The organism is Acidimicrobiales bacterium, assembly GCA_035531755.1.
GTDB lineage: Bacteria > Actinomycetota > Acidimicrobiia > Acidimicrobiales > UBA8190 > DATKSK01.
In genome coordinates this window covers 57,672-115,342 of the sequence record DATKSK010000003.1, presented here as the reverse complement: position 1 = coordinate 115,342, position 57,671 = coordinate 57,672, and the positions used below count along the sequence as shown (strand labels likewise).

The 57,671-nt window shown below is 74.0% G+C and carries 51 protein-coding genes (2 of these 51 cut by a window edge); 9 read left to right on the top strand and 42 right to left on the bottom strand.

The features are described 5' to 3' along the window. The 4 genes in view from dinB to VMV22_00925 are tightly spaced (at most 33 nt apart) and all read right to left on the bottom strand, a layout consistent with a single transcriptional unit that may run on beyond the window. Positions 1 to 901 carry the 5' portion of a DNA polymerase IV gene (gene dinB, locus VMV22_00940; GenBank protein HUY20883.1) on the bottom strand. It extends 458 nt beyond the left edge of the window, so the window shows 901 of its 1,359 coding nt (coding positions 1–901); its start codon is at positions 899 to 901; its stop codon lies beyond the left edge, outside the window. Continuing rightward, complete coding sequence (locus tag VMV22_00935) at positions 894 to 1,604, bottom strand: PIG-L deacetylase family protein (protein ID HUY20882.1); 711 nt, start codon at positions 1,602 to 1,604, stop codon at positions 894 to 896. The genes dinB and VMV22_00935 overlap by 8 nt, the downstream gene beginning before the upstream one ends. Before the next feature lie 4 nt (positions 1,605 to 1,608). Then, positions 1,609 to 2,079, bottom strand: coding sequence for a transcriptional regulator NrdR (nrdR, locus tag VMV22_00930; protein ID HUY20881.1), 471 nt, complete (start codon positions 2,077 to 2,079; stop codon positions 1,609 to 1,611). Between the two features lie 33 nt (positions 2,080 to 2,112). Further along, complete coding sequence (locus tag VMV22_00925; protein ID HUY20880.1) at positions 2,113 to 2,421, bottom strand: LysM peptidoglycan-binding domain-containing protein; 309 nt, start codon at positions 2,419 to 2,421, stop codon at positions 2,113 to 2,115. A 534-nt stretch (positions 2,422 to 2,955) separates the two neighbouring features. On the opposite strand from VMV22_00925, the gene lexA reads away from it, so the two are divergent. Further along, the gene (lexA, locus tag VMV22_00920; GenBank protein ID HUY20879.1) at positions 2,956 to 3,585 is read left to right on the top strand and encodes a transcriptional repressor LexA; all 630 of its coding nucleotides are present in this window, start codon (positions 2,956 to 2,958) and stop codon (positions 3,583 to 3,585) included. A 37-nt stretch (positions 3,586 to 3,622) separates the two neighbouring features. Here lexA and dapE read toward each other — a convergent pair whose 3' ends face one another. The 25 genes from dapE to rimP form a co-directional block, all read right to left on the bottom strand. Beyond that, complete coding sequence (dapE, locus tag VMV22_00915; protein ID HUY20878.1) at positions 3,623 to 4,735, bottom strand: succinyl-diaminopimelate desuccinylase; 1,113 nt, start codon at positions 4,733 to 4,735, stop codon at positions 3,623 to 3,625. 22 nt (positions 4,736 to 4,757) lie between these two features. Beyond that, complete coding sequence (locus VMV22_00910) at positions 4,758 to 5,582, bottom strand: 2,3,4,5-tetrahydropyridine-2,6-dicarboxylate N-succinyltransferase (GenBank protein HUY20877.1); 825 nt, start codon at positions 5,580 to 5,582, stop codon at positions 4,758 to 4,760. A 9-nt stretch (positions 5,583 to 5,591) separates the two neighbouring features. Further along, on the bottom strand, positions 5,592 to 6,842 hold the full coding sequence (locus VMV22_00905; protein ID HUY20876.1) for an aminotransferase class I/II-fold pyridoxal phosphate-dependent enzyme: 1,251 nt from the start codon (positions 6,840 to 6,842) through the stop codon (positions 5,592 to 5,594). Then, positions 6,839 to 8,101, bottom strand: a complete 1,263-nt coding sequence (hflX, locus tag VMV22_00900) for a GTPase HflX (GenBank protein HUY20875.1) — start codon at positions 8,099 to 8,101, stop codon at positions 6,839 to 6,841. The genes VMV22_00905 and hflX overlap by 4 nt, the downstream gene beginning before the upstream one ends. Beyond that, positions 8,098 to 9,060, bottom strand: a complete 963-nt coding sequence (gene dapF / locus VMV22_00895) for a diaminopimelate epimerase (GenBank protein ID HUY20874.1) — start codon at positions 9,058 to 9,060, stop codon at positions 8,098 to 8,100. The genes hflX and dapF overlap by 4 nt, the downstream gene beginning before the upstream one ends. Further along, complete coding sequence (gene miaA, locus VMV22_00890) at positions 9,057 to 10,004, bottom strand: tRNA (adenosine(37)-N6)-dimethylallyltransferase MiaA (GenBank protein HUY20873.1); 948 nt, start codon at positions 10,002 to 10,004, stop codon at positions 9,057 to 9,059. The genes dapF and miaA overlap by 4 nt, the downstream gene beginning before the upstream one ends. A 6-nt stretch (positions 10,005 to 10,010) precedes the next feature. Beyond that, entirely contained in the window at positions 10,011 to 11,399 is a 1,389-nt protein-coding gene (gene miaB / locus VMV22_00885) for a tRNA (N6-isopentenyl adenosine(37)-C2)-methylthiotransferase MiaB (protein ID HUY20872.1), read from the bottom strand. A gap of 9 nt (positions 11,400 to 11,408) precedes the next feature. Next, positions 11,409 to 12,266, bottom strand: coding sequence for a homoserine kinase (gene thrB / locus VMV22_00880; protein HUY20871.1), 858 nt, complete (start codon positions 12,264 to 12,266; stop codon positions 11,409 to 11,411). 108 nt (positions 12,267 to 12,374) lie between these two features. Further along, the gene (locus VMV22_00875; GenBank protein HUY20870.1) at positions 12,375 to 13,952 is read right to left on the bottom strand and encodes a hypothetical protein; all 1,578 of its coding nucleotides are present in this window, start codon (positions 13,950 to 13,952) and stop codon (positions 12,375 to 12,377) included. A 4-nt stretch (positions 13,953 to 13,956) separates the two neighbouring features. Further along, the gene (locus VMV22_00870) at positions 13,957 to 16,572 is read right to left on the bottom strand and encodes a DNA translocase FtsK (GenBank protein ID HUY20869.1); all 2,616 of its coding nucleotides are present in this window, start codon (positions 16,570 to 16,572) and stop codon (positions 13,957 to 13,959) included. A gap of 153 nt (positions 16,573 to 16,725) precedes the next feature. Next, positions 16,726 to 18,387, bottom strand: coding sequence for a ribonuclease J (locus tag VMV22_00865; protein HUY20868.1), 1,662 nt, complete (start codon positions 18,385 to 18,387; stop codon positions 16,726 to 16,728). Then, positions 18,380 to 19,324 carry a 4-hydroxy-tetrahydrodipicolinate synthase gene (dapA, locus tag VMV22_00860; GenBank protein HUY20867.1) on the bottom strand — a complete coding sequence of 315 codons (945 nt, stop codon included), beginning with the start codon at positions 19,322 to 19,324 and terminating at the stop codon, positions 18,380 to 18,382. Before dapA ends, VMV22_00865 begins: the two co-directional genes overlap by 8 nt. A 51-nt stretch (positions 19,325 to 19,375) precedes the next feature. Next, positions 19,376 to 20,509: a ferritin-like domain-containing protein gene (locus VMV22_00855; protein HUY20866.1), complete on the bottom strand. Its 1,134-nt coding sequence runs from the start codon at positions 20,507 to 20,509 to the stop codon at positions 19,376 to 19,378. Then, complete coding sequence (locus tag VMV22_00850) at positions 20,506 to 21,234, bottom strand: helix-turn-helix domain-containing protein (protein ID HUY20865.1); 729 nt, start codon at positions 21,232 to 21,234, stop codon at positions 20,506 to 20,508. The genes VMV22_00855 and VMV22_00850 overlap by 4 nt, the downstream gene beginning before the upstream one ends. 73 nt (positions 21,235 to 21,307) lie before the next feature. Beyond that, complete coding sequence (locus VMV22_00845; GenBank protein HUY20864.1) at positions 21,308 to 21,889, bottom strand: TetR/AcrR family transcriptional regulator; 582 nt, start codon at positions 21,887 to 21,889, stop codon at positions 21,308 to 21,310. A gap of 23 nt (positions 21,890 to 21,912) precedes the next feature. Beyond that, on the bottom strand, positions 21,913 to 22,722 hold the full coding sequence (dapB, locus tag VMV22_00840) for a 4-hydroxy-tetrahydrodipicolinate reductase (GenBank protein HUY20863.1): 810 nt from the start codon (positions 22,720 to 22,722) through the stop codon (positions 21,913 to 21,915). Positions 22,723 to 22,871: 149 nt separating this feature from the next. Beyond that, the gene (locus VMV22_00835) at positions 22,872 to 24,104 is read right to left on the bottom strand and encodes a pitrilysin family protein (protein ID HUY20862.1); all 1,233 of its coding nucleotides are present in this window, start codon (positions 24,102 to 24,104) and stop codon (positions 22,872 to 22,874) included. 99 nt (positions 24,105 to 24,203) lie between these two features. Next, positions 24,204 to 26,690 carry a polyribonucleotide nucleotidyltransferase gene (locus VMV22_00830; GenBank protein HUY20861.1) on the bottom strand — a complete coding sequence of 829 codons (2,487 nt, stop codon included), beginning with the start codon at positions 26,688 to 26,690 and terminating at the stop codon, positions 24,204 to 24,206. A 265-nt stretch (positions 26,691 to 26,955) separates the two neighbouring features. Beyond that, entirely contained in the window at positions 26,956 to 27,213 is a 258-nt protein-coding gene (gene rpsO / locus VMV22_00825) for a 30S ribosomal protein S15 (protein ID HUY20860.1), read from the bottom strand. A 181-nt stretch (positions 27,214 to 27,394) separates the two neighbouring features. Continuing rightward, positions 27,395 to 28,342: a bifunctional riboflavin kinase/FAD synthetase gene (locus tag VMV22_00820; GenBank protein HUY20859.1), complete on the bottom strand. Its 948-nt coding sequence runs from the start codon at positions 28,340 to 28,342 to the stop codon at positions 27,395 to 27,397. Positions 28,343 to 28,462: 120 nt separating this feature from the next. Further along, positions 28,463 to 29,371 carry a tRNA pseudouridine(55) synthase TruB gene (gene truB, locus VMV22_00815; GenBank protein HUY20858.1) on the bottom strand — a complete coding sequence of 303 codons (909 nt, stop codon included), beginning with the start codon at positions 29,369 to 29,371 and terminating at the stop codon, positions 28,463 to 28,465. Then, positions 29,358 to 29,813, bottom strand: coding sequence for a 30S ribosome-binding factor RbfA (rbfA, locus tag VMV22_00810; GenBank protein HUY20857.1), 456 nt, complete (start codon positions 29,811 to 29,813; stop codon positions 29,358 to 29,360). Before rbfA ends, truB begins: the two co-directional genes overlap by 14 nt. A gap of 113 nt (positions 29,814 to 29,926) precedes the next feature. Then, positions 29,927 to 32,683 (bottom strand): translation initiation factor IF-2, encoded by a 2,757-nt coding sequence (infB, locus tag VMV22_00805; GenBank protein HUY20856.1) that lies wholly within the window; start codon positions 32,681 to 32,683, stop codon positions 29,927 to 29,929. A gap of 341 nt (positions 32,684 to 33,024) precedes the next feature. After that, positions 33,025 to 34,323, bottom strand: a complete 1,299-nt coding sequence (nusA, locus tag VMV22_00800) for a transcription termination factor NusA (GenBank protein HUY20855.1) — start codon at positions 34,321 to 34,323, stop codon at positions 33,025 to 33,027. Then, complete coding sequence (gene rimP, locus VMV22_00795; protein ID HUY20854.1) at positions 34,320 to 34,871, bottom strand: ribosome maturation factor RimP; 552 nt, start codon at positions 34,869 to 34,871, stop codon at positions 34,320 to 34,322. The genes nusA and rimP overlap by 4 nt, the downstream gene beginning before the upstream one ends. A 416-nt stretch (positions 34,872 to 35,287) precedes the next feature. Between rimP and VMV22_00790 the strand changes: the two genes are divergently transcribed. Together VMV22_00790 and proS are read left to right on the top strand one after the other, a co-directional pair. After that, on the top strand, positions 35,288 to 35,740 hold the full coding sequence (locus tag VMV22_00790; GenBank protein ID HUY20853.1) for a pyridoxamine 5'-phosphate oxidase family protein: 453 nt from the start codon (positions 35,288 to 35,290) through the stop codon (positions 35,738 to 35,740). 48 nt (positions 35,741 to 35,788) lie between these two features. After that, on the top strand, positions 35,789 to 37,210 hold the full coding sequence (gene proS, locus VMV22_00785) for a proline--tRNA ligase (GenBank protein ID HUY20852.1): 1,422 nt from the start codon (positions 35,789 to 35,791) through the stop codon (positions 37,208 to 37,210). Here the strand turns inward: proS and ispG are convergent. From ispG to VMV22_00735, 10 genes are all read right to left on the bottom strand, one after another. Continuing rightward, on the bottom strand, positions 37,204 to 38,448 hold the full coding sequence (gene ispG, locus VMV22_00780; protein ID HUY20851.1) for a flavodoxin-dependent (E)-4-hydroxy-3-methylbut-2-enyl-diphosphate synthase: 1,245 nt from the start codon (positions 38,446 to 38,448) through the stop codon (positions 37,204 to 37,206). The genes proS and ispG overlap by 7 nt on opposite strands. Positions 38,449 to 38,508: 60 nt before the next feature. After that, positions 38,509 to 39,816: an RIP metalloprotease gene (locus VMV22_00775; protein HUY20850.1), complete on the bottom strand. Its 1,308-nt coding sequence runs from the start codon at positions 39,814 to 39,816 to the stop codon at positions 38,509 to 38,511. Next, positions 39,813 to 40,970 (bottom strand): 1-deoxy-D-xylulose-5-phosphate reductoisomerase, encoded by a 1,158-nt coding sequence (dxr, locus tag VMV22_00770; protein ID HUY20849.1) that lies wholly within the window; start codon positions 40,968 to 40,970, stop codon positions 39,813 to 39,815. Before dxr ends, VMV22_00775 begins: the two co-directional genes overlap by 4 nt. Before the next feature lie 55 nt (positions 40,971 to 41,025). Continuing rightward, complete coding sequence (locus VMV22_00765) at positions 41,026 to 42,855, bottom strand: phosphatidate cytidylyltransferase (GenBank protein ID HUY20848.1); 1,830 nt, start codon at positions 42,853 to 42,855, stop codon at positions 41,026 to 41,028. A gap of 39 nt (positions 42,856 to 42,894) precedes the next feature. Then, positions 42,895 to 43,467: a ribosome recycling factor gene (frr, locus tag VMV22_00760; GenBank protein ID HUY20847.1), complete on the bottom strand. Its 573-nt coding sequence runs from the start codon at positions 43,465 to 43,467 to the stop codon at positions 42,895 to 42,897. Then, complete coding sequence (gene pyrH, locus VMV22_00755) at positions 43,464 to 44,213, bottom strand: UMP kinase (protein HUY20846.1); 750 nt, start codon at positions 44,211 to 44,213, stop codon at positions 43,464 to 43,466. Before pyrH ends, frr begins: the two co-directional genes overlap by 4 nt. A 28-nt stretch (positions 44,214 to 44,241) precedes the next feature. Beyond that, positions 44,242 to 45,036, bottom strand: coding sequence for a translation elongation factor Ts (gene tsf, locus VMV22_00750; GenBank protein HUY20845.1), 795 nt, complete (start codon positions 45,034 to 45,036; stop codon positions 44,242 to 44,244). Between the two features lie 2 nt (positions 45,037 to 45,038). Continuing rightward, complete coding sequence (gene rpsB, locus VMV22_00745) at positions 45,039 to 46,022, bottom strand: 30S ribosomal protein S2 (protein HUY20844.1); 984 nt, start codon at positions 46,020 to 46,022, stop codon at positions 45,039 to 45,041. A gap of 213 nt (positions 46,023 to 46,235) precedes the next feature. Further along, positions 46,236 to 47,093 carry an RNA polymerase sigma factor WhiG gene (whiG, locus tag VMV22_00740; GenBank protein ID HUY20843.1) on the bottom strand — a complete coding sequence of 286 codons (858 nt, stop codon included), beginning with the start codon at positions 47,091 to 47,093 and terminating at the stop codon, positions 46,236 to 46,238. An 8-nt stretch (positions 47,094 to 47,101) separates the two neighbouring features. Continuing rightward, positions 47,102 to 48,022, bottom strand: coding sequence for a tyrosine recombinase XerC (locus VMV22_00735; protein HUY20842.1), 921 nt, complete (start codon positions 48,020 to 48,022; stop codon positions 47,102 to 47,104). Between the two features lie 106 nt (positions 48,023 to 48,128). On the opposite strand from VMV22_00735, the gene VMV22_00730 reads away from it, so the two are divergent. From VMV22_00730 to VMV22_00715, 4 genes are all read left to right on the top strand, one after another. Further along, positions 48,129 to 49,814, top strand: coding sequence for an ABC transporter substrate-binding protein (locus VMV22_00730; protein ID HUY20841.1), 1,686 nt, complete (start codon positions 48,129 to 48,131; stop codon positions 49,812 to 49,814). Between the two features lie 81 nt (positions 49,815 to 49,895). Then, positions 49,896 to 50,573 (top strand): response regulator transcription factor, encoded by a 678-nt coding sequence (locus tag VMV22_00725; GenBank protein HUY20840.1) that lies wholly within the window; start codon positions 49,896 to 49,898, stop codon positions 50,571 to 50,573. Positions 50,574 to 50,698: 125 nt separating this feature from the next. Further along, the gene (locus tag VMV22_00720; protein HUY20839.1) at positions 50,699 to 52,237 is read left to right on the top strand and encodes a HAMP domain-containing sensor histidine kinase; all 1,539 of its coding nucleotides are present in this window, start codon (positions 50,699 to 50,701) and stop codon (positions 52,235 to 52,237) included. A gap of 20 nt (positions 52,238 to 52,257) precedes the next feature. After that, on the top strand, positions 52,258 to 52,872 hold the full coding sequence (locus tag VMV22_00715) for a GerMN domain-containing protein (protein ID HUY20838.1): 615 nt from the start codon (positions 52,258 to 52,260) through the stop codon (positions 52,870 to 52,872). Positions 52,873 to 52,909: 37 nt separating this feature from the next. On the opposite strand, the gene rsfS is transcribed toward VMV22_00715, so the two are convergent. After that, positions 52,910 to 53,326: a ribosome silencing factor gene (gene rsfS, locus VMV22_00710; GenBank protein ID HUY20837.1), complete on the bottom strand. Its 417-nt coding sequence runs from the start codon at positions 53,324 to 53,326 to the stop codon at positions 52,910 to 52,912. 81 nt (positions 53,327 to 53,407) lie between these two features. Further along, positions 53,408 to 54,040, bottom strand: a complete 633-nt coding sequence (gene nadD, locus VMV22_00705; GenBank protein HUY20836.1) for a nicotinate-nucleotide adenylyltransferase — start codon at positions 54,038 to 54,040, stop codon at positions 53,408 to 53,410. Between the two features lie 39 nt (positions 54,041 to 54,079). Here nadD and VMV22_00700 point away from each other — a divergent pair, with 39 nt between their 5' ends. Further along, on the top strand, positions 54,080 to 55,426 hold the full coding sequence (locus VMV22_00700; GenBank protein ID HUY20835.1) for a 3-deoxy-7-phosphoheptulonate synthase class II: 1,347 nt from the start codon (positions 54,080 to 54,082) through the stop codon (positions 55,424 to 55,426). A gap of 196 nt (positions 55,427 to 55,622) precedes the next feature. Beyond that, positions 55,623 to 57,209 carry a hypothetical protein gene (locus tag VMV22_00695; protein HUY20834.1) on the top strand — a complete coding sequence of 529 codons (1,587 nt, stop codon included), beginning with the start codon at positions 55,623 to 55,625 and terminating at the stop codon, positions 57,207 to 57,209. Positions 57,210 to 57,249: 40 nt separating this feature from the next. Here VMV22_00695 and VMV22_00690 read toward each other — a convergent pair whose 3' ends face one another. Further along, positions 57,250 to 57,671: the 3' portion of a histidine phosphatase family protein gene (locus VMV22_00690; GenBank protein ID HUY20833.1), read on the bottom strand. It continues 286 nt past the right edge of the window; only the last 422 of its 708 coding nucleotides appear in the window; the start codon falls outside the window, past its right edge — the gene reads right to left on this strand; the stop codon is at positions 57,250 to 57,252.

The following is a 57,671-nucleotide window of genomic DNA, read 5'->3' as shown; positions in this document are numbered from 1 at the left end:
TGCCGACGGCGTCGGCCATGCGCACCACATGGCGGTGCAGGTCCGCGTGGCTGTGGAGGTCGACCGCGAAGGTCTCCTCGTGACCGACCGACTTGACGGCGCGGCTCGGCACCACCGGTCGGTGGTCGTCGCCGCGGGCGAGGGCGGCCAGGAGCCGTCCGTTGGCCTCGCCCACCGACCGGCACAGTGAATCGGCGGGGAGGCGGGCGAGGTCGCCGACGGTGACGACCCCGAGCCCCTCGAGGCGGCGGGCGGTGGCGGGCCCCACGCCCCACAGGGCACGCACGGGCAGGGGATGGAGGAACGCCAGCTCGTCGGCGGGCAGCACCGTGACGACGCCCGGGCCGGGCCGGGGCCCGGACGGGGACGGCACCGGCTTGGCGGCGCGCGACGCCAGCTTGGCCAGCACCTTGGTGCGGGCCACGCCCACCGCACAGTCCATGTGCAGGTCGTTGCGCACGTCCCGGCGAATGGCGTGGGCGATGTCGCAGGGCTCCCCGAGGAGCCGGCGCGCCCCGGCCACGTCCAGGAACGCCTCGTCGAGGGCGATGCCCTCCACCACCGGCGAGAAGCGGCGGAGCACGGCGTGCAACTGCTCGCTCACCTCTGTGTACCGCCCGAAGCGGCCCGACAGGAACACCGCGTCCGGGCATCGCCGCCTGGCCTCCACCGAGGGCATGGCGGAATGGATCCCGTAGGCGCGCGCCTCGTAGGTGCACGACGCCACCACCCCGCGAGCGCCGGCGCCGCCGACGATCACCGGCCGCCCCGCGAGCAACGGGTCGTCGAGGACCTCCACGGACGCGAAGAAGGAGTCCATGTCCACGTGCAGGACGGTGCACGCCCTGGCGTCGGGCACGTCCTGCCCGCCGAGGGGTTCGGGGCCGGGGCGCTCAGCCACCGAGCCGCAAGCGACGGAAGCCCTCGGCGTAGGCGACACCGGCGCGGCGCCCGTCCTCCACGGCGCGCTCGCGCACGGCGCGACGCGCCCACTCACCACTTTCGGCGAACTGGCTGCGGTGACACGAGACGGCGGCCGCCTTGTCGTCGATGGTGGCGGTCACGTCCACCCACACCGTGGGCTCGAGGGTTCCCGACAGCAGGGCCGTCTCCACCTGGTGGGCGGGTCCGGCCTCCGGGAAGTAGTGCGGCAGCGCCGCCGCCGGCGACAGGGCGTCGAGGAGCGCGAACCCCGTCGTGCGGTGGTCGCGGTGGTTGAAATAGTCCTCCCCGAAGAACACCGCGGTGGGGTCCGGTCCGAGCACGGTCAGCGGTCGGAGCCGGCGCACCCAGGCCACCAGGGCGCCCCGGAAGGGCGCGTCGTCCACCAACTCGCCGTCGGGGTACCCGAGAAAGTGCTGACCGGCGAGGCCCAGCACGGCGGCCGCCTCCGCCGCCTCACCGGTGCGCCGGACGGCCAGCGCTCCAGGGTCCTCGGCGGGGTCCGCGCTCCCCTTGTCCCCGTTGGTGCAGATGAGGACGTGCACCTCGGCACCCGCCCTCGCCCAGCGGGCCAGCGTCCCCCCGCACGACACGTCGGGGTCGTCGGGATGCGCGTAGACGGCGAGCACCATCCCCGGCACCGCGTCGAGCAGCTCCGCCACGCAGTCAGGTCCGGCGCTTGGGCTCGGTGGTCTTGGTCAGCAGGCCCACCTCGCGCTGGAAGTCCCCCAGGTCCTCGAATCCCTTGTAGACGGACGCGAACCGCAGGTAGGCCACGTCGTCCACGTCGCGCAGGCGCTCCAGGACGGCCAGACCGATCTGCTGGCTGGTCACCTCGGCCCCGGCACCCCGCAGCGACTCCTCGACTTGCTGGGCGATCTCCTCGAGCTTCTCTTCGCTGACCGGACGGTTCTTGGTGGCGGCGCGCACGCCCGCCACGACCTTGGCGCGATCGAAGGGCTCCCGCAGCCCGCTGCGCTTGACCACCCACAACGGCGACTCTTCGAGGCGTTCGTAGGTGGTGAACCTCCGGTTGCACGACAGGCACTCACGGCGGCGACGGATGGCGACGCCGTCCTCGGCGAGGCGCGAGTCGACGACCTTGTCCTCGAGACTCTGACACCACGGACACCGCACCGGTCCCACCGTAGTGCCGCTCTCTCCGAGCGGTCAGGGAAGGACGACGTGCTCCCCGGGGACCACGGTGTCACCGCCCACCTCGGCGGCGAGCTGCGCCACCAGCGGCCGGGGATCGCCGGACGGGTCGAGTCGTTCGGCGATCGACCACAGCGTGTCCCCCGGCTGGACGACGTAGCCGGTGTGGTGGGCGACCGCTCCCCCCGCCCGGGCGGGACCGGAGGTGGCGAGGGGCTGGCCCCCGGCACCGCCCCAGGGCAGGGCGAGGGCGGCGATCAGGCCCGCCGCCACCGTCCCGAGGAGGACCCGCCGGCGCCGGACCGCGGCGCTCGGCCGGGTCACTCCGACTCCGGTGGTGCACCCGGCGCGCGTGGGACGCGCCGGGTGGCACCGGACCTCGGCCTCGGGGATGTGAAGCGGCCGGCACGGTCCCGACAGCCCTACCGGCGGGACGGACGACCCGGGCCACGACGGCATCGCCACCGGACCACCGGACCCCTGACGCCGCCCTGCCGGGACCGGTGCCAGGGCCAGGGCCGTCACGACGGCCACCCGACCCGACCGGTCGAACGCATGTTCGTCATCGCGTCATGACACCACGAACAGGTGTTCGTGTCAAGGGGGAGCCGGTACGCCCCGGGCCGGCGCGCCCGGGGCGGCCGCCGTCGTCGTGCTGATCGATCCACGCCGGCATCGTGACAGGGGGCTGTGACACCGCCCACCCGGGCCGTGGCGCCCGGACCGGCGAACAGGTGTTTGCCCCCGGCGGCCCGTCGGGGTACGGTGTCACGAACTGGTGTTCGGTGCGCTCGGGCGCGCCCCGTGAGGTCGGCGGTGGCTCGCACTCCCGAGCACGGTCCCGTGAGGAGACGGCACATGGCGGAGGCGTTGACGGGCAAGCGGCTCGAGATCCTCGAGTTCATCGGCAACAGCCTGCGCGAACGCGGCTATCCGCCGTCGGTACGCGAGATCGGCGAGGCCGTCGGCCTGACGTCGTCGTCCACGGTCCACGCCCACCTGGCGGTGCTCCAGCGCGAGGGCTACCTGCGCCGGGACCCGACCAAACCCCGTGCCATGGAAGTGCGCTTCGACCCCTCCTCGCGGGCCGCCATGGCGGCCCGGCCCGTGCGGCACGTGCCCCTGCTGGGAGACGTGGCGGCCGGCACCGGGGTGCTCGCCAGCGAGAACGTGGAGGAACTGCTCCCCTTGCCCGAGGACTTCACGGGAACCGGATCGGTGTTCATGCTGCGCGTGCGGGGCGACTCCATGATCGAGGCGGGCATCTTCGACGGCGACTACGTCGTCGTGCGCCAGCAGCCCGACGCCGAGAACGGCGACGTGGTGGTGGCCGGCATCCCCGGCGACGAGGCCACGGTCAAGACGTTCGCCCGCCGCCGCGCGAAGATCGTGCTCTCCCCCGCCAACAGCGCGTTGTCCCCCATGGAGTTCGGCCGCGACGAGGTGACGGTCTACGGGCGCGTCGTCACGGTGCTGCGCCGGCTCTGACCGGGCGCCACCCGATCACCCGGTCGCCGGCGCGCCGTCACGGCCTCGGCCGTCGCCTTCCGGGCGGCCCCGACGGGGATCGGCCGGCAGCGTCCAGCATGGTGGCCAGGACGTCACGCGCCTGCTCGAGCTGGTGGCGCGACACGCGCTCGTCGGGCGTGTGGGCGAGGAGCGGGTCCCCGGGGCCGAAGTTCGTGGCGGCCACGCCGATCTCGCCGAAGGTGGCCACGTCGGTCCACCCGACCTTGGCCCGCGGGGGGGTCCCCGTGGCCGCCACCAGGGCGGCCAGGACCGGGTGGCCGAGCGCCGGCGGCGCGCCGGGGGCGGCGTCCACCACCTCGAACGAGTCACCGGCGGCCGCGTCCACGCCCGGGCCGAGCAGTGCCAGCAGGCCCGCGGTGGCGGCCGCGGTGTCGCGGTCGGGGGCGAAGCGGTAGTTCACGGTGAGCGTGGCCCGATCGGGGACGACGTTCCCGGCGACACCGCCCTCGACACCCACCGCCTGGAGCTGTTCGGTGTACTCGCAGCCGTCGAGCACCACGCTCCGGGGCTCGTAGCGCGCCAGCGCGTCGAGGAACGGGGAGAGCCTGTGCACGGCGTTGACACCCGTCCACGGCCTCGCCGTGTGCGCCCGCCGGCCGCCGATCGAGACGACGGCGCGCATCGTCCCCTGGCACCCCGCCTCCACGACACCGCCGGTGGGCTCGCCCAGGACGGCGGCGTCGGCGGCCAACAGATCGGGACGCGTCGCCGCCAGGCGACCGAGGCCGCTGTGCCGGCGCTCCACCTCCTCGCAGCTGTAGAGCACGTACGTCACGTCGACGCCGGGCTCGGCGACCGACCGGGCCAGGTCGAGGAGCACGGCCAGCCCGCCTTTCATGTCCACCGCGCCCAGGCCCCACAGCACGTCGCCCTCGACGCGTGGTCCCCCGTCACCGAAGGGTGGCACGGTGTCGAGGTGGCCGGCGAGCACGACGCGCCGCTCCCGGCCGAGCCGCGTGCGGGCCACCACCGTGTCCCCGACCCGGTCGACCTCGAGGTGCGCGCCGGCGCGCAGCTCGGCCTCCACGCGGTCGGCCAGCACGGCCTCGTGGTGGCTCACCGAGGGGATGGCGACGAGCTCCGCCGCCAGGGCGAGCAGGTCGGTCACGTCGGGCCCGTGGCTCGGCCGGTCAGGTGGCGACCTGGTGCTCGCGCAGCACCGCCTCGAGCTTGGCCTTGTCGTGGCGCTCGCCGGGCTCGAGCCGCCTGATCACGAGGACACAGGGCAGGAAGAACTCCCCACCGGGGAACTCGCGCCGCCGCGACGCGCTCACGGCCACGCTCCACGGCGGCACCACCCCCCGGCCGAGCTCATCGCCGGTGGCGGCGTCGATCACGGGCATGCCGGGGTTGAGGATCACGCCCTCGCCCAGCACGGCCCCCTCCCCCACGCGGGCGCCCTGGGTCACCATGCTCCGGCTGCCGATCAGGGCGTCGTCGCCGACCATGACGGGCGCGGCGTTGGGCGGCTCGAGCACGCCGCCGATGCCGACACCGCCAGAAAGGTGCACGCGGGCCCCGATCTGCGCGCACGACCCCACCGTCGCCCACGTGTCCACCATGGTCTGCGCCCCCACCCGGGCCCCGATGTTGACGTAGCTCGGCATGAGGATCACGCCGCGGTCGAGGAACGAGCCCCAACGTGCCGAGGCGCCCGGGACGACGCGCACGCCGGCTGCCGCGTAGCCCGTCTTGAGCGGGAGCTTGTCGGCGAACTCGAACGGCCCGAGCTCCGTCGTCTCCATGGCGCGCAGGCGGAACAGCAGGAGTATCGCCGTCTTGAGCCACCCGTGGACGACGACCTCACCCCCGGTGTCGACCTCGGCCACGCGCGCCTCGCCACGGTCGAGGAGCTCGACGGCCTCCGTGACGATCTCGAGGGCGTCGGCGTCGGCCGGGCCGAGCTCGTCCACCCGGGCCCACAGCTCGTCGATCTGGGACGGCAGGTCGGCCATCGCCCGAGGTTACCGGCCCGGCCCGTCGCTTCCGGCGACATCCCGGCGCGCCGCCGCGGCGCGCCCCCCACCGAGCTGCGGGTGGGTGGACGACGCCAGGCGCTGCGCCACGAGCCGGAGCCGGTCGTCGGGCTGGACGGCCGCCACCCGGACGAACCCGGCGGCCCGCTCCCCGTAGAACTCCCCCGGGCTGACGAGGACCCCGCCCGCGTCGGCGAGGGCCTCGGTCAGCACCCAGGCCCCGGGGCGCCCCTCCGCCGCGCCCCGCGCCTGCGCCCACGACGGGACCGGCACCCACAGATAGAACCCGCCGGCGGGCAGGGTGACGTCGAGGCCGGCGGCGCCCAGGGTCCGCGCCAGGAGCTCGAGCCGCCGTCGGTAGCGGGCCCGCTGCTCGTCGACGTGGGCGTCGTCGTCCCAGGCGACCACGGCGGCGGCCTGCACGGGCCCGGGCACCATGAGCCCGGCGTGCTTGCGGACCTCGGAGAGGTACCCGACGACGTCGCCGTCGCCCGCGTAGAAGCCGACGCGCACGCCCGCCATGTTCGAGCGCTTGGACAGCGAGTGGACGGCCACCACGCCCTCGGGGCCGTGCTGCACGACGCTCGCCGGGTCCCCGTCCCAGGTGAACTCGGCGTAGCACTCGTCGGAGAGCACCGGCACGCCGCGCGCCCGGCCCCAGGCGGCCGCCGCCCCGAGGTCGGTGCGCGTGCCCGACGGGTTGGCGGGGCTGTTGACCCACAGGCACAGCGCCCGTTCGGCATCGGCGTCGGCGACGACGGCCAGGTCGAGGCCGCCGCCGTCGACCTCGGGCACCGCCACCAGGCGGCACCCCGCCAGGCGCGCCCCCATGGCGTAGGTGGGGTACGCCACGGCCGGCGCCAGCACGGTGTCGCGGCCCGGTGTGCGCAACCGCAGGAACCACGCCGTCGTGGCCACGAACTCCTTGGTGCCGACGCACGCCGCCACCTGCGCGGGGTCGACGGCGGCACCGAAGCGACGCGCCATCCACGACGCCGACGCCCCGCGCAGCGCCTCGCTGCCGATCGACGCCGGGTACCCACGTTCGGCCCCCGACGTCGCCAACGCCCGCACGACGGCGTCGGGCGGCGCGTCGCAGGGGGTGCCCACCGACAGGTCCACCACGCCGCCGGGGTGGGCGTCGGCCCGCCGCGCCAGCGCCGCCAGGCGGTCGTAGGGGTACGGGGGCGGCGCGAACCCGGCGTCGGCGGGCCCCGTGGCCCCCGGGGTGGTGCTCACGACGCCACGAACTCGCGGAAGCGGGCCCGGCCGGCCTCGTCGAGCACGACGTGGACGACGGTGGCGCCCTCGCCGTGCGACTCCCCCACCACCTCGCCCTCGCGGTGCACGGCGGCCAGCACGTCGCCGCGCTCGAAGGGGACCACGAGCTCGACCACCCGGTCCGCACCCCGCAGGCGGTCCCCCAGGGCGCGCAGCAGCTCGTCGGTCCCCTGGCCCGTGCGGGCCGACAGCACCACCGACCCCGCGTGCGCCGCCGCCACCCGGGCCGCCGCGGCCGGCGCCCGGTCGGCCTTGTTGACGACGAGGAGCTCGGGCACCTCGGCGGCGTCGATCTCCTCGAGCACCGTGCGAACGGCGTCGATCTGCAGCTCGGGCTCGGCCGCCGACGCGTCCACCACGTGCACGAGGAGGTCGGCCTCCCTGACCACCTCGAGGGTCGAGCGGAAGGCCTCGACGAGCTGGTGCGGCAGCTTCCGCACGAAGCCGACGGTGTCGGAGACGAGGACGGTCTCGCCCCCGGGGAGCGACAGGCGGCGCGTGCGCGGGTCGAGGGTCGAGAACAGACGGTCCTCGACCACCACGCCGGCGTCGGTGAGGCGGTTCAGCAGCGTCGACTTCCCGGCGTTGGTGTAGCCCACCAGGCTCACGTCGCGCTGGCGGGACCGCAGCCGCGACCGCCGCTGGGTGCGGCGCGTCGCCGTCACCCGGCGCAGGTCGACCTCGAGGCGCGTCATGCGCCGCAACAGGCGGCGCCGGTCCACCTCGAGCTGGGTCTCACCCGGCCCCCGGGTGCCGATGCCGCCGGCCTGCTGGGAGAACTCGCGCCCCCGGCCCCGCAGCCGCGGCAGGCGGTAGCGCAGCAGGGCCAGCTCGACCTGGGCCTTGCCCTCCTGGGACCGCGCGTTCTGGGCGAAGATGTCGAGGATCACCGCGGTGCGGTCGATGGCCGTGCGGCCCAGCAGCTTCTCCAGGTTCCGCTGCTGTGCGGGGGTCAGCTCGTCGTCGAACACCACCGTGTCGGCGTCGGCGGACTCGGACAGCTCGTGGAGCTCCTCTGCCTTGCCCCGCCCGACGAAGGTGGCCGGGTCGGGCCGGTCGCGGCGTTGCACCACCCGGGCCACGACGTCCGCGCCGGCGGTGCCGACGAGCAGCGCCAGCTCGTCGAGGTCGGCGTCGACGGTCTCCGCCGAGGTCCAGGGGAACACCACGCCCACGAGCACGATGCGCTCGCGGAACCTGCGCTCGATCAGCGTCACGGTCGAGCCGCCACCTCTGTCGCCGCGTCCGCCGGCGCCGCCGGCGTCCCGGCCACGCGCCGCGACGGCGCGTGAAGCGCTGCGACCAACCGCGCCAGGGCCTCGGCGTCCACGGTGACGTCGCCGACCTTCTGCGTGGGGCCGGCGAGGGCGACCTCGTCGCCGCCCACATCGACGTCGAGCACGCCCCCGGGACTGTGGACGCGCACCCGGGGGCCGACCTCGCCGTGGCGGTGCGCGGCGGCCGCCGCCGCGCACGCCCCGGTGCCGCACGCCAAGGTCTCTCCCACGCCCCGCTCCCAGACCCGCATCGTGAGCTCGCCCGGCCGGGGCCCGGGCCACACGAACTCGACGTTGGCCCCGCCCGCCACCGACTGCTCCAGGCGGGGTCCGACGGCGGCCACGACGTCGTCCCCGACGGGCGTGCCGAACAGCACGACATGGGGGTTGCCCATGTCCACCTGCCGGGCCCACCGCACCCCGGGCCGGTCCGTCGCCAGCTCCGGACCGAGGACGGCCGGCCCCATGCCCACGCGGGCGCGGCCCTCGCCGGCCCCGGGGCCGGCTTCGTAGTCCACCGTCCGGGGGCCGCCGAGGGTGAGCACCTGGACCGGACCGGGCGCCACCAGCCCGGCGTCCACGGCCGCCTGCACCATGCAGCGGATGCCGTTCCCGCTCATCTCGGCCACACCGCCGTCGGCGTTGCGCAGGTCCATCGACAGCACGGGGCCCGGCGCACCGGCGCTCGGGCCCGTTCCCGCGCCGGGCCCGGCGTCCGCCACCCGCACGACGCGGATCACGCCGTCGGCCCCGATGCCCCGGTGCCGGTCGCACAGGGCGCGCGCCTCGGCCGCCGACAGGGGCCGTCTGTCGTCGGGGTCCAGGACCACGAGGAAGTCGTTCCCCGCGCCGTGGTGCTTGGAGAGGTGGAGGACGCCACCGGCGTGCATCGCCGTCATTCTCCCACCTCCGAAGCGTCCCACACCCCGAGGAGCTGGGCCGGGGGGTCGTCGTCGGGGTCGAGCCAGTGGATCCGCGGGTCGCGCCGGAACCACGCCCACTGGCGCCGGGCGAACGCCCGGGTCCGACGGATCGCCTCGTCCACGGCCTGGTCGAGGGGGACCCCGTGCTCGACGTGGGCCAGCAGCTCGCGGTAGCCGAGCGCCTGGCGGGCGGTGCGCGACAGCCCGCCGGGGAGCCGGGACAGGGCGCGCACCTCCTCGAGGAGGCCGTCGTCGAGCAGCCGTCGGAAGCGGGCCTCGATGCGGGCGTCGAGCGAGGCCGCGTCGGGGCGCACGCCGACCAGGACGAAGGGCGTGGGCGGGTAGGCCTCGAGCCCGGGGCCGAACGACGAGAACGGCCGGCCCGATCCGAGGGTCACCTCCAGGGCGCGCACCACCCGGCGGTCGTTGCCGGGCTCGGTGCGGGCGGCCGCCACCGGGTCGAGGGCGGCCAGCCGGGCGTACAGGCGCTCCAGCCCCCCGGGCCGGTCAGCCTCCTCCCGGAGCTCGGCAGCCACCGCCGGCCAGCGCCCCGGGACCGCCAGCCGGTCGACCACCGCCCGGAGGTAGAGCCCCGTCCCGCCCACGAGCAGCGCCCGGTGCCCGCGCCCCTCGATCGCCGTCAACGCCGCCCGGGCGGCGTCCTGGAAGCGGCGGACGGTGAACTCCTCGTCGGGGCCGACCAGGTCGAGCAGGTGGTACGGGACCTCGGCCCGCTCCGCCGCGGTGGGCTTGGCCGTGCCGATGTCCATACCCCGGTAGACGCCCATGGAGTCCACCGAGACCAGCTCGGCTTCGGGGCGCCGGCGCGCCAGGTCGAGCGCCAGCGCCGACTTGCCCGACGCCGTCGGGCCCACCAGCGCCACGTGCCGCCGGGCGGCGGTCGCCGGCGGCGGCCGCATCGCGGCCTACCCGGCCGAGACGGGGATCCGGATGCGCCGCCGGGCCGGCGCGGTGACGCCCACCAGGACGCCCCGGAGGTGGTGCGGCGCCGCCTCGCGGACGAGCACCTCGGCGTAGGAACCCTCGGCCGGGGCGCCGGCGGCCGGTGGGGCGAAGTGCACCAGCTTGTTCTGCCGCGTCCGGCCCGTGACCGTCCCGGGGTCGCGCCGGCTCGGCCCCTCCACGAGGACCTCCTCGACACCGCCGATGCGGGCGCGGTGACGCGCCAGGGCGGAGCGCTCCACCACCACGCGCAGGCGCTCGAAGCGCTCGGCCACGACGTCCCCGGGCACGAAGCGGTCGGTCATGGCCGCCGCCCTGGTGCCGGGGCGCGGCGAGAAGATGAACGTGTAGGCGCTGTCGTAGGCGGCCTCGGCGGCCACCTCGAGGGTGCGCTCGAAGTCGTCGTCGGTCTCACCGGGGAACCCCACGATGATGTCGGTGGTGACCGCCAGGTCGTCGACGGCGGCGCGCGCCGCGGCCAGCCGCGACAGGTAGCGCTCGGCGGTGTACCCCCGCCGCATGGCGCTCAGGACGCGGTCGCTGCCCGACTGCAGCGGCAGGTGCAGGTGCTCGCACACCGCCGGTGTCTCGGCCATGGCCGCCATGGTCTCGGGCCGCAGGTCCTTCGGGTGCGGGCTCGTGTACCGCACCCGGCGCACCCCCTCGACGGCCCCCACCGCCCGGAGCAGCGCCGAGAACAACGGGCGCCGGCGTGTGAGGTCGCGGCCGTAGGAGTTGACGTTCTGCCCGAGCAGGGTGACGTCGGTGACGCCGCGCGCCGCCAGCGCGGCCACCTCCGCCACGACGTCGTCGAAGGGCCGGCTCACCTCGGCGCCGCGCACCTGCGGGACGATGCAGAAGGCGCACGAGTTGTCGCAGCCCGTCTGGATGGTGACCCACGCCGCGTAGGTGAGGTCGCGCGCCGCCGACAGTGCGTGGGCGAGCTGGCCGTCGTCGGGCGGCGCGGCCTCGAGGACCTCGACCACGGGCCCCTCCGCGGCGGCCTGGCGGAGCAGGGCCGGCGCCCGCGCCAGGTTGTGGGTGCCGAAGACCACGTCGACGTGCCCGGCGCGCCGACGCAGTGCCTCGCCGTCCTTCTGGGCCAGGCAGCCTCCCACCGCGATCTGCATCCCCGGGCGGCGGTCGCGCAGCGACTTCAGGTGGCCCAGGTGGCCGTAGAGCTTGTTGTCGGCGTTCTCGCGGATGCAGCACGTGTTGAGCACGACGACGTCGGCGTGCTCGGCGTCCGCCGCCGGCTCGAGCCCGTCGGCGATGAGCATCCCCGCCAGCCGCTCGGAGTCGTGCACGTTCATCTGGCAGCCGAACGTGCGGATGTGGAAGGTGCGGGCCATGCCGACGCCTCAGTGAGGCGAGCCCTCGACGATGAGGCCCTCCACATCGGGCCGCAGCAGCAGGGCACGGCCGGGGACCCCGATCTCCTCCATGGCGGCCTCGGCCCCCGAGCGCACCCGCTCGCCGTCCTGGCCGTCGCACAGGCCCAGCAGCGTCGGCCCCGCACCCGACCAGCACGAGGCGAGCGCCCCCGCCGCCACCAGGCGGCCGAGCAGCTGGGGGGCCTCGGGGAACAGGGGGCTGCGGTAGTCCTGGTGCAGGCGGTCCTCGGTCGCCTCCCTGATGAGCAGGGAGCGGTCCGCCAGCCCGGCGAGGAGCAGCGACAGCCGGCCCAGGTTGAAGGTGGCGTCGGTCCGGCCCACCTGTTGGGGCAGGGCCTGGCGGGCCTTGGCCGTGGGCAGCGAGCGGTCGGGCACCATGGCCACGAACACGAGGCCCCCGTCGAGCGGCATGCGCACCGCCCGGACCGCGCCGCGCACCATGGTCGCCGCCACCAGCCCGCCCACGACCGAGGCCGCCGCGTTCTCGGGATGCCCGTCGATGCGGGCAGCCACCCCGAGCGGGTCCTTCGACCCCGCCGCCGCCGCCGCCGCCACGGCGAGCGCGGCCGACGAGCCGAGCCCGCGTGCCACGGGGATGGCGGAGCGGACGGTGATGGCGAGGCGGTCGTGACCGGTCACGTCGATGGCCACGCGGGCCGCCAGGTGCATGGCGTCCTCTTCGAGGTCGGCGCCCTCGCCCTCGGACCGGACCACGAGGCGCGGGGCCGGGTCGACCTCCACCTCGACGTAGAGGTCGAGCGCGAGCGCCAGCACGTCGAAGCCCGGGCCGAGGTTGGCCGCCGAGGCGGGGGCACGGGCACGCATGGCTGCCAGGGTACTCCCTGGCCCTGCGGCCCCCGCCTGCCCGTGCCTGCGGATCCACCGGTCGCGGCCCCCGTCGGGCGGGGTCTCGCCCCGCGCCGCGGGCGCCGGTCAGCGGCGCGCCAGGCGCCAGGCCACGGACGGGCCCCGCAGGCTCCCCGTGACGCGCACCGGGAGCACGGCGCGCTCGCCGCCGACGGACACCGACACCGTCCCCACGCGGCTGCCCGGCGTCAGGCCCGGACGCAGGGAGCGGCGCCACACGTGCACCCGCACCGGCAGGCCCGGCCAGGCGATCACCGACGCGCCGGCGGCGGTGACCGCCGGCACGCCCGCGGGGGACCAGGGAGCGGTCACCGTCCCCACCCGGGTGCCCGGCTCCACGACGTCGACAGTGCGCATCCCCGACGCCACGGCGTCGATGAGTTGCACGTCCACCTGGTTGGCGACTCGCAGCGGGTCGGCCCCGGTCTGTCCGGTCACGGCCGCGAGCACGAGCACCGGGCGGCCGTTGACGGCGCGCTCCCCCGCGAGCACCAGGCACCCCATGGCGGCCTGGGTGAAACCCGACTTGACGCCCACGATGCCGTCGGTCCCGACCGACTGCACGTAGTTGGGGAGGACGCCCGCCACCGGCAGGGTCACCGCCGGTTGGGCGACGACCGCCCCGAACGTCGGCATGGCCATGTCCGCTTCGGTCACCCGTAGCACGTCGGCGGCGTTGCCGGCCGTGCCGGGGTCCAGTCCGCTGGCGTCGGCGTAGTGGGTGTGGGTCATCCCCAGCGCGGCGGCGGTGGCGTTCATCTTGACCACGAAGGCGGGCACCGTCCCGGCGTCCCAGCGCGCCAGGACGTCGGCCAGGTTGTTCGCCGAATGCACCATGAGCCCGTCGAGCATCTGCCGCTCGGTCAGCGCCTCCCCTTCCTCCACGGGCACGGTCGTGGCGCCGGCGGCCGCCTCGACCTGCGCCTCGGCCTGGTCGGCGGCCGTGATCTGCATCTCGGGGCCGTCGTCGCCGGCGGCGAGCGGGTGGTCGTGCAGCGTCAGGTAGGCGGTCATGAGCTTGGCCAGGCTGGCGATGGGCACGGCGGGCTCGGGCCCGGACTGGATCATGAGCCCCAGCGCGGGGACCGCCACCGCCGCCCCGCCCGTGGCGGGCCACGGCAGTGCCGGTGCGCTCCCGCTGACGGGCGAAGCCACGTGCAGGGCGCCGTGCCACGTCGGTGTGGGGGCGGGCCGCGCCAACTGCACCGCGGCAAGCGCCACCACGACGCTCACGAGCACTGCGGGCGCCGCCCACGCCCGGTGCCGGGACCGGCCGGGCAACGCCGGGAGCACCGGGCCGGGCGGGGGGGCGCCGCTGGCGATCACCCCTGCCACTGCGCCGTCGGGTGCCGCCGCGGGTGCCGCGGGTGCGGCGGGTTCCCGGGCCAGCAGGGCGAGGGGTGCCGCCGACGTGCCGACGTCGGCGTGGTCGACGACGCCCGCCTCGAGCCCGTCGCCGTCCGTCACGAGAACGGGCGCAGGCGCTGGCGGCGCGCTGGTGCTGGTGCTGGTGCTGGTGCTGGTGGCGGTGGCGGTGGCGGTGGCGGTGGTTCGAGCGGCGGCGGTGGTCGGGGCGGACGTCCCGCCGTCCGGCTCCGCGGCCGCGTGGGCCCTGCGACTGTGCCGGCCGCTGCGACGGGCCACGGGCCTAACGGTCGGACAGCTCCTCGAGCTCGTCGGTCGTCATGAGCACCGCCCGGGCCTTGGACCCTTCCGACGGCCCCACCACCCCGCGCCGCTCGAGGAGGTCCATCAGTCGCCCCGCCCGCGAGAAGCCGACCCGGAGCTTGCGCTGCAGCATCGACGTGGACCCTAGCTGAGAGCGCACGACCAGCTCCATGGCCGCCGGGAGCAGGTCGTCGTCGTCGTCGAAGGCACCTCCGCCCGTGGTGGGCCCGTCCCCGCCGGCGATGCCGGCCACATACTCGGGATTGCGCTGGCGCTGCCAGTGCGCCACCACCGATCGCACCTCGCTCTCGGCCACCCACGGGCCTTGGATCCGGCGCGGCACCGACGACGACGCCGTGAGCAGCAGCATGTCGCCCTTGCCGATCAGGCGCTCGGCCCCGGGCTGGTCGAGGATGACCCGGCTGTCGGCGAGCGAGGACACCGAGAAGGCCAGCCGCGACGGGACGTTCGCCTTGATCACCCCGGTGATGACGTCGACCGACGGCCGCTGTGTGGCCAGGACGAGGTGGATGCCCACGGCCCGCGCCATCTGGGCGATCCGGCACACCGACTCCTCGACGTCGCGGGCCGCCACCATCATGAGGTCGTTCAGCTCGTCCACGACCACCAGCACGAAGGGGAGGCGCTCGCGCTGCACGGTGGGTGCCACCGCTTCCCGCGACTCGGCGACACGCGCCACGGCCCGGGCGTGGGCATCGGCTTCGGCGCTGGCGGCGTCGTCGCGCCGGTCGAGGTCGTCGACAAGGTCGTCGGCGGTGTCGGCATCGTCGTCGGGCACTCCGGCCCCGTCGTCCTCGAGCTCCCCGCGCTCGATGGCGGCGTTGTAGCCGGTGATGTCACGCATCCCCGCCTCGGCGAGCACGTCGTAGCGACGCTCCATCTCGGTCACCGCCCACGCCAACGCGTTGGCCGCCTTCTTGGGGTCGACGACGACCTGGGTGAGCAGGTGGGGCAGGCCGTTGTACTGGCCGAGTTCCACGCGCTTGGGGTCCACGAGGATGAGGCGCAGCTGCTCGGGCGTGGCCCGCATCATCACCGAGGTCAGCAGAGAGTTGATGCACGACGACTTCCCGGCCCCGGTGGCGCCGGAGATGAGGATGTGGGGCATGTCGGCCAGGTTCACCATCACGGGCCGGCCCGCGATGTCGCGACCGAGCGCGACCTCGAGCGGGTGCGTCGCCTTCCGTGCCTCGTCGGAGGCCAGAACGTCGCCGAGCGTGACGAGCTGCCGGCGGCGGTTCGGGACCTCCACGCCGATGGCGGACTTCCCGGGGATGGGGGCGAGGATGCGCACGTCCGCCGACGCCATGGCGTAGGCGATGTCCTTCGCCAGGCTCGTCACCCGCGCCACCTTGACCCCGGGCCCGAGCTCGAGCTCGAACCTCGTCACCGTCGGCCCGACGGTGTGGCCGACCAGGCGCGTCTCGACGCCGTGGGCCGCCAGGGACGTCACGAGGGCTTGCCCCGCGGCGACGATCTCGGCGCGGTCGAACTCCTGGGGCTTCGACCGCGCCAGGAGCTCGAGGGGGGGCAGGTGCCACTCCCCCGCGGCGGCGTCGGCCTCCATCCGCAGCGGAGCGCCGAGCGCGGGCGCCGCGGGCGCCGACGCGGGCGCGGTGAAGGCGGCGGCTTCTCCCGCCACCTCGTCGGGAGCCTCGGCATGCCTGGTGTCGGGTGCGGTGCCGTCGGAGCGATCCGCGTCGGGGTCGACGTTGGGGTCCGGCGCCGGGGGGCGGGCGAGCACGGTGGCAGGGACGACCGGCTCCGCCGGGCCGGACTGGTCGAAGTCGAAGAGCTGCCGCTGCCCCTTGGCCGGCCGTGCCGCGGCGGCGCCGTCGGCGTCGCTCGTCGAGTCGTCGCTCGTCGAGTCGTCGTCGTCGCCGTCGCTGTCGGGGACCATCAGGTGCCACAGCTCCGAGGCCGCCGCGGCCGTCCCCCGGAGGGCGGCCCGCAGTGTCACCCCGGTGAACAGCACCAGGGCCAACGTGACGAGAGCCAGCAGGACCACGGTGGCGCCCCAGTCCCCGAGGCCTGATCGCAGAGGGTTGCCCACGGCCGCGCCGATCCACCCGCCGGCGCCGGCGAGGCGCGTGGCCGATGCGGTGATCCGCGGCGCGCCACCGGCGAGGCCGGCGAGGCCGGCGACGCCGGCCAGCGCCAGGGCCAGCCCGATCCCCGACCGTACCGGCTCGTACCGTGGACGGCCGGCGACGAGGAGGCCCCCGGCCGCACCGCACGCCGGCGGGACCAGGAAGCGGCCGACGCCGAGCACCGCGCCGAAGGCATGGCGCACCCCGTGGCCCACCGGGCCGAGGGCGTTGGCGTAGATGGCCAGGGCACCCAGGATCCCGACCGTGACGAGGGCGATCCCCCAGGCGTCCTCGGCGTGGCCCTGCAGCACCGTGGCCGCGGCGCGCAGCCAGGCCGGGGACGTCGTACGGGCCCGTCGCCTGGTGGTGGCGCGCTTTCGGGCGGTCCCGGCGCGCGACGTGGCGCCGCGCGTGGGCCGGCGTCCACCGGCTGCCGAACGGGAGGCGGGGCGCGCACTCCCCGGACGGCGCTTGGTCGTCACCACAATGACCCCAACGCTAACAGCCGCCCCAGGCCCGCCCGAGGACCGTCGCCGGCCTGCGGCCGGGTTCCGAAGCAGCGGGGCGGAACGAGGTGGTGGGGCGGGGCGGGGCGGCCGGCACGACGGGCCCGGCCGGACCGGGTGGGCCGGCTGTTCTCAGACGGTGACGACGACGGGGACGATCATGGGGCGGCGCCGGGTCCGCTCCCCCACGAGCTTGCCCAGCGCCCGCCGGGCGGCCCGACGGAGGATCTCGTGGTCGGTGGCGCCGTCGGCCAACGCCTGCTCGAGGGCGGAGCGCACCACGTCGCTCGCCTCGCCGAGCAGCTCCTCGGCCTCGGGGGCGTGCACCCAGCCCCGCGTGATGATCTCGGGGGCGCCCACGACCTCGCCGGCGTGCGGGTCGACGGTGGCGACCACCACGACCACACCTTCCTCGGCGAGCAGCCGGCGATCGCGCAGGACCCCGTGGCCCACGTCGCCCACGGTCCCGTCGACGTAGAGGAAGCCGGCCGGTACCGAGTCACCCCGGCGCAGGCCCTTGTCGCCGAGCACCACCGAGTCGCCGTCCTCGCACAACAGGGCCTTGTCCTCGTCGACGCCCATACGCGTCGCCAGCCGGACGTGGTTCACCAGGTGCCGGTACTCGCCGTGCACGGGGATGAACCATTCGGGCTTGGCCACCGACAACAGGATCTTGAGCTCGCCCTGGCGGGCGTGGCCGCTCACGTGCACGGGCTCCACGCCGGTATGGATCACCTCGGCGCCGCGACGGTGCAGGCCGTCGATCACCCGACCGACCGCCCACTCGTTGCCGGGGATCGGGTGCGCGCTGATGACCACGACGTCGCCGTCGCGCAGCTTCAACCACTTGCTCTCACCGGCGGCCATGAGGGCGAGGGCGGAGAGTGGCTCGCCCTGGGAGCCCGTCGACACCACGCACACGCTCCCCGGGTCCATGTCGTCGACGCGCTGGACGTCGACGAAGGCCTCGGCGGGGATGTCGAGGATGCCGAGCCGGCGGGCCAGCTCCACGTTCTTGGCCATGGAGCGGCCCAGGGTGGCCACCTTGCGCCCGGTGGCGATGGCGGCCTCGATGACCTGCTGCACTCGGTGGATGTGGCTGGCGAAGCACGTCACCACCAGGCGCTGGCCGGCGTGCGCCTGGAACAGCCGCAGCAGGGTGGCACCCACCGCTGTCTCGGTCTCGGTGAACCCGGGCTCCTCGGCGTTGGTGGAGTCCGACAGCAGCAGCCGCACGCCGGGGCCCTCGGCCAGCGCGCCGATGCGCGCCAGGTCCGTGAGCCGTCCGTCCACGGGCGTCAGGTCGATCTTGAAGTCACCCGAGTGCAGGATGACCCCCTGCGGGGTGTGGAACGCAGTGGCGAAGCCGTGGGGCACGGAGTGCGTCACGGGGATGAACTCCACCTCGAAAGGGCCGATGGCCAGGCGCGAACCGTCGGTGACCTCGATGAAGGTCGCCCGGTCCTCGAGGCCCGCCTCTTCCACCCGGTTGCGGGCCAAGCCCAGCGTCAGCGCCGATCCGTAGACGGGGACCGACAGGTCCCGCAGCAAGAAGGCGAGGCCGCCGGTGTGGTCCTCGTGCCCGTGGGTGAGCACCACCGCCTCCACGGCGTCGGCATGGTCGCGCAGGTAGGACAGGTCGGGGAGGACGAGGTCGATCCCGGGCATGTCGGGCTCCGGGAACATGACGCCGCAGTCGAGGACGACGATGCGACCGCCCGACTCGATGCACGCGCAGTTGCGACCGATCTCCCCCAGGCCGCCGAGAAAGGTGATGCGGACCGGGTCAGCCAACAGAGCCGCCAACGCTCGCACCGGCAGCGGTGCGCACGTCCCGCCCGAGACGGCGCAGCACGCCACGCGCCCGCTCCTCGAGCTCGGGCGGTGCGACGCCGAGTGGCAGCCGGCACTGGCCGACCGGCAGCCCGAGCACGCGGCAGGCGGCCTTCGCCGGCAGCGGGTTCGGGAAGGCCTCGCTCGACTCGAAGTCGTAGGATTCGAACAACGCCGCATTCGCCATGCGGGCGCCGTCGGCGTCCCCCTTGGCGAAGGCCGCCACCACGTCCCCCATCTCGCTCCCGGCCCAATGCGACGCCACGCTCACGACGCCCACGGCGCCGACCGCCAGGAGCGGGAGCGTCAGCGCGTCGTCGCCGCTGTAGAGCTCGAAGCCGTCGGGCGTCTCGGCGACCACACGGGCCGACGCCGCCGGGTCACCCGCGGCGTCCTTCACGCCGACGATGGTGGGCACGTCGCGCGCCAGGTGCACCATGGTGTCGTGGGCGATCTTGCGGCCGGCGCGCACCGGGATGTCGTAGAGCAACACCGGCAGGGCGGTCGCCGACGCCACCGCCGCGAAGTGCGCCGCCAGGCCGGCCTGCGACGGGCGCGAGTAGTACGGGGTGACGACCAGGGCTGCGGCCGCGCCGGCGTCCGCGGCCAGCTTCGTGCACTCGATGGAGTGTCGGGTGTCGTTGGAGCCCGTGCCGGCGATCACCGGGACGGTGACGGCCTCGGACACGGCACGCCACAACTCCCCCAGCTCGGCGTCGGAGAGCACCGGCCCCTCGCCGGTCGTGCCCGCCACCACCAGCCCGTCGCTGCCGTGGGCGGTCAGCCAGCGCGCCAGGGTGACGGCGCCGTCGACGTCCAGGATGCCGGCGTCGTCGAACGGGGTGACCATGGCGGTCACCACCGCTCCGAAACGGCCGGCCCCGGCGGACGAGATCATGGGGTCAGGCTATCTCGCCCCGGCCCGGCGCCCGGCGCCCCCGCCGGGAGGCTACGAGGCGACGGCGTCGGTGGCGGGGGTGGCCTGCAGGCTGTCGTACTCCTCACCCGTGTCGGCCCAGTCCTCGAAGGCGATGACGCCCAGCTCGGTGAAGCGCTCGCGCAGCCAGCCGTCGGCAGCGTCGAGCAGGCCCAGCTTCTTGCAGTTCGGCACGATCTTGGAGAACAGCAGCGACTGGAAGACCTGGCGTTCGGGGACCTGCATCAGCAGCGGGACGATCTCCTTGGGGTTGACACCCATGCGGTTCCAGACCTCTTGCTGGAGGAAGCGGTCGCGCATCCGGACGGCCGCCTCGAAGGCGAACTCCTGGCGCTCGCGGATCTCGGCCGCGCTCAGCTGCTGGTAGTACTCCTGGAGGCTCAGCACCCCGAAGGCGACATGGCGCGACTCGTCCGACATGACGTAGCGCAGCAGCTGCTTGAGCAGCGGCTCGGTCGTCATCTGGTGCATGAAGCCGAACGCCGCCAGAGCGAGGCCCTCGACCATGATCTGCATGCCGAGGTAGGTCATGTCCCACCGGCTGTCGGCGATGATGTCGTCGAGCAGCATCCGCAGGTGGGCGTTGATCGGGTAGTGGCCCGACAGCTTGTCGTCGAGGTACTTGGCGAACACCTCGACGTGGCGCGCTTCGTCCATGACCTGGGTCGCGGCGTAGTACTTGGCGTCGATCCAGGGAACCGACTCCACGATCTTGGCGGTGCACACCAGCGCGCCCTGCTCGCCGTGCATGAACTGCGACAGCGTCCAGTTCTGGCTCTCCACGCCGAACTGGATCCATTCACGCTCGCCCCACCGCGCCAGCGAGGTCCCCGACACGTCGAAGCCTTCGCCGAACCCGCCGTTGGCCGCGGCGTTGGCCACCACCAGGGCCTCCTGGTCGACGTCTGTCTCCCAGGGGAGGTCCGTCTGGCCGTTCCACTGCGCCCGCTTGGCCTTCTCGTAGAGCTTCTCGAGCTTGGGCCGCTGACCCTTCTCGTAGTCCCAGGTGAAGATGGTGTCGTACACCGAGTGCACGCCGTGCATCGCCTCGTCGGCATCGGTGTTCACGACCGAGAGGATCGCCTCGAGATCGTTGATGTCGTCGCGTCCGATGATGTCGGCCGTGTCGCGCATCTCCTGCGTCATGACGCTTCCCCCTTGCTGCTGGATTCGGATCGGTGGACGGACCGGTGGACGGACCGATGGGCCTCGCCCGCCGGCGCGCTCTCGAAGGCGCGCGGCGACAGTGCCCGGATGCCGGGCAACACGAAGGTGCGAACCAGGCGGCGGACCTGCCCGGTGTCGGTGAGGTCGACGCCGTCGGCCGGGCACAGCAGGTACGACACCACGATGCGCGCCGCCCATTCGGCCACACGACGGGTCTCTCCCTGGTCGAGCCAGCGACCGAGGAACGGTGTCGTGAACGCGCAGGTGACGGCGAGCACGTCGTCCATGCGGGCGAATGCGAGCTGCGACAGGACGAGCTCCGGCTCGTGCCGGAGGAGATGGTCGAGAGCGGGGTGCGCCGTGATCCGGGCGGCGGCCTCGGTCATCCCGGCCACCAGCACGTCCTCGAGGTCGGTGGCCGCACCCATGCGCACCGCCAGCGCACTGAAGAAACGCGCCACCTCGGTGTCGACGACGGCGCCGAGCACGGCGTCCTTGCCGCCGGGGAACACCCGGTAGACGGTGGCCCGGCTGCACCCGGCCTGCCGGGCCACGTCGTCGAGGGTGGTCTTGGCCACGCCCTGGCGGGCGATGCACGCCAGGGCGCCGTCGATGACACGCACGCGGGCGGGCGGCGGGGGCGGGGCGGGGGCGGCGACGGCGCGGCTCGTCCCATGCACCAACTCGAGCCGCGGCACGCCCACGACGAGACAATATGGCCCGGCGTGTCTCATTGTCAATGCCCCCCGTGCCTGGCGGGCACCGCCGGCGGGATGGTCAGCCGGCGACGGGCTTCGGCTCCGCCACGACGCCGGCGAGCAATTCACCGCGCACCAGGGCCGACACCTGCTCGGGGTCCGCCAGGTCCCAGTGACCGGGCGACGAGATGTAGGACAGGATCATGCGGGCCACGAAGTCGGCGGCCGCGTGGGCGTCCACGCCGTCGGCCATGCCGTGCTCGTGCAGGTAGGGGACGAGGAACCCGCTGATCAGCCCCACCGTCCGGTTGGACTCCACGGTGAGCTTGGGCATCAGGACGTCGGGCTCGGTCTCGAGCACCTTCTGGAGCACCTCGTGCGCGAGCAGCGACCGCCGGGCGAAGACGAGGCCTCGCTCGAGCACCTCCTCGAGCGAGGTGGCGCCGTGCACCTCCTCGTAGAGGCGACCGAAGAAGAGGAGGTACTGCCACGACACCACGGCGTCGACGAGCTCGTCACGGCCGCCGGGGAAGTACCGGTACACCGTCGCCCGCGACAGCCCGGCCTCGCGCGCGGCGTCCTCCACCGTCGTCTTGGCGAGGCCCCAGCGCGCCACGCATGCGTAGGTGGCCTCGAGGATGCGTTGGCGGGGCCCGTCCACCGGCCCAGGCTACCGCCGTACCCTCAGAATCCGAGGAGGGTGTCGAGCCCGACGGTGAGGCCCGGCCGGCCGGCCACGGCCTTGACCGCCAGGACCATCCCCGGCATGAACGAGGAGCGGTCGTAGGCGTCGTGCCGGATGGTGAGGCTCTGCCCGACGGCGCTCAGGATCACTTCCTGGTGGGCCACCAGACCCGGCAGGCGGATGGAGTGGATGCGCACCCCACCGGGGCCCTCCCCGCCGCGTGCCCCGGCCACCACCTCCGACTTGGTGCGGTCCCCCGGCCACGGGGCCGCACCGGCGGCCTCGCGTGCGTCGGCCACCCGTTCGGCGGTGTGCAGGGCGGTGCCGGACGGCGCGTCGAGCTTGCCGTCGTGGTGGAGCTCCACGATCTCGGCCCCGTCCATGAACGGCGCCGCCAGCTCGGCGAACCGCATCATGAGGACCGCCCCGATGGCGAAGTTGGCGGCGACCACGCAGTTGGCGCTCGAGCCCTCGAACGCCGCCCGGAGCTCGCCGAGCACCTGCTCGCCGATGCCGGTGGTCCCCACCACGGCGTGGACGCCGTTCGCCGCGCACCAGCGCATGTGCCCGACCGCGGCGTCGGCCACGGTGAAGTCGACGGCCACCTGGGCACCGGCCCGCTCGAGGGCCTCCACGCCGCTCGCCACCTGGAGGCCCCCGACGTCGACCCCGGTCACCTGACGCAGGTCGATGCCGGCCAGTCGGGGGTCGACGGCCGCCACCAGCTCCAGTTCGGGGTCGTCGGTGATGGCGTGGCACACCTCGCGCCCCATGCGCCCCCCTGCGCCGAGCACACCCACGCGCACCATCGGGCCAACCCTACCGGCGGTGGATCACCTGTCGACGCGCCGGGACGGCGACGCGCCGGGACGGCGACGCGCCGGGACGGCGACCCGACGCACCGACGACGGTGCCGGCGAAGCCGACAGGGGTGGCGAAAGCCGCAGAGCCGACGGGGTCAGGACCCGTCGGGGTCGAAGGGGCCCACGACCGACAGCGTCCGGGCCTCCCCCGCCAGGTCGGCGGCCACCGCCGCCACGTCGTCCACGGTGACGGCCTCCACCTTGGCCAGCACCTCGTCGACCTCCATCACCCGCCCGTGCAGCAACAGGCTGGCCCCGATGCGGCTCATGCGCGCGCCCGAGTCTTCCAGCGACAGGAGCGTCTCGGCCCGGAGGTGGCCCTGGGCCACCGCCAGCTCGCGGGGCGTGATGCCCCCCGCTCCCATGCGGTCGAGCTCACCGTGCACGAGCGCCAGCACCTCGCGGGCGTGCTCGGGCGCGGTGCCGACGCTCACCGTCAGGGTGCCGACGTCGTCGTAGTGCGTCCGTTCCGACCAGATCGAGTACGCCAGCCCGCGGCGCTCGCGCACCTCCTGGAACAGCCGGCTCGAGATCCCGCCGCCGAGGGCGTGGTTGAGCACGGCCAGCGGCCACCGCTCGGGCGAGTGTCGACCGGGGCAGCGCATGCCCACCACCAGGTGGACTTGCTCGGTGGCGCGGCGGTGCACGGCCAGGGGCTCGCCGGCGGCGAGCGGGGCGGCGCGCTCGGGCGAGGACCCGCCGGTCCGGTCGGCGAAACGCCGCTCGACCTCGCCGGCGATGTGCGCGTGGTCGACGTCACCGGCAGCCGCCACCACGAGGTTGCCGGCCCGGTAGTGGGTGTCGAAGAACCGGTGGATCTCGGCGCGGTCGAGCGACGCCACGCTGTCGGCGGTCCCCAGGACCTCGCGGCCGAGCGGATGCTCGGGGAACATCGCCGCCGTGCACTGCTCGGCGGCGAAGTCGGCGGGCTCGTCGGCGTGCATGAGGATCTCGTCCAGGATGACCTGGCGCTCGGCCTCGACGTCCTCGGCCCGAAGCGCGGGGGCCGTCATGATGGCACTCAGCACGTCGAGCCCGAGCGGGAGGTGCTCGGCCAGCAGGCGGATGTAGAAGGCCGTGTACTCCTTGGTCGTGAAGGCGTTCATATCGCCGCCGACCTCGTCGACCGACTCTGCGATGGCCTCCGCGCTCCAGGTGGCCGTCCCCTTGAACAACAGGTGCTCCAGGAAGTGTGACGCGCCGGCGCGGGGGGCGTCCTCGTCGCGCGACCCCGTCCCCACCCACACGCCGACGGTGACCGAGCGGGCCTCCGCCATCGGCTCGGTCACGAGCCGCGCGCCGCACCCGAGCACCTCGGCGCAGATCACCCGCCCGATCCCCGACCGGGTGCCGGCGCCCTCACGACGCGGCCGGCCGGGATGACCCCGGCCGGGCCGTCGGCGTCGCGCGGGCGGCGCCCGCGGGGCTCACCGCCGACGCGGGCCGCGGGACCGGCCACGGCCCCGGTCGCCGCCCCGGTCGCCGCCCCGGTCGCCGCCGCGGTCCCCGCCCCGGTCGCCGCCACCCGTGGCGGGCCCGGGACCGAGGTTCCCCAGTTCGTTCACGAGCTCGGCCTCGAAGGCGGCCTCGAACGACGCCACCGGCGGGCGCGACCCGCCGTCACCGCCGCGCGATCCGCCCTCCGAGCCGCGCGACCCGCCGTCACCGCCGCGCGACCGGCCCTCCGAGCCGCGCGACCCGCCGCCGGAGGAGGCCGAGGCGCCGTTGCCACCCGAGGGTGCCGGGGGCTCGCCCACCAGGGAGAGCGACACCTTGCCCTGCGGGTCGATGTCGTCGACCTTCACCTCGAGGTCCTGGCCCAGCGAGAGCACGTCCTCCACGCGGTCGACGCGCTTGCCACCGCCGATCTTCGAGATGTGCAACAGCCCGTCCCTGCCGGGGAGGATGTTCACGAAGGCGCCGAACTTGGTGATGTTGACCACCTTGCCCGGGTACGTCGCGCCCACCTCGGCCTCCGGGGGATCGACGATGAGGAAGATCCTGCGCTTGGCCTCGGAGACGGCCCCGCCGTCCTTGGCGCCGATGGTGACGATGCCGTACATGCCGTCGTCGTCCACCGCGATGTCGGTGCCGGTCTCGGCCTGCAGGGCGTTGATGACCTTCCCCTTCGGCCCGATGACCTCGCCGATGCGGTCCACCGGGATCTGGAACGACACGATCTTGGGCGCGTTGTCCGAGACCTCGGCACGGGGCTCGGCGATGGCGCCCGCCATGACCTCGAGGATGCGGAGCCGGGCGTCACGCGCCTGGTGCAGGGCCTTGGCCAGCACGTCGGCGGGGAGCCCGTCGATCTTCGTGTCCAGTTGCAGGGCGGTCACCGTGTCGTGCGTGCCGGCCACCTTGAAGTCCATGTCCCCGAAGGCGTCCTCCGCCCCGAGGATGTCGGTCAGGGTGACGTAGGTGCCCTCGTCGTACACGAGGCCCATGGCGATGCCCGCCACCGGCGCCTTGATCGGGACGCCGGCGTCCATGAGCGACAGCGACGAGCCGCACACCGACGCCATCGAGGTCGAACCGTTCGACGACAGCACGTCGGACACGAGCCGGAGCGTGTAGGGGAATTCCTCCTCGGAGGGCACCACCGGCAGCAGCGCCCGCTCCGCCAGGAGCCCGTGGCCGATCTCGCGGCGCTTCGGGCCCCGCATGAACCCGGTCTCGCCGGTCGAGTAGGGCGGGAAGTTGTAGTGGTGCATGTACCGCTTGTGCTCGTCGGTCCCGATGGTGTCGAGGAGCTGGTTCATGCGCGGCATGCCCAGCGTCGTCACGTTGAGGACCTGGGTCTCACCGCGCTGGAACAGCGCCGAGCCGTGCGCCGTGGGCAGGAGGCCGACCTCCGCCGACAGCGAGCGGATGTCGGCGGTGCCCCGGCCGTCGATGCGGATCCCCTCCTCGACGATCCGTCGTCGCACGAGCTTCTTGGTGAACGACCGCACCGCCGCCTTGATCTCGCGCTCGCGGTCGGGGAACTCGGGGGCCAGCTCGGCGATGATCGAGGTCGTGGCGGCGTCGATCGCCGCGTTGCGATCGGCCTTCTCCGTGATGGTGTTCGCCTTGGTCACGGCGTCGGCTCCCACCGCCGCCACGCGCTCGAAGACGTCGCTGCCGTAGTCGGTGAAGAGGTCGTAGGAGATGGTCGGCTTGGCGCCGGCCTTCGCCACCAGCTCGCGCTGGAGCTCGATGGACTCCCGGATCCACGTCTTGGCGGCCTGGAGCCCGTCGGCGAGGACCTCCTCGGTCACCTTGGGCGCCCCGGCCTCGAAGTACTGCCAGGAGTCCTCGGTACCGCCGGCCTCCACCATCATGATGGCGATCTCGGCATTGGGCTCGTCCGACAGGGCGCGCCCGGCCACGACCAGCTCGAAGCACGAGGCGTCGCCCTCCTGGTAGGTGGCGTGCGGGACCCACTGGCCCTCGGTCGACCACGCCACGCGCACCGCGCCGATGGGGCCGTCGAACGGGATGCCCGACAGCATGAGGGCGGCCGACGCGCAGTTGATGGCCAGGACGTCGTGGGGGTTGACGAGGTCGGCGGCGACGATCGTCCCCACCACGTGCACCTCGTTGCGGAACCCCTCGGGGAACGACGGCCGCAGGGGTCGGTCGATCAGCCGGCACGTGAGGATGGCCTGGTCGGTCGCCCTCCCCTCCCGGCGGAAGAAGGAGCCGGGGATCTTCCCGGCCGCGTACATGCGCTCCTCGATGTCGACGGTCAGGGGGAAGAAGTCGGCCCCCTCCCGCGCGCCTCGCGCCGCGGTGGCCGTGACGAGCACCATGGTGTCGCCGATGCGGCCGAGGACGGCGCCGTCGGCCTGCAGGGCGAGCTTGCCCGTCTCGATGGAAAAGGTACGGTCGGTCCCGCTGATGGGGGCCGACACGGTGATGGCGTCCGCCATGGGTCTCCTCGTTTGCTCGAGGACACCGCCACGCCAGTTCCCAGTGGTCGACCACCTCCCGCTCGCCGCTGCCCGCCGTCCCGGCCGCGGTGCGCGGTCGACGGTGGTGCAAGGTGGCGCAGGTGACCGGCGACTGGCAGCTGACTGCTGGCCAGGTGTCCTGGTCCATCTGGATCGGGCGGGCGGTCCGCCCTCTGCCCGGATGGGTCCATCCCACCCGAGATGGTCCCCGCCCGGCCGACGGCCGACCCGGGACCGGTACCGCCTAGCGACGGATGCCGAGCCTTCCGATGATCGACCGGTAGCGCTCGACGTCGTTGTCCCGCACGTAGTCGAGCAGCCTGCGCCGACGGCCGATGATCTTCATCAACCCTCGCCGGGTGTGATGGTCGCCCTTGTGGACCTTCAGGTGCTCGGTGAGCAGGGTGATGCGCTCGGTCAGGAGCGCGATCTGCACCTCGGGCGAGCCTGTGTCGGTCTCGTGCAGGCGATGTTCGGCGATCGTCGCGGACTTCTCAGCCATGGTGGGGGGAAACGACCTCGGAATTACTCGGGGGCGGTCGGGCGTCGATGCTCGGCCGCCCCGGCCCGGATCCGACCGGGACGGCGTCCCGGCTGGGCACCTACTCTAGCAGGACGGCCACCCCGACGCCCGGGCGACGACGGGTGGGCGACGCCGGGCGCCCGGGAGCGGCCCCCGGCGATCAGCGCGACGCCGTGGTGAGGGCCGCCCGGGCGGCGGCGACATCGTCGTTCATCTGGCGGACGAGGGCCTCGGTGGAGTCGAACCGCCGCTCCTCGCGCAGCCTGGCCACGAAGGAGACCCGGGCGGGCTCGGCGTACAGGTCCCCGTCGAAATCGAGCAGGAAGGCCTCGAGCACCGGGCTCCCGGCGGCGTGGAACGTCGGGCGCCGCCCCAGCGACACCGCCGCGGGGTGGACCGAGCCGTCGGGCCGCTCGTACCAGCAGGCGTAGATCCCCTCGCCCGGCCGGGCCAGCTCGTCGGGCAGGGTCACGTTGGCCGTCGGGTAGCCGAGCTCGGGGCCCCCACGGCCGTCGCCGTGCACCACGAGGCCGCGCACCTGGTGGGGGCGGCCGAGCAGCTCGGCCGCCCCGGCCACGTCACCGTCGGCGAGGAGCTGGCGGATGCGGGTGGAGGACACGGCCCGGCGGGCCGCGTCGTGCTCGAGCGGGAACCCGACGACCTCGAACCCGTGCCGCGCCCCCATCTCGCCGAGCAGGGCCACGTTGCCGGCGCGCCGGTGCCCGAAGTGGAAGTCCGCGCCCACCACCACCAGGCGGGCGCCGAGGGCACCGACCAGCACTTCGCGGACGAAGTCCTCCGCCGTCTCGGCCGCCCGCGCCTCGTCGAAGGGGACCACCACGGTGCGGTCGACGCCGGTCGACGCCAGGAGCTCGAGCTTCTGGTCGAGGTCGGTGAGCAGCAGCGGCGCCGACTGCGGTCGGACCACCGTGGCGGGGTGGCGGTCGAAGGTCACGACGGTGCTGGTCAACCGCGGGGGCGCCGCCCTCCTCCGGAGCTCGGCGAGGAGGTGGCGGTGCCCGAGGTGCACGCCGTCGTAGGCACCGATCGTCACGGCCGAGCCGCTGTCGGGCGGTGTGCAGTGCTCGGGGCCGACGACCACCTCCATGGCGACGAGGTTACCTGTGCCCGTCTGCCGCCCCGATGGGTGGCGGTCGTCGTCGAGCGTCACTCGCCGCGCGCCGGGTGAGCGGCACCGCCCGGCGGGGGCGGCCGGGCCCGCCTGTGCTCAGCCGCTACCGGCGAGGACGCACGCCGCCACGATGCGGTCGGTGCCGGTGGCCTCGTACACCGCCAGCAGGTCACCGCGCCCGTCGACCAGCGCCCAGGGCCCGTCGCCGGAGGCCCCCAGCGACACGCGGTCGAGGGCGAGTCCGTGCGAGACCGAGCGCGCCACGGCCACGTCCACCTCCACCTGGACCAGGTCGCGCAGGGCCTGGGCGGGACGCAGCACGTGCGCGGGGCTGAGGGCGTCGAGGGTGTGCGCCTCCTGCACCCCGAACGACCCGATGCCGGTCCGTCGGAGGTTGCGCAAATGGGCGCCACCTCCGAGTGCCGTCCCGAGGTCGGCGGCCAGCACGCGGATGTAGGTCCCCGACGAGCAGTCGACCTGGATGCGGAACACGCCGGGGTCGCCCGCCGCCGACGGCGACACGTCGAAGCGCTCCACCGTGACGGGCCGGGCCTCGCGCTCCACCTCGATGCCGGCCCGGGCCAACTCGTGCAGGCGTCGGCCGCCCACCTTTCGGGCCGACACCATCGGTGGGACCTGCGCGACCACGCCCGTGAGCGACGATGCCGCCGCACGTGCTTGCTGCAAGGTCACGCCCGCCATGTCCCACGTCCCGGTGACATCGCCCGACGCGTCGAGCGTGCTCGTGGCGCGGCCCAGCACGACCTCACCCTCGTACGACTTGGACAGGCCCCCCAGGAAGCGCAGCATGCGCGTGAAGCGGCCCAGCCCCACGAGCAGCACGCCGGTGGCGTCGGGGTCGAGCGTGCCGGCGTGGCCCACTCGGCGTTGGCCGAAGATGCGCCGGCAACGGGCGACGGCGTCGTGCGAGGTCCACCCGGCCTCCTTGTCGACCACCACCATGCCGATCGTCTCGGCGCCGCCCCCGGCCCTACCCGGCGCCACGGTCCTCCCGCTCGCCGGGGGCCGCGTCGCCGGGGGCCGCGTCGTCGGGGGCAGCGTCGTCGGGGGCCGCGTCGTCGGGGGTGCGACGGATGGTACGGAGGATCTCCTCCACCCGCAGCCCGTGGGCGACGGCGGGGTCCGGCTCGAACCCGAGCTGCGGCGTGCGCTTCATGCGCACCTGGCGCCCGATGGCGCTCTGCAGCGATCGACGCTGCTCGGTCAGGGCCTCCAGGGCGGGTGACGGCAGCGAGCTCAGGTACACGGTGGCGTGCGAGAGGTCCGGTGCGGTGTCCACCGCGGTCACGGTGACGAGCCGGAGGCGCTCGTCGTGGTCCGCCAGGCGCTCGATCGCCTCGGCCACCACCTCGCGCAGGACCTCGTTCACGCGCGCCGTGCGCGGGTACGCCGCGGCGGCCCTGCTCTCGCGCCGGCGTCCGGCCACTGCACCTCCTCCTCTGGGGCCAAGGCCTCGTCCGGGACGCCGGGCGGGCACGGGGCCCGCCGGCGGGTGCGCCGCGCCGCCGGCCGCCCGGCACGGCGACCGGGCCCGCCCGCTCAGGTGCGGGGGATCTCCCGCTCCTCGAAGGTCTCGATGATGTCGCCGCCGTGCAGGTCTTGGAAGTCCGACAGCCCGATACCGCACTCGAACCCGGCCTGCACCTCGCGCACGTCCTCCTTGAACCGGCGCAGCGAGGTGATCGACCCCTTCCAGATCACCACGCCCTCACGCAGGAACCGGACCTTCGAGCCACGGGTGATCACGCCATCGCGGACGAAGCAGCCCGCCACCGCGCCCACCCGGGGGACACGGAAGACCTCGCGCACCTCGGCCTCGCCGGTGACGACCTCCTCGAACTCCGGGGTGAGCATGCCCACCATGGCCGCTTCGATGTCCTCGAGCAGCTTGTAGATCACCTCGTAGGTCCGGATGCCCACGCCCCGCTCGCCGGCCATCTCGCGTGCCCGCCGGTCGGGTCGGACGTTGAAGCCGATGATGGTGGCGTTCGACGCCACCGCCAGCTGGACGTCGTATTCGGTGATCCCTCCGACACCGCGGTGCACGAAGCTCAGCTTGACGTCCGGCCGCTCCAGCTTGCGCAGGCTGTCGGTGATGGCCTCGAGCGTGCCCTGGACGTCGGCCTTCAGGATCAGGTTGAGCGTCGCCGCCTCGCCCCGTTGGATCTGCTCGAACAGGTCCTCGAGCTTGGCCCCGGGGGCGGTCGGTGACGGTGCGTGCCCCGCCACCCGGTAGCGGCGCTCCCGGGCCTCGCCGATGGTGCGGGCCGTCGTCTGGTCGGATGTGACCCGGAACTCGTCGCCGGCGGCCGGGGGCTCTGAGAACCCCAGCACCTGCACGGGCGTGGACGGCGGGGCCTCCTTCACCTGGTCGCCGTGGTCGTCGATGAGGGCCTTCACCTTGCCCCACGCCGCGCCGGCGACGACCGGGTCGCCCACGCGCAGCGTCCCGCTCTGCACGATGACGGTGGCGACGGGGCCGCGCCCCGACTCGAGGTTGGCCTCCAGCACCACGCCGCGGCCGCGGGCTTCGGGGCTCGCCTGGAGCTCCTCGAGGTCGGCGACCACCAGCAGGTGCTCGAGCAGGTCGTCGATGCCGGTCCCCTGCAGGGCCGACACCTCGCACACGATGGTGTCGCCGCCCCACGCCTCGGGAGTGAGGCCGCGCTCCGACAACTGCTGGAGCACCCGGTCGACGTTGGCGTCCGCCCGGTCGATCTTGTTCACGGCCACGACGATGGGAACGTCGGCCGCCCGCGCGTGGTCGATGGCCTCCACGGTCTGGGGCATGACCCCGTCGTCGGCCGCCACCACGAGCACGACGATGTCGGTCACCTCGGCACCGCGCGCCCGCATGGCGGTGAACGCCTGGTGGCCCGGCGTGTCGATGAACGTGATGCGGCGCCCGCCCGCCTCCGCCTGGTACGCCCCGATGTGCTGGGTGATCCCGCCGGCCTCCCCCGCCACCACGTTGGCGGAGCGGATGCGGTCGAGCAGGAGCGTCTTGCCGTGGTCGACGTGGCCCATCACCGTCACCACCGGTGGCCGGGGCCGGAGGTCCTCCTCGCGCTCTTCTTCTTCCTCCTCGAAGTACTTCGCCTGGAGCTCGGCCTCCTGCTCCTCACCGGGGTCGACGAGCCGGATCCGGGCCCCGATCTCGGCCGCGAACAGCTCGATCATGTCGTCGCTCAGTGACTGGGTGGCGGTGACCACCTCTCCCTGCAGGAACAGGAAGCGGATGACGTCACCGGCCGACCGGTTGAGCTTGGGCCCGAGCTCGCGCGGGGTCAACCCCCGCTCCACGATGACCTCGGAATCGGGGACCGGGGCGTTCGACGGCGTGTAGGTGGTGAGCTGGGTGGGCTCGAGCTCCTCGAGATTGCGCCGCCGGCGTCGGGGCCGGCGCTGCGGGGGTCGACCCCGCCCACCGGGCCCACCGCGCAGGCCGGGCGGGGGCGGCCCCCCGCCGGGGCGGCCGCCGAACCCTCCCGCACCACCCGGACCGCCGCGGCCGCCGAACCCTCCTGCACCGACACCTCCGCGACCGGGCGGGCCGCCGCCGGGGCGCGGACCGCCCATGCCGGGGCGCCCGCCACCACCGGGACCGCCGCCGGGGCGCGGACTGCCGGCCGGCGCCCGCCGGCCCGGGGGCGGCGGGATAGGCCGTCCCGAGTTCGACCGGGGGGGCCCGGGTGGGGGTGGGATGGGCCGTCCCGACGAGCTCATCGGCGGCCGTGCCGCTGGTGCCGCTGGTGCCGCTGGTGCCGCTGGTGCCGCTGGTGCCGCTGGTGCCGTGGGTGCCGCTGGTGCCGCTGGTGCGGGTGCCGGGCGGGGCGGCGCCTGGGCGGCGGCCGGCGCCAACGGGGCCACCGAGGGCGGGGCCGTACGCGGCGGTACCGGGCGGGCCGGCGGGGGCGTCGGGCGGGCGGACGACGGCGGCGGCGGTAGGGAGACCTCACTGGCCGGACGGCTGGTCACGAGGCGCTGGCGCGGGGGCGGCGGGGGCCCCGCGGTGCCCGTGGACGGGCCGGCCGGCGGGACGGCCCGGTCCTCGTCGGGCGCGGGACGCGAGGAGGTCGGGCGGGCCGGCTTGGGCTCCTCCGGCTCCTCCGGTTGCACGGCGCGGCGAAGCCCCTCGCTGTCGGCCTTGCGACGGACGCGATCGGCCTGAGCGTCCTCGATCGAGGACGAGTGGCTCTTCACCCCGATGCCCAACGACACGCAGAGGTCGAGTGCCTCTTTGTTCGACAGGCCGAGCTCACGGGCCAACTCGTAGACGCGGATCTTCTTCGGCAAGGGCTCCTACAGTCCTTCTTCCTCGTTCGGAGATGGGCCGGCACTCCGGCCCGACCCACCATCCTCGCACACATGGGCACCGCCCTCGCCGGAGGGCGCGGTGCTTTCCACCAGCCTACGGAGGCCTTCGACGGCCGCAGGCACCACGTCCGCCCGCAACGCCCGCCCGAACGCCCCGCGCCGCTGCGCCTGGTCCACGCACGAGGGTGAACCCCGACACAGCCAGGCGCCCCGTCCGGGGCCCGGCCCGACCGCCAGCCCGCCGTCGGCCCGCCGCCGCAGGCGGACGAGCGACTCCGGCGGGGCTGTCCGCCGACAGCCCACACAGGTGCGGAGCGGCGCTATGCCGTGCGCTCCGGCTCGTCGTCCGGCTTCTGCTCGTCCTGCACCGACTCGTCGGGCTTCTCCTCGGTCGCGTCGGCGTCGGGCACCGGCTCCTCGGCCTTGGGCTCCTCGGCCTTGGGCTCTTCGGCCTTGGGCTCCTCGGCCTTGGGCTCCTCCCCCGGGGAGGGGGGCGCGTCCGGGCCGCCACCCGCCGCGGCGCGGGACCACTCCGTCGCGGACACGGCCTCGCCGCCCTCGGCCGGCTGCCACACCATCTCCCCGGCCTCGTTCTCGACCCACTCCCCTTCCGCCCATTCCTCGCCGTACCCCGCCTCTTCCTCGGCGAGCTGGGTCTCGCTCTTGATGTCGACCCGCCAGCCGGTGAGCCGGGCCGCCAGGCGGGCGTTCTGGCCCTCCTTGCCGATGGCCAGCGACAGCTGGTAGTCGCTCACGACCACGGTGGCGGTCCCGGTCTCGTCGTCGAGACGGACCTCGCGCACGCGCGCCGGCTGCAGCGCGGCCTGGATGAACTCGACCGGGTCGTCGGCAAAGGGCACGACGTCGATGCGCTCGCCGCGCAGCTCGTTGGTCACCATGCGGACCCGCGAGCCCCGGGCGCCGACGCACGCCCCGACGGGGTCGACGTTCGGGTCGTTGGACCACACGGCGATCTTCGTCCGGTGTCCGGGCTCGCGCGCCGCCGCCCTGATCTCCACCACACCGGAGGAGATCTCCGGTACCTCGAGCTCGAAGAGGCGCTTGACCAGCCCGGGGTGGCTCCTGCTCACCACGATCTGGGGGCCCTTGGTCGTCTTGCGGACCTCCACGATGTACGCCTTCAGGCGCGCGCCGTGCTCGTAGCGCTCGTAGGGGACCTGCTCCGCCTGGGGCAGCAGCGCCTCCACCTTGCCCAGGTCGAGGAGCGTGTAGCGGTTGTCGGTCTGCTGCACGATGCCCGTGACGATGTCGCCCTCGCGCCCGGCGTACTCCTCGTACTTCAGGTCGCGCTCGGCCTCCCGGATGCGCTGGAAGATGACCTGCTTGGCGGTCTGGGCGGCGATGCGGCCGAAGTCGTCGGGCGTGTCGTCCCACTCACGGATGACGTTGCCGTCCTCGTCGAGCTCCTGCCCGTAGACACGGATCTCACCCGACTCGGGGTCGACGGTGACGACGGCCTCCTCGGCCGCCCCCGGGCGCCGCTTGTAGGCGGCGACCAGCGCGTTGGCCAGGGCGTCGAGGAGGGTCTCGACCGAGATCCCCTTGTCGCGTGCGATCTGGCCCAAGGCGTCGAGGAACTCGAAGTTGGCCTTGCTCATGGCGTCGCCACCTTCTTCCTCCCGGCCGCCCGCGGCGCTCGGGCAGCCTGGCGCGGCGCGCGCCCCGGGCCGCCCGGGCGGGACGACGTTCCCCAGTCGAAGACCGTGCGCGCCCGCTCGACCTCCGCGTAGCCGAGGCGGCGCTCGCCGTCCGGCAGGTCCTCGCCCTGTAGGACGAAGCCGTCCTCGTCGACGGCCGTCAGCCGCCCCGTGACGCGGCGCTCCCCCTGGCCGCCGGCGACGGTGCGCACGCTCACCTTCTCACCGACGGCACGGGCGAATTGGGCCGGGGTCCGCAACGGCCGCTCCACGCCGGGGCTCGACACCTCGAGGGTGTAGCGCCGTCCCGGGAACGGGTCGTGGTCGTCGAGCACGACGGACACGGCCCGTGTGGCCTCGGCCAGGGCTTCGAGATCGGCGCCACCGGGCCGGTCCACCACGACGCGCACCGAGCCGGCGCGGCGGTCGACCTCGACGAGCTCGAGGCCCAGGGGCTCGACGGTGGACGCGAGCAGTTCGGTGAGCTCGTCTTCCACCTTGTCGTCCACCTCCCTCGGTCCCTCCAGCGTCACACCGTCGCCGACCCGCACCGGCTGTGAAAGCAAAAGCGTGGGCTGCCCGCCCACGCTTCGACGCACATCTCCACCCGGTTCGAACGGCGGAGGAAGTATACCAGCCAGCCTCGCGCGCCCCTCGGCGCCGAACACGGCCCCGACACCCCGTCGACGGGACCCGACGGCCACCGGTCGGGCGGCACCGCCGGGCCCCACCGGGCCTCGACGATGCCCGCCCGTGGCGGGACGAGCCCGGGCCGCGGTCGGACGGAGCCCGACCGTGCCCGACGTCCCGACCCCGGGGGCCAGCACCGCGGGAGCCCGATCCCGGCGACGGCGCGCCGAACCCGCCCGGGGTTCGTGACCTTGGCCCCTATGACGCCACCGCGGCCAGCGCCCAGTCTGGGGACATGCCGCCGATGTTCGACGAGGGCATCGCCCCCCTCGACGAAGACGAATGCCTCGCGCTGATCGGCGACCGCGGCGTGGGCCGGGTGGCGGTGTCGATCGGGGCCGTCCCGGCCGTGTTCCCCGTGAACTACGGGTTGCTCGACGGGACGGTCGTCTTCCGGACAGGGTCGGGGACCAAGCTCGACGCGGCCGTTCACAACGCCGTCGTCGCCTTCGAGGTCGACGACATCGACCCCCTCTACCACGAGGGGTGGAGCGTCCTGGTGGTCGGGCTGGCCGACGAGATCAGGGACCCCGCCCTGCTGGCGCGCGCCGAGCACCTGCCCGTGCGGCCCTGGGCGCCGGGCCCCCGCGAGCACGTGGTGGCGATCCGCCCCGAGTTCGTGTCGGGCCGGCGCATCGTCCATGACGCCCGGCACAGTCCCCCACGCGCCGGGGACGACGGTCGCTGAGCCCTCACCGGCCTCGGGCGCCTGCCCGAGGCCGTAGCATCCTGCGCCATGCCACGCGCACGCGTCCTCACCGCACAGGCTGACGACTTCCCCCAGTGGTACCAGGACGTCCTGGCGAAGGCGGAGCTGGCCGACAACGGCCCCGTCCGCGGGACCATGGTGATCAGACCGTACGGGTACGCCATCTGGGAGCGCATGCAGGCCGAGATCGACGCCCGCATCAAGGACGCCGGCGTCTCGAACGCGTACTTCCCGCTGTTCATCCCCGAGAGCTACCTCCACAAGGAGGCCGCCCACGTCGAGGGGTTCAGCCCCGAGCTCGCCGTCGTGACGCACGGTGGTGGCAAGGAGCTCGACGAGCCGGTCGTCGTGCGCCCCACCAGCGAGACCATCGTCAACGCCTACTTCGCCAAGTGGATCCAGAGCTACCGGGACCTGCCGCTGCTCATCAACCAGTGGGCCAACGTCGTGCGCTGGGAGCTGCGCCCCCGCCTCTTCCTGCGGACCACCGAGTTCCTGTGGCAGGAAGGGCACACCGCGCACGCCACCGAGGGCGAGGCGCGGGAGTTCGCGCTCAGGATCATGCGCGACGTCTACGAGGACTTCATGGTGAACGTCCTCGCCATCCCCATCCTGATGGGCCGCAAGACCGAACGCGAGCGCTTCTCCGGGGCCACCGCCACCTGGACGTGCGAGGCCATGATGCGCGACGGCAAGGCGCTGCAGATGGGCACGAGCCACGAGCTCGGCCAGAACTTCTCCCGGGCCTTCGGCACCGCCTTCCTCGACGAGACGGGGACCGAGGTCAACGTCTGGCAGACGTCGTGGGGGGCCTCCACCCGCCTCATGGGCGCGCTGGTGATGGCGCACGGCGACGACGACGGCCTGCGCGTCCCCCCGCGGCTCGCGCCCGTGCAGGTCGTGGTCCTCCTCGTCCGCGACGAGGACGGCGCGGGCGACAAGGCGGCGGCCATGGCGGCCGGGCTGTCGGAGGCCGGATTACGCGTCCAGCTCGACGGCCGGACCGACACGTCGTTCGGGCGCCGGGTGGTCGACTGGGAGCTGAAGGGCGTCCCGGTGCGCGTCGAGGTCGGCCCGCGCGAGCTCGACGCCGGCGAAGCCGTGCTCGTGCGCCGCGACACGGGCACCAAGGACAAGGTCGCGCTGGGGGGGCTCGAGGTGGCGGTGCGCGCCGCGCTCGACGCCGCCCAGGCCGCCCTGCTCGCCGAGGCCACCGAGCGCCGGCGCCAGGCGACGTTGGAGGTGACCACGCTCGGGGACGCCGAGGAGGCGGCACGCACCGGCTTCGCCGTGGTCCCGGCGACCGCGCTCGGCGCGGATGGCGAGTCCCGGCTCAACGACGCCGGCATGTCGGTGCGCCTCCTGATGCGGCCCGACGGCACGCTGCCGGGCCCCGGCGAGGGCTCCGACGACGCCGAGCTCGTGGCCGTGGTGGGCCGCGCCTACTGACGCTCGCGCTCCTCGTCGACCGTCCGCCGGATGAGCTCGACCTTCTGGGCGCTGTGGTTGGCGTCGGCGCCCTTGGACTCGAGCAGGCTCCGCCGATCGGCCTCGGCCTCGGCCTCGGCTCCGGCGTCGGCGGCCGCCAGACGGGCGTCGACCCCTTCGGCCACGAGCTTCTCGGCCTCTTCCACCAGGGCAGCCACCATGTCGGCCTCGGGGACGACCCTGACGATCTTCCCCTTGATGAACAGGTGGCCGCGGTGCCGTCCCGCCGCGATGCCGAGATCCGCCTCGCGCGCCTCACCGGGGCCGTTCACCACGCAGCCCATCACCGCCACCTGGATGGGCAGCTCCCGCGACTCGAGCGCCTCCTGCGCGGCCCGGGCCACGCCGATCACGTCGATCTCGGCGCGCCCGCACGACGGGCAGGCGATGAGGTCGACGTTCTTGCGCTCGCGCAGCCCCAACGCCTCGAGCAGCTGACGCCCGGCGCGGACCTCCTCGACCGGGTCGGCGGTGAGCGAGTAGCGGATGGTGTCGCCGATCCCCTCGGCCAGCAGGGTGCCGATGCCCGCCGTCCCTTTCACCAGGCCGGCGGGGGGCGGGCCCGCCTCGGTGACCCCGAGGTGGAGCGGGTGGTCGAACGTCTCCGCGGCCAGGCGGTAGGCAGCGATCATGAGCGGCACCGACGACGCCTTCACCGAGATCTTCACGTCGTCGAACCCCACCTCGTCGAAGTAGGCGAGCTCCATGCGCGCCGACTCCACCAGGGCCTCGGGGGTGGCGCCGCCGAAGCGCTTGTAGAGCTCGGGGTGCAGCGACCCCGCGTTCACCCCGATCCGGATGGGCACGCCGCGGTCCTTCGCCTCCTGGGCGACCTGCTTGATCTCGGCCTCCTTGCGGAGGTTCCCGGGGTTGAGCCGCAGTCCCTGGACGCCGGCCTCGAGCGCGGCCAGCGCCATCTCGTGGTGGAAGTGGATGTCGGCGATCAGGGGGACCGGTGAGCGCGGCACCATGTGGGCGAGCCCCTCGGCGGCCTGCTGCTCGTTGCACGTGCACCGCACGATGTCGGCGCCGGCCGCCGCCAGGGCGTAGATCTGCGCCAGCGTGCCCTCCACGTCCGCCGTCTTGGTGGTGGTCATCGACTGCACCGAGATCGGTGCCCCGCCGCCGACGGCGACCGTTCCCACGTGGATCTGCCGGGTGGTGCGGCGGACGGCGGCGACCTGGGTCTGGCGGGCCATCAGGTGGTCTCCCTGTCTGCTGGGAACACGTCGGGCGGTACGGGGGACACGGGTCCGGGCCTACTGGAACGGGTTCTTGATGGGGTGCGTGATGTCGAGGTACAGCGACGACAGGACGATGAACCCGAGCAGCAGGACGAACGCGTAGGCGACGGGTGCGAGCTTGTTGACGTCCGCGTGGTACATGCGGCCGCGCCGGCTGCGGATGCGCTCGTACACGGCGATGAGCACGTGGCCCCCGTCGAGGGGCAGCATCGGGAACAGGTTCAGGATCCCGACGAACACGATGATCAGGACCAGGACGTTGATGAGCCAGTAGGCGCCCGCCCGCGCCCCCTGCACGGCGAAACGGGCCGCGCCGTAGATCGAGGAGACGCGGTCGCCGGTCCGGGCCGCCTGGTCGGCGGCATGGGCGTTGGTCAGGTCGTGGAAGTAGCTGGCGATCCCGCTCGCCGAGAACGTCTGGCCGATGCCCTGGAAGGAGAGGGACACGTCCCGGGCCAACATCTGCCCGGCGCGCACGACCCCCACCGCCGGGTTGCTCGTCGCCACGGGATTGGCGATGACGACGCCGATGCGCCCGTTGGCGCCCTTCACCGCCGGGTCGGCCTGCGGGGTCACGTCGAGGCTGCGGCGCCGGCCGTGGCGCTCCACCACCACCGTCACCGATCGGCCCGCGCTGTGCGAGATGACGCGCTGCAGGTCCTGGGGCGAATGCACGGCCCTGCCAGCCACGCTCACCACGACGTCCCCGGGTCGGATGCCCGCGGCGCGCGCCGGGTCGGCGCTGTGGCCGATGGCCGAATAGCCGGTCACGGCGACGGCATCGGCCTGCGGCACCCCGACGAACACGGCGAGTCCCCACAGCAGCAGCAGCGCCATGACCCCGTGCATGGCGGAGCCCGCCACGGCGACGAGCAGCCGGTTGTGGAAGGGCTGCTGGCGGTAGGTACGCGGCTCGTCGGCGGGGTCGACCTCCTCGGCGCTGGTCATGCCGAGGATCTTCACGTACCCCCCGGCCGGGATGGCCTTGATCCCGTACTCGGTCTCGCCGCGCCGGATCGACCACAGGCGGGGCCCGAAGCCGAGGAAGTACTCGGTGACCTTCATGTGGCCCCACTTGGCCGTGAGGAGGTGGCCGAGCTCGTGCAGCATGATCATGACGATCAGCGCCACCACGACGACGAGGACCGCCGTGGTGTGGGTGACCACGGCCAGCACGACCAGCGCCACCACCACGGCCACCAGCCGGGCCACCGCCGGACGCTGGTCCGGTGCGGGCGCGGGCACGGCCCGGTGGGGGCGGGCGGGCGGGGTGGGGCGCGGGGTGCGGTCGGGGTGGGCGGTGCCGACGGGGGGGCTGCTCACGCGGCCCGCTCGCGTCGTCGCACCGAGCGCTCGGCGCACTCGCGGGCCCGCCGGTCCGCCTCCACCACGTCGGCGGCGTCGGCCACGGGCACCTGGTCGCAGGCGTCCAGCGTGTCGGCCACGACCTCGGCGATGGCGCCCCAGCCGATGCGGCCGGCGAGGAAGGCGGCCACGGCGACCTCGTTGCCGCCGCTGAGCCAGGCCGGCGCCAGCCCTCCCGCCCGGCCCGCCTGCTCGGCCAGGTCCAGGCACGCGAAGACCTGCCGGTCGGGCTGCTCGAAGTCGAGCCGCCCCAACGCCGACCAGTCGATGGCACCGAAGGGGTGGTGGAGGCGTTCGGGGTAGCCGAGCGCGTACCCGATCGGCAGTCGCATGTCGGGCTCGGATAGTTGCGCCACAGTCGATCCGTCGATGAACTCCACCATCGAGTGTACGACCGACTGGGGGTGGATAATCACCGCGATCCGGTCGTAGCCGATCCCGAACAGCTCGTGGGCCTCGATGACCTCGAGCCCCTTGTTCATCAAGGTGGACGAGTCCACGGTGATCTTCGGGCCCATCTTCCAGGTCGGATGGGCCAGGGCCTCGTCCACGCACACCCCCGCCAGCTCGGCGCGCGTCCGCCCCCGGAAGGGCCCCCCGCTGGCCGTCAGCACCAGGCGGGCCACCTCGTCGGGCCCGTTCCCGGCCCGCAGGCACTGGTGGAGCGCGCAGTGCTCGGAGTCCACGGGGACGATCTCCGCTCCGGGGGTGCGCCGGGCCCGGGCCACCACGGGGGCGCCGGCGATGAGGGACTCCTTGTTGGCGAGCGCCAGCCGCCGCCCCGCCTCGAGCGCCGCCAGGGTGACGGGCAGGCCGGCGAAGCCGACCACGGCGTTGACGACGACGTCACCGCGGCGGGCCACCTCGGCCAGGCCCTCGGGCCCGACGAGCACCTCGGTCCCGGGCGGCACCGCGGCCGACAACGCCCGGGCCAGGGTGGGGTCGCCGATGGCCACCACCTCGGGTCGCAGCCGGCGCGCCTGGGCGGCGAGGGCCTCGACGGCGGAGCCCGCCGCCAGCCCGGTCACCTCGAAGCGCTCGGGCTCGGTGGACAGGACCTCGACGGCCTGGGTGCCGATGGACCCGGTCGACCCGACCAGGCTGACCCTCACCGGCCGTCACCCGGATTCCGGGTGGGCGCGCGCCGCGTGCCCCCTCCCCCGGTCCTCACCCGAGGTTGAGCACCCGGACGAGGTAGTAGGTCGCCGGGAGCACGAACAACAGTGCGTCCACTCGGTCGAGCACACCGCCGTGTCCCGGGAGCATCGATCCCATGTCCTTCAACCCGAGGTCGCGCTTGACGAGCGACTCGCACAGGTCGCCGAGCGGGGCCACCACCGCCACGACGACGCCGAGCAGAGCCGCCTTCGGCACCGTCCACGGGTGGACCTGGCCGGTGACCGCCGCCGACAGGGCGATGGCCACCACCGCACCGCCGATCAGCCCCTCCCACGTCTTGTTGGGGCTCACGTGCGGCGCCAGCGGGCGACGCCCCAGCCAGCTCCCGACGGCCAGCGCTCCGACGTCGGCACCGATGGTGGCGACGATGGCGCCGAGCACGAAGGCCACGCCGTGGCGGTGCGGGTACTGGCTCGGCGCCAGCATGAGGGCGGCGAACGAGCCCAGGAGGCCCACCCAGGCGAACCCGAGCACCGTGGCGGCGATCCCTTCGACCGCGGAACCACGCTCGGCGCCGACCAGGTACCACACCATGGACGCGATCACCACGAGAACGAGCACCAGGGGCAGGGCCGCCACCCCCTTGGCGTACGCCGCCACCATGACGCCGACGGTCGCCACCAACCCGAGGAACGTGGCGGGCCGGCGGCCGCTGCGCCGCAGGGCGGCGTAGCACTCGGCCGCCGACAGGGCCACGACCACGGTGGCCAGGACCAGGGTGGCGACGCTGCCCACTTCGAAGCAGATCACCGCCAGCAGCGCGATCCCCACCCCCGTGGCGATGGCCACCGGCATGTTGCGGCCCGACCCGTCTCGCGGTGCGCCGGGCGGGGGCACGCGGGTCCGTACCCCCCGGGGGTGCGGTTCGGCGGAGGGAGCGGCGGTCATCTGGTCCCGGGCGCCGACGCGCAGCGGGGACGAGCTGATCGAGGCCACCCCCCGGTCGGCCACCTCCGGGGTGATCCGGTCCTCGGCGGCGGCTGCGCCCGGGCGCGCCGCCCCGGCGGCCCCGTCAGCGCCGTCGGCGCCGTCGGCGTCGTCCCACCAGGCGGCACCGGCCGTGCCCTCGGGCGCGGCAGGCGCCCGGTCGTCGGCCGCCGGCGCCGCCCCCAGGTCGGCGAACTCCCACGGCCGGCGCTCCTCCACCGGCGTCTCCTCCATCGCGCCGACCCTGGTCTCGTCGTCGGCGAGGAGCGACGGATCGAAGCCACTGTCGTCCCATTCGTGCTTGTGCTCGCGCCAGGCGGGGCCGGTGTCGCCCACGGCCGACCACTGTCCCTCGCTGTCGTCGTCGTCGCCACGCCGGTCGAGCACGGCGGGGACCTGGCCCGTCGGCGGGTCGGTCCAGTGCGGCATGTCGGGGACCCCGGCGGGTGGCTCCGCCAGCCGGAGCGGCTGGGCACCGGGCTCGAGCGGGTCGCCGCCGTTGCGGCCCGACGGCGCGGACCGCCCCGCCTCCTCGGGGTGCAGGGCGGACGGGTCCTCGACCGCAGCGGGGCGCGGTGCGTCCCGGGATGTCGTGTCCATCGATGACGTGTCCCGGGACGGCGCGTCCATCGATGTCGAGGTCGCCGGCGTCACGGCCCCGGCCGGGAGGTCCGGGGCGTCGCCCCCGAGCGCCGTGTCACCGGGCGCCGTCGCCCCGAGCGCCAGCTGCGCCGGCTCGAAGTCCTCGGGCCCGCCCTCGCCGGCCCGCGCCGCGGCGGCCAGGGCGTCGGCGACCTGGCCGGCCGGCTGCGCGCCGATGATCCGCACGCGCTCGGTGACCGGCTCACCCCGATCCTCGGCCTCCGGGTCGTATTCGTCTCGATCGTCCACGTCGCCTCCCCGCCGCCCCAAGAACCCGGGCCGGCTGCCTCAGATTTCGAGGAGCTCGTGCTCCTTGTGGGCAAGGAGCTTGTCGATGGCGGCCACCATGTCGTGAGTGAGCTTGTCGAGCTCCCGCTCGGCGCGCTCGAGCCCGTCGGACGACAGCTCCCCGTCGCGCTCGAGCCCTTCGAGCTCGTGGCGGGCGGCCCGCCGGAGGTTGCGCACCGCCACGCGCCCTTCCTCCGCCTTGTGCCGGACGACCTTGACCAGTTCCTTGCGCCGCTCCTCGGTGAGCGGCGGGAACGCCAACCGGATCACGGCGCCGTCGTTGGACGGGGTGATCCCGAGGTCGGAGGCCTGGATCGCCTTCTCGATGCTGGCCAGGGTCGACTTGTCGTACGGGGAGATCACGAGGAGCCGGGCCTCGGGCACGCTCAGGCCGGCGATGGTGCGCAGCTCGGCCTCGGCGCCGTACACGTCCACCCGGAGGTGCTCGACGAGCCCGGAGGTCGCCCGCCCGCTGCGCACGCCCGCGAACTCCGCCTGCGTGTGCGCGGCCGCCTTTTCCATGCGCTCGCGGGCGTCGTCGAGCACCACCCCGGAGAGATCGTCGTCGATCACCGGATCAGCGTACCGATCTCCTCGCCGGCCAGCGCACGGCGCAGGTTTCCGGGGCCCATCAGGTCGAACACCAGGACGGGCAGTCGGTTGTCCTTGCAGAAGGTGATGGCCGTCATGTCCATGACCCGAAGGTCCTGGTTGACCACGTCCATGAAGGCGAGCTCGTCGTAGCGCCGGGCCGAGGGGTCGAGCTTGGGGTCGGCGCTGTAGACCCCGTCCACGCCGGAATGGGTCCCCTTCAGCAGGACCTCGGCCTCGATCTCGGCCGCCCGGAGGGCGGCGGAGGTGTCCGTCGTGAAGTAGGGGTTGCCCATGCCGGCGGCGAAGATGACCACCCGCCCCTTTTCGAGGTGCCGGATGGCACGGCGCCGGATGTAGGGCTCGGCCACCTCGGCCATGTGGATGGCCGACAGCACCCGGGTCGGCTGACCGTGGCGCTCGACGGCGTCCTGGAGGGCGAGCGCGTTGATCACCGTGGCGAGCATGCCCATGGTGTCCGACGTCGTCCGGTCGAGGCCCTGGCCCTCGCCGATGCTCCCCCGCCAGATGTTGCCGCCACCGACGACGACGGCCAGCTCGAGGTCGAGCTCGGCGCGCGCCAGGGTGATCTCACGGGCGAAGCGTTCCACGACGGCGGCGTCGATCGTCTCGTCGGACGCCGACGACGCCAGCGCCTCGCCGGACATCTTGAGCACGACCCGCCGACGCGCGGGCACGTCGGCGGCCGGTGACGCGCCCACGGTCACCGGTACGACCGCATCGCCCCCGGCGATGTCAGCCGCCGACAACGACCTGGGCGAAACGCACGACCTCGGCGCTCCCGACGAGGTCGGCGATCGTGCGCTTCTCGTCCTTGGCGTAGGCCTGCTCGAGCAGGCACCGCTCCTTGAACCATCCGTTCATGCGCCCCTCGACGACCTTCGGGAGCGCGGCTTCGGGTTTGCCCTCGTTGCGGGAGATGGTCTCCACGGTGGCCCGCTCGGCCTCGACCTCCTGCGCCGGGACGTCCTCGCGCCGGAGGTACTGCGGCCGGGCGAACGCCACGTGGACGGCGAGGTCGTGCGCCAGCTCCCCGCTCCCCGCTCGCAGCTCCACGAGGACGGCATTCACGCCGCGGCCCGACTGCATGTGGAGGTAGGTCCCGACGACGGAGTCGTCGCCGACCCCGAAACGGACGACCCTGCCCACCGAGATGTTCTCCTTGAGCGTCGTCTTCAGGTCGTCGATGGCTTCGGCCCGCTCCCCCGCCGCGCCCTCGCCCTCGTCCGCCACCAGCTGGGCGAGCTCGTCGGTGAGGTTCACGAAGCTCTCCGCCTTGGCCACGAAGTCGGTCTCGCACCGCAGCTCCACGATGGCGGCGGCGCGCCCGGCGACGGCGAGTGCCACCGCGCCCTGCGACGCCTCGCGGTCGGACCGCTTGGCGGCACCGGCCTTCCCCTGCTCGCGCAGCCACTGCTTGGCCTTCTCGAGGTCACCGTCGGCCTCTTCGAGAGCGCGCTTGCAGTCGAGCATCCCGGCGCCGGTGGCGCGGCGCAGGGCCTGGACGTCCTTGGCGGTGAAGGCGGCCATCGTCAACCCTCGTCCGTCGCCGCGGTCGGCTCGACGGGCTGTGCGGCCTCGGCATCGGGCGCGGCCTCGGCATGTGGGGCGGCCTCGGGGGCGGGCGCGGCCTCGGGGGCGGGCGCGGCCTCGGGGGCGGGCGCGGCCTCGGCGCTGGGCGCAGCCTCGGCGCTGGGCGCAGCCTCGGCGGCGGGCGCGGCAGCCGGCGTCTCACCGGAAGCAGCCGGGGCCGGGCCCGGCCGCGGGGAGCGCCGGGGTGCCGAGCCGGGCGGTGGCGGTGGCGGAGCCGGCTGGGCGGCCGAGCGGTGCTCGGCGACCCACCGCCCCTCGATGACGGCTTCGGCCAGGACGCGGCACATGAGGGCACCGGACCGGATGGCGTCGTCGTTCCCCGGGATCACGTACGAGACCACGTCTGGGTCGCAATTGGTGTCGACCACGGCGACGATCGGCATGCCGAGCTTGTTGGCCTCGGTGACGGCGATGTGCTCCTTCTTCGTGTCGATCACGAAGATGGTGTCGGGCAGCCTGTCCAGGTCCCGGATGCCGCCGAGGTTCCGGCGGAGCTTCTCCAGCTCGCGGCGGTGGCGCAGCGCCTCCTTCTTCGGCATGGCCTCGAAGTCGCCGGCGCGCTCCATCCCCTCGTACTCACGCAGCTTCCCCACGCGAGACGAGATGGTGGCGAAGTTGGTCAGCATCCCGCCCAGCCACCGTTCGTTGACGTACGGCATGCCGCACGCCCGGGCGTACGTGGCGATGGGGCCCTGGGTCTGCTTCTTCGTCCCCACGAACAGCAGGATGCCGCCCTTGGCGACCAGGTCCCGCACGTAGGAGTAGGCCTCCTCGAGACCCAGGAGGGTCTTCTTGAGGTCGATGATGTAGATCCCGTTGCGCTCGCCCAGGATGTAGCGGCGCATCTTCGGGTTCCAACGGCGCGTCTGGTGACCGAAATGCATTCCGGCCTCCAGCAGCTGCCGGGTCGTGACAACGGCCACGGCTGGTCCTCCCATCGGTTGTGCTTCCCCGGCGCTACGCCCCTGCTGGGGCGACCGTTGGACGCGCCCGGGTGCTTCGGTGTGGTGTCGCGCCCCGCCGGGACGGCGGGGACCGGGCCATGGTAACCGACGGCCCGCGGGGCGTCACACGGGCGCCCGTGGTCACGCGCGGGGGGGCGGCGACCCGGACGGCCCCGGTGCCGCCTGGTCAGCTCAGCCGGTGGCGGCCACGCTCGTGCTCGGCCGCTGGCCACGGCGGCCACCGGAGGCTCGACCCCGGCCCCGGGTGTCGGTGCCGTCGGGCGAGCGGTCGCTCAGGCGTGCCCGCAGCTGCAGGACCGCCTTGGTGTGGATCTGGCACACGCGGCTCTCGGTGACGCCGAGGATCTCGCCGATCTCGGCGAGCGTGAGGCCTTCGTAGTAGTAGAGCGACAGGACGGTCCGCTCGCGCTCGCCCAGCTGCATGATCGCCTGGGCGAGGATCTCCTTCGACTCCTTGTCCTCGAACATGGCCACGGGCCCGGGGGTTGCGTCGGGGATGGTGTCGCCGAGCGTCGTCCGGTCCGTACGGTCGCCGCCCACCATGAACACCTCGTCGAGGGCGGCGACCCCCACGAAGGAGATCTGCCGCAGGATGTCCTGCAGGTCCGACACCGACATCTCCAGCTCGGTCGCCACCTCGGCGTCGGTCGGCGTCCGCAGCAGCGTGGCCTCGAGCGAGGCGTACGCCTGCTCGACGGCGCGGGCCTTGGCCCGGACCGAGCGCGGCACCCAGTCGATGGCACGCAGCTCGTCGATGATGGCCCCCCGGATGCGGGGGATGGCGTAGGTCTCGAACTTGACCTGCCGCACCGGGTCGAACCGGTCGATGGCGTCGATCAGGCCGATGATCCCATAGCTCACGAGATCGGCCCCGTCGACGTGCTGGGGAAGCCCGACCGCGACCCGCGCCGCCACGTACTTCACCAGCGGCGAGTACAGGACGATGAGCTGGTCGCGGGTACGACGGTCACCGTTCTCCTTGTACTCGGCCCACAGGCGTGCGGTCCCGCCGTCGTCTTCCGTCGTCACGCCTCCCCCTACGCTCGGGGATGGGTTGCTCCGTACACCGAGAGCAGCCGGTCCTTGCTTACATGAGTGTAGACCTGCGTGGTCTGAAGGCTGGCATGACCCAGCAGCTCCTGGACGATCCGCAGGTCCGCGCCCCCGTCGAGCAGGTGCGTGGCGAAGCTGTGGCGCAGCGCGTGGGGGTGGGTGGGCACCGGGGAGCGTCGGTCGAGCACCCGGCGGACGTCCCGGGGGCCGAGCCGCACCCCGCGGCGGTTCAGGAACACGGCGTCGGGTGGCGACAGCTCGGTGACGAGCGCCTGGCGGCCCTCGGCCAGCCACCGGCCCACGGCGTGGGCGCACCGGTCGTGCATGGGGACCCGGCGCTGGCGGCCGCCCTTGCCGAGCACGGTGACCGTCCGGGCCCGGAGGTCCACGTCGCGCCCGTCGAGGCCGCACAGCTCGGCGACCCGCAGCCCGCAGCCGTACAGGAGCTCGAGCACGGCGTCGTCGCGGGCCGTCAACGCGTCGTGGAGGGTCGGGCCCGACTGGCCCACTCCCGCCGCCACGCCGCGCTCGGGGCCGTCGGCGCCCGGGCCGTCGAGGAGGTCGTCGAGCTCGCTGCGGTCGAGCACCCGGGGCAGACGCGAGCCGCCGCCGGGGGCGGCCAGGCGCCGGGCCGGGTCGACGTCGATCGCTCCGCGCCGGCGCTGCCACGAGAAGTAGCACCGCAGCGCCGCCGCCTTGCGCGCCACCGTGGCGCGCGCGTAGCGCCGCGTGGTGAGGAATGCCAGGTAGCGGCGCAACAACCGGTGGTCGACGTCGGTCGGACGTTCGGTGCCGCCGCGCTCGGCCCAGGTCACGAACGACCGCAGGTCACCGCCATAGGCGCGCACCGTGGCCGGGGACTGCCCGCCGAGCGACCGGGAGAACGCCTCGAGGTCCCAGGCCATCGATCCACGCTACCCGTCTCGCGGCCGCTCCGACGCTATTGTCCAGCCCGGTGGAGGGCGCAACCTGGTGGCAATCCTCGAAGGCGCCCCGAAGGGGGTAGGGACCGTGCCCGACCGCATCGATCGGCGATCGTTCATCTCCCGCGGGCTGCTCGCTGCTGGTGGCGTGGCCGCAGCCGGAGGGGCGGGCAGCCTGCTGGCCGCGTGCAGTTCCGGGTCGGGAGGATCCGGGCCCACCGCCAGCGGGCCCCGCGACGGCGTGTCGACGGCCACGCCCCGCAAGGGCGGCGCCCTCACGTTCGGCGTCGAGGCCGAGGAGCAGGGGTTCGACCCCGCCACCGGCCGCTTCGACGAGACCGGCGTGCTCTACGCCCGCACGGTCTTCGACCCGCTCACGATCCTGGCCGACGACGGCACCGTCCAGCCCTACCTGGCCAAGGCGGTCACCCCCAACGCCGACTACTCGGAGTGGACGATCACGGCCCGCCCCGGGGTGATGTTCCACGACGGCACGCCGTGCGACGGCGCGGCGATCGCCGGGAGCCTCGAGCACTTCCTGAAGGGACTGCTGGGCCTGACCCTCAACACCGTGACCAACATCTCGGTCCCGTCGTCGGACACCGTCCTCATCACCCTGAAGCAGCCGTGGATCCCCTTCCCCGCCTACCTCGCCGGCGGGATCGGCGGCCAGCCCGGCTACATCGTCGCCCCGTCGATGATCGCGGATCCGAACGGCTCGCAGCGGCCCGTCGGCACCGGACCCTTCAGGTTCAAGGAATGGTCCCCCAACGACCACTTCACCGCGGTCCGCAACGAGAGCTACTGGCGGTCGGGCCTGCCCCACCTCGACTCGATCACCTACCGGCCGATCAGCGACGCCCAGCAGCGAGCCAACGCGCTGCAGGCCGGGAACATCGACATCATGCACACCGACCTGCCCGAGAGCATCCTGCAGTTCCGCGACGACGCCAGCTACGGCTACGTCGACGACTCCCAGCACATCGTGGGCGAGCCGGACATGAACTTCATCATGATCAACACCCAGGACCCGCTGATGAAGGACATCCGCGTCCGCAGGGCCATGGCGATGGCGGTGAACCCCCGGCAGTACGCCACGGTGGTGGACAAGGGCGTGAACACGCCCACCAACCAGCCCTTCGTCCCCGGGACCCCGTACTACGCCGCCGACAGCGGGTACCCGGCCTACAACCCGACCCAGGCCAAGGCCCTCGTCCAGGAGGTGGCGCGCGACATCGGCAAGCCGGTGGCCTTCACGCTGAGCTCGACCCCGTCCGCCTACGCCGTCCAGGCGGTCCAGTTCCTCCAGAACCAGCTCGAGCTCGTGGGCATGAAGGTGACGCTGACCCAGGTGCAGCAGGCCGACCAGATCAACCAGGCGCTGTCGGGGACGTTCCAGACGACGTCGTGGCGCCAGTTCGCGGCGGTGGACCCCGACCTCAACTACCTGTGGTGGAGCCCGACGGAGATCTTCGGGACGGGCCCCCAGGCGATCGCCCCCAACTTCGCCCGCAACAACGACCCGCAGATCGAGGTCCTGCTCCAGCAGGGTCGCCAGTCGACCGACCCCACCAAGCGGGCCGAGGCCTACCAGGCGATCGCCAAGCGCCTCAACCAGGACATCCCCTACATCTGGACGGACCGCACCACCTGGGCGGTGGTGGCCCGGTCGCGGGTGCAGAACTTCAACAACCCCGCGACGCCGGCCGGGGCCAAGGCGTACGGCATGATCGTGGGGACAATCTGGTCCCCACAGATCTGGCTCTCGGCCTGACCGTCGCCGGTACCGCACGGCAGGCCCGGGCGCCCCGGAAGGCGCCACCTACCGTGACCAGGCACCGATGACGAGGCGACGATGACGGGCCGCATCCTCTTGGTGGAGGACGACGAGCGCATCCGCGCCTCCATGCGCCTGGCCCTCGAGGACGAGGGGTACGAGGTCGACGAGGCGGGAGCCGGCGAGACCGGGCTGGAGCACTTCGCCCAGCAGCCTGCCGACGTGGTCCTCATCGACCTCATGCTGCCGGGGATGGACGGCTTCGAGTGCTGTCGACAGCTGCGCCGGACCAGCGCGGTGCCGGTGATCATGGTCACCGCCCGCACCGACACGCACGACGTGGTGGCGGGGCTCGAGGCCGGGGCCGACGACTACGTCACGAAGCCCTTCGTGGCCAAGGAGCTCGCCGCCCGGATCCGCGCCCTGCTGCGCCGCTCGCGGTCGGTCGACGACCCCGACGTGTTCGGGTTCGGGGACGTCGAGGTGCGGCCCGACGAGGGGACGGTGCGACGAGCCGGCGAGGAGGTCCACTGCACGCGCACCGAGTTCCGGCTCCTGTGCGAGCTCGCCGCCAACCCGGGAAAGGTGCTGAGCCGCGAGCAGCTCCTCGACCGCGTGTGGGGCTACGACTACTTCGGCGACGGCAGGCTGGTCGACGTCCACATCCGGCGGCTGCGCACCAAGATCGAGTCCGACCCCGCCAACCCCCGCCACATCCTCACGGTCCGGGGGATGGGCTACAAGCTGGCGACCTGAGAGCCGTGCGCTCCCGACACTCCCGGCACTCCCGACGCCCGCGGCGCGACGAACCTGCCGGCGACCGCCCCGAGGAACACCGCCGCGGGTGGCGGCCCTGGCCGCACCTCGGCCTGCGCTCACGGGTGACGGTCACGTTCGGGATGGGGGCGCTGGCCCTGTCGGCCACCATGGCGGGGCTCACCTACTTCACCGCCCGGCAGTACATCCTGAACGAACGGCAGTCGGCGATCCTGCGCCAGGCGTACGTGAACGCCTCGCTGGCGCGGTCGTCGCTGCGGTCGGTGAGCCCCGACGTGACGCAGCTGCTGGCGTCCCTCGACACCGTGCCGGGCTCGCGTTCGGTGCTCGAGCTGCGCGGCCAGTGGTACGCCACCTCCATCTCGGTGGGAGAGAACGCCATCCCCGCCCCGCTGCGGGCCATGGTGCTGGCCGGGCGGCCGGCCACCCAGCACTTCGTGCTCGAGAACACGCCCGAGATGGTGGTGGGGCTACCCATCCCGAGCGTCGACGCCTCCTACTTCGAGGTGTTCTCACTCGACGAGCTGAGCCGCACCCTGCGGATCCTCGCCTTGGCGCTGGCGGGAGCGGCCCTCGTCACCACGGTGGCCGGCGCCGTCATCGGCCGATGGGCGAGCGGTCGCGCCCTGCGTCCCCTGGCGCAGGTGTCCCGGGCGGCCGAGACGGTGGCGGGCGGGAGCCTCGACACGCGCCTGCTCGCCGCCGGCGACCCCGAGCTGTCGGCGCTGGCCGAGTCGTTCAACCGGATGACCGATGCGCTCCAGGAACGGATCGACCACGAGGTCCGTTTCACGTCGGACGTCAGCCACGAGCTGCGGTCCCCGCTCACCACCCTGGCGACCTCGCTGGGGGTCCTGGAGTCGCACCGCGACGAACTGCCCCCCCGCAGCCGGCACGCGCTCGACCTGCTGAGCGCCGAGCTCCGCCGGTTCCAGCGCATGGTCGACGACCTGCTCGAGATCAGCCGGGTGGACACCGGGTCGGCGGAGCTGTCCCTCGACGAGGTCGAAGTGGGGGAGCTGGCCCGTCAGGCCGCCGTCGCCGCCGGGGCCGGCGGCGTCCCCGTCGACGTGGACCCGTCGGTGTCGGGCGTCCGGCTGTGGGTCGACAAGCGCCGCATCGAGCGGGTCGTGACCAACCTGGTGGCCAACGCCGCACAACACGCCGGCGGCGTCACCCGCCTGGCGGCGGAACCCGGTGAGGACGGGGTGCGGCTCGTGGTGATCGACCGCGGCCCCGGGGTCGCCCCCGGTGAGCGCGACCGCATCTTCGAGCGCTTCTACCGCGGCCAGGCCGCCGGTCAGCGCGGGGCGAGCGACGGCACGGGCCTCGGCCTGTCCCTCGTCGCCGAGCACGTCCGCCTCCACGGCGGGCGCGTGTGGGTGGAGACCGGCGCCGGCGGCGAGAACCGGTTCGTGGTGGAGCTCCCCGCCGGGGGCGAGCATCCGGAGGGTGCGCCGGGCTCGCGGGCCGAACCCGGGACGGGAACGGGCCACTCCCCCGGCACCCAGCCCCCCGGCGCGCACTCCCCCGGCGCGCACTCCCCCGGCACCCAGCCCGCCGGCACCCAGCCCCCCGGCGCGCACTCCCCCGGCACGCGCTCGCCCCGGGGCCGTCGCCAGACACAGGCGCCGGCATCGTGACGCGCCACCGAGGATGGTGCGTGACGCTGGCCGCCGCGGCGGCGGCCCTGGGCCTGGCCGCGTGCGGCGTCCCCGTCGACACGCAACCTGCCGCGCTGGCGCGCAACCGCATCCCGTTCGGCCTTCTCGACCCGTCGGCGCCCACGACCACGGCGACGACGGAACCCTCCCCGATCGAGGTGCCGGTGCAGATCTTCCTGATCGGCCCGACCGGTCACGTGGAGCCGGTGGCGCGCGACGTGCCGGTGTCCGCACCCGACCTCGCCACCGTTCTCGGCGCACTCGTGATCGGGCCCACCGACGCCGAGGCGGCGGCCGGGCTGCAGAGCGCGTTGTCACCGCAGACCACCGTCCTGGGCGCCACCATCGCCGGGGGGATCGCCACGGTGAACCTGGGCGGCACCTTCGGCCAACTGGTCGGCCCCCCGCAGATCCAGGCGGTGGCGCAGATCGTCTTCACGGCGTCGTCTCTCCCCGGCGTGACCGGGGTCGCCTTCGAGCTGTCGGGCGCGGCGGTGGCGGTCCCGGTGGCGAGCGGCGCCCAGGTCCCGCTGGCGACCACGGCCCAGTTCGCACCGCTGGCGCCGGTGGCCCCGGGCACCTCGACCTCGGGCACCTCGGCCCCGCACGCCTGACCGTCCCCGGGCGCCCGACCGTCCGGGGGAGCCCCCCTCAATCCTCGGCGGACCGGTGGGACGCGCTCCCGGTGAACGCCATCCGGGGGGCGTCACCCCACAGGCGCTCGAGGTCGTAGTACGCACGCGCCTCGGCCAGGAAGGCGTGCACCAGGAAGTCGCCGTAGTCCATGAGGACCCACGTCAGGTCGCGCAGTCCCTCGACGGCCCGCGGGGTGCGGCCCGTCGACTCCTTCACCCGTCGCTCGACCTCCTCGACGATGGTGCGGACCTGGCGCGTGTTGGCACCGCTCGTCACGACGAAGGCGTCGGTCACACCCAGGAGGTCCCGCATGGCGAGGACCACGGTGTCCTGACCCAGCTTGGCGTCGGCGGCCCGCGCCGCCACCAGGGCAGCTTCCGGCACGTCGTCGCGCCCGTTGTCCGCCGAGGCCCGCTCGGCGGAGCCCGTCATACGGCGGGAACCGTCACGATCACCTCGGCCGACCCGGCGCGGACCAGTGGCCCACGGCAGTTCGGACGGCGGCCGGGCTCCTCATCTGGAGCCAGAGTACAGACCCAGCCGCCGAATGCAACGAATTGCGGCCTCCGGGATCAGGAAGTCGACCGATCTCCCCTCGGCCAGCCGCCGGCGCAGCTCGCTGCTCGAGATGTCGAGGGCCGGGATGCGCAGCCGCTCCACCCTCCAGCCCGGCGGGTCGGCCCCCGAGGTGACACCCCCCCGGTCGACGACCACCAGCGTGGCCGCCCGGCGCAGCTCGTCCACCCGCTGCCAGCTGTCGAGCTCGGCGGCCACGTCGGCCCCGACGATCACGAAGGGAACGGCGGTCGGGGCCTCGTCGAGCAGGGCCGAGACGGTGTCGACCGTGTAGCTCGGACCCCCCCGGTCGATCTCGACCCGGCACGCCTCGAGCCCCACGACCCCCTCGACCGCCGCCGACACGACGCGCAAGCGGTCCTCGGCCGGGGTGACCGGGCGGGTCCCGGCCTTCTGCCAGGGCACGTTGGCCACCACCAGCAGGACACGATCGAGCTCGAGCGCCTCGCGCGCCCGCATGGCCGCCACCAGGTGGCCGACATGGACCGGGTCGAAGGTGCCGCCGAACACGCCGATGCGGGCTCCGGGGGCCACCGGACCGCCCCATCCGTTGCCGGCGACCGGTTGCACGTCACGAGCGTAGGCGCCGAGCATTTACGCTGTAGCCCCATGAGCCCGGCCGAGTGGAGCCCCCAGCGCTGGCGGCAGCGCCCCGCGGCGCAGCAGCCGGCCTGGCCCGACGACGACGAGCTCGAGCGGGTCCTGAAGGAGCTCTCCTCCGTGCCCCCGCTCGTGTTCGCGGGCGAAGCCCGCCGCCTGGTGGGCCAGCTCGCCCAGGTCGCCGACGGGCGGGCGTTCCTCTTGCAGGCGGGCGACTGCGCCGAGTCGTTCGCCGAGTTCTCCGCCGACTCGATCCGGGACAAGCTGAAAGTCATCCTGCAGATGGCCGTGGTCCTGACCTACGGCGCCGGCGTCCCGGTCGTGAAGGTGGGGCGCATCGCCGGGCAGTTCGCCAAGCCCCGGTCGTCGGCCACCGAGACGATCGGGAACCTCGAGCTCGACGCCTTCCGGGGCCACATGGTCAACGACGACGCCCCCAGCGCGTCGGCGAGGGTGCCCGACCCCCGGCGGCTGGTGGCCGCGTACCACCAGTCGGCGTCGACGCTCAACCTCGTGCGCGCCTTCACCAAGGGCGGCTTCGCCGACCTGTCGCAGGTCCACCTGTGGAACCAGCAGTTCGTGGCGTCGAGCGAGGAAGGGCGCCGCTACGAGCAGATCGCCGCCGAGATCGACCGCGCCCTGCGCTTCATGGCCGCGTGCGGGATCGACCTGGCCGGAGAGGAGTCGCTGCACCAGGTCGACTTCTACACCAGTCACGACGCGCTCATCCTCGGCTACGAGGAGGCCCTGACGCGCATGGACTCGCTCACCGGCGACTGGTACGACTGCTCCGCGCACATGCTGTGGGTGGGCGAGCGCACGCGCCAGCTCGACGGCGCCCACATCGACTTCCTGTCGGGGATCCACAACCCGCTCGGGTGCAAGGTCGGCGCGTCGACGACGCCCGACGAGGTGGTGGCGCTGTGCGAGCGGCTCGATCCCGATCGCACGCCGGGGCGGCTGACCCTCATCGCGCGGATGGGCGCGTCGGCGATCAACGACGCGTTGCCGCCGCTGCTGGAGGCCGTGCGCGCCGCGGGCCATCCCGTGGTGTGGGCGTGCGACCCCATGCACGGCAACACGTTCGTGAGCGAAGGCGGCCGCAAGACGCGGCGCTTCGACGACATCCTCACGGAGCTGAAGAGCTTCTTCGCCGCGCACCACGATGCCGGCACGTGGCCCGGCGGGGTGCACCTCGAGCTCACCGGCGACGACGTCACGGAGTGTCTCGGCGGGTTCGGCGACATCCTCGAGGGCCAGCTCCACGAGCGCTACACCACCACGTGCGACCCCCGGCTCAACGCCCGCCAGGCGATCGACCTGGCCTTCCGGGTGGCCGAGCTCCTGCGCGCCTGACGGGCCGGCCCACCCCCACGACGCGAGGGCCGACGCGGCGCGTCGGTGCAGGTGGGCGAGGGTCGGCGCCGGGATCGTTGCGTTACCGGGGGCACTCCGTGAGAATGACGGGTATCCGCCGGCGCCCTCGACGCCGGCGCGCCCCCCAGGGACACGGCGCTCCCCGCCCAGCAAGGACCGCAGCAACCACCTCATCATGGCAGTCGTCGGACACCTCTTCTCGCGCCCGGGACGCTTCCTCGGCGCGCTCGGCGCGCTCGCGCTGTGCATCGCCGTGGCGCCGGCCTCCCCCGCCCCACGACCGCTGACGGGCCCGGCGCCGGCCTCCGCCCGCGGCGTGCCCGCCTACTGGACCGTGGCCAGCGACGGCGGGGTCTTCGCCTTCGGGGGCCTGCCCTTCTACGGGTCGATGGGCGGCGTCGCCCTCAATGCGCCCATGGTGGGCATCACCCCCACCGAGAGCCCGGCGGGCGCCGACGGCAAGGGCTACTGGACCGTCGCGTCGGACGGCGGGGTCTTCTCCTTCGGCAGTGCCCAGTTCCACGGGTCGATGGGCGGCGTCCGGCTGCACAGCCCGATGGTGGGGATCGTGGCGGACCCCGCCACCGGCGGCTACTGGACCGTCGCGTCGGACGGCGGGGTCTTCGCCTTCGACGCCCCCTTCCTCGGCTCCATGGGCGGGACGCGGCTCGACCAACCGGTCGTCGCCATGACGCCCACGCCTGACGGCCGCGGCTACTGGTTGTTCGCGGCGGACGGCGGCGTCTTCGCCTTCGGCGACGCCCCGTTCCTCGGCTCGATGGGCGGGATCGCGCTCGCCAAGCCCGTGGTGAGCGCGGCCGCACCCGATGCCGGCGGCTACTGGATGCTGGCGTCCGACGGCGGCGTCTTCTCGTTCGGCGACGCCGGGTACTTCGGCTCCCTCGGCGGCCACGCCCTGTCCCGCCCCCTCACCGGCATGGCCGCCGCCGACGCCGGGGGCTACTGGCTCACCGACACCAACGGCGCGGTCACCGCCTTCGGCGACGCCGGCTACTTCGGGTCGGCACCGCAGCACATCGACCGGCCCGTGGTGGCCATCGCCGACGGCCCCGGGACGGGCACGGCGGCCAACGGCGCGTTCCCGTCGGGGACCTACGGCTACGACATCTCGAAGTTCCAGGACAACTGGGCCCCGCCGACGTGCGACAACGCCCTCCCCTCGGGGCACACCATCGGCATCGTGGAGGCCACGGGCCAGGCGAACGGCGCTCCCAACCCCTGCCTGGCCCACGAGGCGGCCTGGGCGGGGGGCGGCCTCAACCTCTACATCTTCCTGACCTTCGGCACCGACCCCGCCGACCAGCCCGGGTGCAACGGCGACCTCGCCTGCAACTGGGGCTACGAGGCCGGCACCTACGCCTTCCAGTACGCCCAGGCCCAGGGCGTGAACCCGCTCGTCACGTGGTGGCTCGACGTGGAGCCGTCCAACACCAGCTGGTCGGCGAGCACCGCCGAGAACGACCAGGTCATCGCAGGCGCCTTCAACGCCCTGCGCGACCTCGGCGTCAACAACGTGGGCATCTACACGAGCCCGCTCACCTGGAACGGCATCGCCGGCGCCTACCAGCCGGCCCTGCCCCTGTGGATCGCCTGGTACACGGGCGACCCCGTCGGCAACTGCGCCACGGCGGTCGCCTACGCCACCCAGCACGGCGACCTGCTCCCCACCGGCGGTGTGTGGGTGACGCAGTACACCGACCAGGCGAACGGCCAGAGCCTCGACGGCGACTACGCCTGCTGACCCCGGCGGTGCCGCGCCCCCCGGGGCCCGCGGGTGACGCTCAGCCCGCCCGCGTGTGGAGGTGGGCGGCATCGTTGTAGCGCACCAGGCGCCACGCCTCCCCGTCGCGCTCCCACTCGGTGATCGACGTGTGCTCCGTGGGCAGCCCGAGGCGCCCCCGGTCCGGCGCCACCGGCAGGAACGCCAGCAGCGTCGACTCGATGACCCCGGCATGACAGACCACCACGACGAGCTCGCCTTTGTGCGCGTCGGCGAGGCGCGCCACCGCCCCCGAGGCGCGCGCCACGAAGGACGTCCAGCTCTCCCCGCCCGGCGCCACCACCGCGTCGGGGCGGACGTCGAAGTCGACGTCGCCGAACCGGGCGCGGTACTCGTCCCACGTGAGCCCGTCGGCCTCGCCGGGGTGCAGCTCGCACAACCCGCAGTCGGCCACGGGGGCCGCCCCGCCGCCGATGCCCGGAG

Excerpts from the sequence above, each read along its gene's own strand:
- lexA (HUY20879.1), top strand. The coding sequence starts at position 2,956 with ATGGCGGAGGCGTTGACGGGCAAGCGGCTCGAGATCCTCGAGTTCATC.
- VMV22_00910 (HUY20877.1), bottom strand. The coding sequence starts at position 5,582 with ATGGCCGACCTGCCGTCCCAGATCGACGAGCTGTGGGCCCGGGTGGAC.
- dapF (HUY20874.1), bottom strand. The coding sequence starts at position 9,060 with ATGACGGCGATGCACGCCGGTGGCGTCCTCCACCTCTCCAAGCACCAC.
- miaA (HUY20873.1), bottom strand. The coding sequence starts at position 10,004 with ATGCGGCCGCCGCCGGCGACCGCCGCCCGGCGGCACGTGGCGCTGGTG.
- miaB (HUY20872.1), bottom strand. The coding sequence starts at position 11,399 with ATGGCCCGCACCTTCCACATCCGCACGTTCGGCTGCCAGATGAACGTG.
- thrB (HUY20871.1), bottom strand. The coding sequence starts at position 12,266 with ATGCGTGCCCGTGCCCCCGCCTCGGCGGCCAACCTCGGCCCGGGCTTC.
- dapA (HUY20867.1), bottom strand. The coding sequence starts at position 19,324 with ATGATCTCGTCCGCCGGGGCCGGCCGTTTCGGAGCGGTGGTGACCGCC.
- VMV22_00855 (HUY20866.1), bottom strand. The coding sequence starts at position 20,509 with ATGACGCAGGAGATGCGCGACACGGCCGACATCATCGGACGCGACGAC.
- dapB (HUY20863.1), bottom strand. The coding sequence starts at position 22,722 with ATGGTGCGCGTGGGTGTGCTCGGCGCAGGGGGGCGCATGGGGCGCGAG.
- VMV22_00830 (HUY20861.1), bottom strand. The coding sequence starts at position 26,690 with ATGGCGGACGCCATCACCGTGTCGGCCCCCATCAGCGGGACCGACCGT.
- rpsO (HUY20860.1), bottom strand. The coding sequence starts at position 27,213 with ATGGCTGAGAAGTCCGCGACGATCGCCGAACATCGCCTGCACGAGACC.
- VMV22_00820 (HUY20859.1), bottom strand. The coding sequence starts at position 28,342 with ATGGAGGTGGTCGTCGGCCCCGAGCACTGCACACCGCCCGACAGCGGC.
- nusA (HUY20855.1), bottom strand. The coding sequence starts at position 34,323 with ATGAGCAAGGCCAACTTCGAGTTCCTCGACGCCTTGGGCCAGATCGCA.
- VMV22_00790 (HUY20853.1), top strand. The coding sequence starts at position 35,288 with ATGCCGCCGATGTTCGACGAGGGCATCGCCCCCCTCGACGAAGACGAA.
- proS (HUY20852.1), top strand. The coding sequence starts at position 35,789 with ATGCCACGCGCACGCGTCCTCACCGCACAGGCTGACGACTTCCCCCAG.
- ispG (HUY20851.1), bottom strand. The coding sequence starts at position 38,448 with ATGGCCCGCCAGACCCAGGTCGCCGCCGTCCGCCGCACCACCCGGCAG.
- tsf (HUY20845.1), bottom strand. The coding sequence starts at position 45,036 with ATGGCCGCCTTCACCGCCAAGGACGTCCAGGCCCTGCGCCGCGCCACC.
- VMV22_00735 (HUY20842.1), bottom strand. The coding sequence starts at position 48,022 with ATGGCCTGGGACCTCGAGGCGTTCTCCCGGTCGCTCGGCGGGCAGTCC.
- VMV22_00725 (HUY20840.1), top strand. The coding sequence starts at position 49,896 with ATGACGGGCCGCATCCTCTTGGTGGAGGACGACGAGCGCATCCGCGCC.
- rsfS (HUY20837.1), bottom strand. The coding sequence starts at position 53,326 with ATGACGGGCTCCGCCGAGCGGGCCTCGGCGGACAACGGGCGCGACGAC.
- VMV22_00700 (HUY20835.1), top strand. The coding sequence starts at position 54,080 with ATGAGCCCGGCCGAGTGGAGCCCCCAGCGCTGGCGGCAGCGCCCCGCG.
- VMV22_00695 (HUY20834.1), top strand. The coding sequence starts at position 55,623 with ATGGCAGTCGTCGGACACCTCTTCTCGCGCCCGGGACGCTTCCTCGGC.